General features: G+C 71.3%; 50 protein-coding genes and 2 pseudogenes (2 of these 52 running past the window's edge). 12 read left to right on the forward strand and 40 right to left on the reverse strand.

Annotated features, from left to right (window positions below):
• The 17 genes from ACFCXS_RS11975 to ACFCXS_RS12055 form a co-directional block, all read right to left on the reverse strand.
• Nucleotides 1-884, reverse strand: partial view of a polysaccharide lyase family 1 protein gene (locus ACFCXS_RS11975; RefSeq protein WP_376643130.1) — the 5' portion only. The gene continues 382 nt to the left of window position 1, outside the view; only the first 884 of its 1,266 coding nucleotides appear in the window; the start codon lies at nt 882-884; the stop codon falls past the left edge of the window.
• On the reverse strand, nt 877-1,905 hold the full coding sequence (locus ACFCXS_RS11980) for a pectinesterase family protein (protein WP_376643131.1): 1,029 nt from the start codon (nt 1,903-1,905) through the stop codon (nt 877-879). The genes ACFCXS_RS11975 and ACFCXS_RS11980 overlap by 8 nt, the downstream gene beginning before the upstream one ends.
• The gene (locus ACFCXS_RS11985) at nt 1,905-3,032 is read right to left on the reverse strand and encodes a pectinesterase family protein (protein ID WP_376643132.1); all 1,128 of its coding nucleotides are present in this window, start codon (nt 3,030-3,032) and stop codon (nt 1,905-1,907) included. Before ACFCXS_RS11985 ends, ACFCXS_RS11980 begins: the two co-directional genes overlap by 1 nt.
• A gap of 107 nt (nt 3,033-3,139) precedes the next feature.
• A complete protein-coding gene (locus ACFCXS_RS11990) occupies nt 3,140-4,459 on the reverse strand; it encodes a polysaccharide lyase family 1 protein (protein ID WP_376643133.1) in 1,320 nt (439 codons plus the stop codon).
• 32 nt (nt 4,460-4,491) lie between these two features.
• Entirely contained in the window at nt 4,492-5,289 is a 798-nt protein-coding gene (locus tag ACFCXS_RS11995; RefSeq protein WP_376643134.1) for a rhamnogalacturonan acetylesterase, read from the reverse strand.
• A 144-nt stretch (nt 5,290-5,433) separates the two neighbouring features.
• A complete protein-coding gene (locus ACFCXS_RS12000) occupies nt 5,434-6,795 on the reverse strand; it encodes an ABC transporter substrate-binding protein (RefSeq protein ID WP_376643135.1) in 1,362 nt (453 codons plus the stop codon).
• 49 nt (nt 6,796-6,844) lie between these two features.
• The gene (locus ACFCXS_RS12005; protein WP_376643136.1) at nt 6,845-8,827 is read right to left on the reverse strand and encodes a pectinesterase family protein; all 1,983 of its coding nucleotides are present in this window, start codon (nt 8,825-8,827) and stop codon (nt 6,845-6,847) included.
• A gap of 45 nt (nt 8,828-8,872) precedes the next feature.
• Nucleotides 8,873-10,417 (reverse strand): family 43 glycosylhydrolase, encoded by a 1,545-nt coding sequence (locus ACFCXS_RS12010; protein ID WP_376643137.1) that lies wholly within the window; start codon nt 10,415-10,417, stop codon nt 8,873-8,875.
• Entirely contained in the window at nt 10,414-11,259 is an 846-nt protein-coding gene (locus tag ACFCXS_RS12015; RefSeq protein ID WP_376643138.1) for a PmoA family protein, read from the reverse strand. Before ACFCXS_RS12015 ends, ACFCXS_RS12010 begins: the two co-directional genes overlap by 4 nt.
• Nucleotides 11,256-12,419: a Gfo/Idh/MocA family protein gene (locus ACFCXS_RS12020; protein WP_376643406.1), complete on the reverse strand. Its 1,164-nt coding sequence runs from the start codon at nt 12,417-12,419 to the stop codon at nt 11,256-11,258. The genes ACFCXS_RS12015 and ACFCXS_RS12020 overlap by 4 nt, the downstream gene beginning before the upstream one ends.
• Before the next feature lie 8 nt (nt 12,420-12,427).
• Entirely contained in the window at nt 12,428-13,714 is a 1,287-nt protein-coding gene (locus ACFCXS_RS12025) for a polysaccharide lyase family 1 protein (RefSeq protein ID WP_376643139.1), read from the reverse strand.
• Nucleotides 13,711-14,607, reverse strand: a complete 897-nt coding sequence (locus ACFCXS_RS12030) for a carbohydrate ABC transporter permease (RefSeq protein WP_376643140.1) — start codon at nt 14,605-14,607, stop codon at nt 13,711-13,713. Before ACFCXS_RS12030 ends, ACFCXS_RS12025 begins: the two co-directional genes overlap by 4 nt.
• Nucleotides 14,604-15,539 (reverse strand): carbohydrate ABC transporter permease, encoded by a 936-nt coding sequence (locus ACFCXS_RS12035; RefSeq protein ID WP_033310841.1) that lies wholly within the window; start codon nt 15,537-15,539, stop codon nt 14,604-14,606. The genes ACFCXS_RS12030 and ACFCXS_RS12035 overlap by 4 nt, the downstream gene beginning before the upstream one ends.
• Before the next feature lie 172 nt (nt 15,540-15,711).
• Nucleotides 15,712-17,442, reverse strand: a complete 1,731-nt coding sequence (gene araD / locus ACFCXS_RS12040; RefSeq protein WP_376643141.1) for an L-arabinonate dehydratase — start codon at nt 17,440-17,442, stop codon at nt 15,712-15,714.
• Entirely contained in the window at nt 17,439-18,350 is a 912-nt protein-coding gene (locus ACFCXS_RS12045; protein WP_376643142.1) for a dihydrodipicolinate synthase family protein, read from the reverse strand. The genes araD and ACFCXS_RS12045 overlap by 4 nt, the downstream gene beginning before the upstream one ends.
• Nucleotides 18,347-19,006, reverse strand: coding sequence for a GntR family transcriptional regulator (locus ACFCXS_RS12050; protein WP_376643143.1), 660 nt, complete (start codon nt 19,004-19,006; stop codon nt 18,347-18,349). Before ACFCXS_RS12050 ends, ACFCXS_RS12045 begins: the two co-directional genes overlap by 4 nt.
• Before the next feature lie 194 nt (nt 19,007-19,200).
• Nucleotides 19,201-19,800 carry a TIGR03086 family metal-binding protein gene (locus ACFCXS_RS12055; protein ID WP_376643144.1) on the reverse strand — a complete coding sequence of 200 codons (600 nt, stop codon included), beginning with the start codon at nt 19,798-19,800 and terminating at the stop codon, nt 19,201-19,203.
• Nucleotides 19,801-19,942: 142 nt separating this feature from the next.
• Between ACFCXS_RS12055 and ACFCXS_RS12060 the strand changes: the two genes are divergently transcribed.
• Nucleotides 19,943-20,074: a hypothetical protein gene (locus tag ACFCXS_RS12060; protein ID WP_376643145.1), complete on the forward strand. Its 132-nt coding sequence runs from the start codon at nt 19,943-19,945 to the stop codon at nt 20,072-20,074.
• 41 nt (nt 20,075-20,115) lie between these two features.
• Here ACFCXS_RS12060 and ACFCXS_RS12065 read toward each other — a convergent pair.
• Nucleotides 20,116-20,266: pseudogene (locus ACFCXS_RS12065) on the reverse strand (IS481 family transposase); the annotation flags it as partial.
• Nucleotides 20,267-20,421: 155 nt separating this feature from the next.
• Here ACFCXS_RS12065 and ACFCXS_RS12070 point away from each other — a divergent pair.
• Nucleotides 20,422-21,657 (forward strand): MFS transporter, encoded by a 1,236-nt coding sequence (locus ACFCXS_RS12070; protein ID WP_376643146.1) that lies wholly within the window; start codon nt 20,422-20,424, stop codon nt 21,655-21,657.
• Here the strand turns inward: ACFCXS_RS12070 and ACFCXS_RS12075 are convergent.
• From ACFCXS_RS12075 to ACFCXS_RS12110, 8 genes are all read right to left on the reverse strand, one after another.
• Nucleotides 21,635-22,960: an MFS transporter gene (locus tag ACFCXS_RS12075; RefSeq protein ID WP_376643147.1), complete on the reverse strand. Its 1,326-nt coding sequence runs from the start codon at nt 22,958-22,960 to the stop codon at nt 21,635-21,637. The genes ACFCXS_RS12070 and ACFCXS_RS12075 overlap by 23 nt on opposite strands.
• Complete coding sequence (locus tag ACFCXS_RS12080; RefSeq protein ID WP_376643148.1) at nt 22,957-24,435, reverse strand: NAD(P)/FAD-dependent oxidoreductase; 1,479 nt, start codon at nt 24,433-24,435, stop codon at nt 22,957-22,959. The genes ACFCXS_RS12075 and ACFCXS_RS12080 overlap by 4 nt, the downstream gene beginning before the upstream one ends.
• A 66-nt stretch (nt 24,436-24,501) precedes the next feature.
• Complete coding sequence (locus ACFCXS_RS12085; protein ID WP_376643149.1) at nt 24,502-25,929, reverse strand: TldD/PmbA family protein; 1,428 nt, start codon at nt 25,927-25,929, stop codon at nt 24,502-24,504.
• Nucleotides 25,883-27,388 (reverse strand): hypothetical protein, encoded by a 1,506-nt coding sequence (locus tag ACFCXS_RS12090; RefSeq protein WP_376643150.1) that lies wholly within the window; start codon nt 27,386-27,388, stop codon nt 25,883-25,885. Before ACFCXS_RS12090 ends, ACFCXS_RS12085 begins: the two co-directional genes overlap by 47 nt.
• The gene (locus tag ACFCXS_RS12095) at nt 27,379-28,479 is read right to left on the reverse strand and encodes a ThiF family adenylyltransferase (protein ID WP_376643151.1); all 1,101 of its coding nucleotides are present in this window, start codon (nt 28,477-28,479) and stop codon (nt 27,379-27,381) included. The genes ACFCXS_RS12090 and ACFCXS_RS12095 overlap by 10 nt, the downstream gene beginning before the upstream one ends.
• Nucleotides 28,476-29,786 (reverse strand): ABC transporter substrate-binding protein, encoded by a 1,311-nt coding sequence (locus ACFCXS_RS12100; RefSeq protein ID WP_376643152.1) that lies wholly within the window; start codon nt 29,784-29,786, stop codon nt 28,476-28,478. The genes ACFCXS_RS12095 and ACFCXS_RS12100 overlap by 4 nt, the downstream gene beginning before the upstream one ends.
• Nucleotides 29,776-30,765: a cupin-like domain-containing protein gene (locus ACFCXS_RS12105; RefSeq protein ID WP_376643153.1), complete on the reverse strand. Its 990-nt coding sequence runs from the start codon at nt 30,763-30,765 to the stop codon at nt 29,776-29,778. The genes ACFCXS_RS12100 and ACFCXS_RS12105 overlap by 11 nt, the downstream gene beginning before the upstream one ends.
• A 97-nt stretch (nt 30,766-30,862) precedes the next feature.
• Nucleotides 30,863-31,021 (reverse strand): hypothetical protein, encoded by a 159-nt coding sequence (locus tag ACFCXS_RS12110; protein WP_376643154.1) that lies wholly within the window; start codon nt 31,019-31,021, stop codon nt 30,863-30,865.
• 217 nt (nt 31,022-31,238) lie between these two features.
• Here ACFCXS_RS12110 and ACFCXS_RS12115 point away from each other — a divergent pair.
• A pseudogene (locus tag ACFCXS_RS12115) lies at nt 31,239-31,578 on the forward strand (ABC transporter ATP-binding protein); the annotation flags it as partial.
• Between the two features lie 11 nt (nt 31,579-31,589).
• On the opposite strand, the gene ACFCXS_RS12120 reads toward ACFCXS_RS12115, so the two are convergent.
• Together ACFCXS_RS12120 and ACFCXS_RS12125 are read right to left on the reverse strand one after the other, a co-directional pair.
• Nucleotides 31,590-32,759 carry a hypothetical protein gene (locus ACFCXS_RS12120; protein WP_376643155.1) on the reverse strand — a complete coding sequence of 390 codons (1,170 nt, stop codon included), beginning with the start codon at nt 32,757-32,759 and terminating at the stop codon, nt 31,590-31,592.
• Complete coding sequence (locus ACFCXS_RS12125) at nt 32,756-33,697, reverse strand: 5-dehydro-4-deoxyglucarate dehydratase (RefSeq protein WP_376643156.1); 942 nt, start codon at nt 33,695-33,697, stop codon at nt 32,756-32,758. Before ACFCXS_RS12125 ends, ACFCXS_RS12120 begins: the two co-directional genes overlap by 4 nt.
• 265 nt (nt 33,698-33,962) lie before the next feature.
• Between ACFCXS_RS12125 and ACFCXS_RS12130 the strand changes: the two genes are divergently transcribed.
• The 8 genes from ACFCXS_RS12130 (at nt 33,963) to ACFCXS_RS12165 (ending at nt 41,603) form a co-directional block, all read left to right on the forward strand.
• Nucleotides 33,963-34,772, forward strand: coding sequence for an NAD-dependent epimerase/dehydratase family protein (locus tag ACFCXS_RS12130; protein WP_376643157.1), 810 nt, complete (start codon nt 33,963-33,965; stop codon nt 34,770-34,772).
• 310 nt (nt 34,773-35,082) lie between these two features.
• Nucleotides 35,083-35,850, forward strand: a complete 768-nt coding sequence (locus ACFCXS_RS12135) for a DeoR/GlpR family DNA-binding transcription regulator (RefSeq protein WP_376643158.1) — start codon at nt 35,083-35,085, stop codon at nt 35,848-35,850.
• A 78-nt stretch (nt 35,851-35,928) separates the two neighbouring features.
• On the forward strand, nt 35,929-37,302 hold the full coding sequence (locus ACFCXS_RS12140) for an ABC transporter substrate-binding protein (RefSeq protein ID WP_376643159.1): 1,374 nt from the start codon (nt 35,929-35,931) through the stop codon (nt 37,300-37,302).
• The gene (locus tag ACFCXS_RS12145) at nt 37,299-38,240 is read left to right on the forward strand and encodes a carbohydrate ABC transporter permease (protein ID WP_376643160.1); all 942 of its coding nucleotides are present in this window, start codon (nt 37,299-37,301) and stop codon (nt 38,238-38,240) included. The genes ACFCXS_RS12140 and ACFCXS_RS12145 overlap by 4 nt, the downstream gene beginning before the upstream one ends.
• Complete coding sequence (locus ACFCXS_RS12150; RefSeq protein ID WP_376643161.1) at nt 38,237-39,061, forward strand: carbohydrate ABC transporter permease; 825 nt, start codon at nt 38,237-38,239, stop codon at nt 39,059-39,061. The genes ACFCXS_RS12145 and ACFCXS_RS12150 overlap by 4 nt, the downstream gene beginning before the upstream one ends.
• Entirely contained in the window at nt 39,058-40,047 is a 990-nt protein-coding gene (locus ACFCXS_RS12155; RefSeq protein WP_376643162.1) for a zinc-dependent alcohol dehydrogenase family protein, read from the forward strand. Before ACFCXS_RS12150 ends, ACFCXS_RS12155 begins: the two co-directional genes overlap by 4 nt.
• Nucleotides 40,048-40,117: 70 nt before the next feature.
• Nucleotides 40,118-40,339: a hypothetical protein gene (locus ACFCXS_RS12160; protein ID WP_376643163.1), complete on the forward strand. Its 222-nt coding sequence runs from the start codon at nt 40,118-40,120 to the stop codon at nt 40,337-40,339.
• A 64-nt stretch (nt 40,340-40,403) separates the two neighbouring features.
• Nucleotides 40,404-41,603 carry a TerD family protein gene (locus tag ACFCXS_RS12165; protein WP_376643407.1) on the forward strand — a complete coding sequence of 400 codons (1,200 nt, stop codon included), beginning with the start codon at nt 40,404-40,406 and terminating at the stop codon, nt 41,601-41,603.
• A 73-nt stretch (nt 41,604-41,676) separates the two neighbouring features.
• Here ACFCXS_RS12165 and ACFCXS_RS12170 read toward each other — a convergent pair whose 3' ends face one another.
• The 10 genes from ACFCXS_RS12170 to ACFCXS_RS12215 all read right to left on the reverse strand — a co-directional run bounded on the left by ACFCXS_RS12170 (nt 41,677) and on the right by ACFCXS_RS12215 (nt 52,409).
• Entirely contained in the window at nt 41,677-42,255 is a 579-nt protein-coding gene (locus ACFCXS_RS12170) for a TetR/AcrR family transcriptional regulator (RefSeq protein ID WP_376643164.1), read from the reverse strand.
• Nucleotides 42,256-42,315: 60 nt separating this feature from the next.
• The gene (locus ACFCXS_RS12175) at nt 42,316-43,188 is read right to left on the reverse strand and encodes a carbohydrate ABC transporter permease (RefSeq protein WP_376643165.1); all 873 of its coding nucleotides are present in this window, start codon (nt 43,186-43,188) and stop codon (nt 42,316-42,318) included.
• The gene (locus ACFCXS_RS12180) at nt 43,178-44,200 is read right to left on the reverse strand and encodes a carbohydrate ABC transporter permease (RefSeq protein ID WP_376643166.1); all 1,023 of its coding nucleotides are present in this window, start codon (nt 44,198-44,200) and stop codon (nt 43,178-43,180) included. The genes ACFCXS_RS12175 and ACFCXS_RS12180 overlap by 11 nt, the downstream gene beginning before the upstream one ends.
• A 1-nt stretch (nt 44,201) precedes the next feature.
• Complete coding sequence (locus ACFCXS_RS12185) at nt 44,202-45,494, reverse strand: ABC transporter substrate-binding protein (RefSeq protein WP_376643167.1); 1,293 nt, start codon at nt 45,492-45,494, stop codon at nt 44,202-44,204.
• Nucleotides 45,495-45,763: 269 nt separating this feature from the next.
• On the reverse strand, nt 45,764-46,801 hold the full coding sequence (locus ACFCXS_RS12190; RefSeq protein WP_376643168.1) for a LacI family DNA-binding transcriptional regulator: 1,038 nt from the start codon (nt 46,799-46,801) through the stop codon (nt 45,764-45,766).
• A 241-nt stretch (nt 46,802-47,042) separates the two neighbouring features.
• On the reverse strand, nt 47,043-47,447 hold the full coding sequence (locus ACFCXS_RS12195; RefSeq protein ID WP_376643169.1) for a VOC family protein: 405 nt from the start codon (nt 47,445-47,447) through the stop codon (nt 47,043-47,045).
• A gap of 84 nt (nt 47,448-47,531) precedes the next feature.
• The gene (locus tag ACFCXS_RS12200) at nt 47,532-48,548 is read right to left on the reverse strand and encodes a 1-aminocyclopropane-1-carboxylate deaminase (protein WP_376643170.1); all 1,017 of its coding nucleotides are present in this window, start codon (nt 48,546-48,548) and stop codon (nt 47,532-47,534) included.
• Between the two features lie 30 nt (nt 48,549-48,578).
• Complete coding sequence (locus ACFCXS_RS12205; protein ID WP_376643171.1) at nt 48,579-49,220, reverse strand: GntR family transcriptional regulator; 642 nt, start codon at nt 49,218-49,220, stop codon at nt 48,579-48,581.
• 170 nt (nt 49,221-49,390) lie between these two features.
• Nucleotides 49,391-50,836, reverse strand: a complete 1,446-nt coding sequence (locus ACFCXS_RS12210) for an alkaline phosphatase PhoX (RefSeq protein WP_376643172.1) — start codon at nt 50,834-50,836, stop codon at nt 49,391-49,393.
• A gap of 154 nt (nt 50,837-50,990) precedes the next feature.
• Nucleotides 50,991-52,409, reverse strand: coding sequence for a hypothetical protein (locus ACFCXS_RS12215; protein WP_376643173.1), 1,419 nt, complete (start codon nt 52,407-52,409; stop codon nt 50,991-50,993).
• Nucleotides 52,410-52,723: 314 nt separating this feature from the next.
• On the opposite strand from ACFCXS_RS12215, the gene ACFCXS_RS12220 reads away from it, so the two are divergent.
• Nucleotides 52,724-54,553 (forward strand): endonuclease/exonuclease/phosphatase family protein, encoded by a 1,830-nt coding sequence (locus ACFCXS_RS12220; protein WP_376643174.1) that lies wholly within the window; start codon nt 52,724-52,726, stop codon nt 54,551-54,553.
• A 52-nt stretch (nt 54,554-54,605) separates the two neighbouring features.
• Here ACFCXS_RS12220 and ACFCXS_RS12225 read toward each other — a convergent pair whose 3' ends face one another.
• Complete coding sequence (locus tag ACFCXS_RS12225; RefSeq protein ID WP_376643175.1) at nt 54,606-55,292, reverse strand: hypothetical protein; 687 nt, start codon at nt 55,290-55,292, stop codon at nt 54,606-54,608.
• A gap of 438 nt (nt 55,293-55,730) precedes the next feature.
• Nucleotides 55,731-55,850, reverse strand: partial view of a DUF3618 domain-containing protein gene (locus ACFCXS_RS12230; RefSeq protein WP_376643176.1) — the 3' end only. Its footprint extends 246 nt past the window's final position; 120 of the gene's 366 nt are visible here — the last part of the coding sequence; its start codon lies beyond the right edge, outside the window; it ends in the stop codon at nt 55,731-55,733.

The following is a 55,850-nucleotide window of genomic DNA, read 5'->3' on the forward strand; positions in this document are numbered from 1 at the left end:
TCGCTGAACAGGTTGCGGGCGAAGGTCACCTTGAGATGCCCGCGGTCGCGGTCGCCGCGCCCGTCGCCCGACCCGATGAGGATCGCCTTGTCGTGGTTCTCGAAGCGGCTGCCGGAGACGGTGACGAAGTCGGAGCCGTCCTCGATGTCCAGCAGCCCGTCGTGCCGCTGCACGCGCTCGCCGTGGAATCCGGGGGGCGCCTCGCGGTCGGGGAAGCGGCCGTCGGTGAAGGTGCAGTGGTCGATCCAGATGTTCCTGCCGGTGATCACGGTCATGGCGTCGAAGCGGGCGTTCCAGTTGCCGTGGGCGCCGTCGCCCGGGGACCAGCTGGTGAAGTGGTCGACGGGCGCTTCGAGGTGCAGGTTCCGCACGATGATGTTGCTGCCGGTGTTGACGGTCAGGAACACCCCGAGCAGCCGGGCGTCGCGGCCGGCGCCTTCGAGCGTGGTGTTGCTCGGGACGGTGAGCTGGATCTGCGCCTTCTCCTCGTTCGACCCGGTCTGCCGCAGCTGCCGCTGCCGCTTGCAGTGCTCGAAGCGGGTGTCGGACCAGGTGGAACCGTCCTCGCCGAAGCAGGACATGTATGCGGCGAGGTCGTATCCGGGCGCGTAGTCCTGCTCGCCGAGCAGGGAACCGTCGTCGCTCTCGTGTCCGTTGATGTCGCCGTGGACCCGGATCACCTTGGGCGCGGTCGGGTCTCCGTCGTTCGCGAGGGCCGCCTTGAGCTCGGCGCGTGTGTGCACGGTCCAGGTCCGGCCGCCCGCCCCGCCGGTCGTGCCGGGGCCGGTGGAGGCCCAGCCGGCGGGGGCGCGGTCGGCGGCGCCGGCCGGGGCGGCAGGCCAGAGCAGGCACAGTCCGAGGAGGAGCGCGGCGGCCCTACGCATACGGCCGCCAGTCGCCGAGGTAGGTCTCCCTGGTGTGCGACCGGGCCTGCGCGTGGCTCAGCAGGGGCCGGTTCGCGGGGACCTGCACCGCCGCTCCCGGCCCCGTGTTCCGGTACTCGGCGAACCGCATGCTCTGCCACGGATAGGCGTCCCGCATGTTCGTGTAGGGGGCCGCCGCGTCGATGCCGGGCCCGATCCGGGTCTCCCGCACGACCAGCGACGGCCATGCCGTGGTCTCGTACGACGGCACCCAGGGCCGGGCCAGCTTGTACGCCGCGCCCTCGGCGCCCGAGGTGATCCGGCAGCGCACGGCGAGGATGCCGTGCGGATTGGCCCGGGCCGTGGAGGGGGCGAAGACCATGCCCTTGGGCGTGAAGTCCACGTCCCGCGCCAGCGTGCGGAAGTGGCAGTGCTCGAACACCGCCGTGGCCCGCCCGAAGACGAAGTCCACGTCGCCCTCGATGTGACAGTCGCGGAAGTACTGCCGGTCGAAGGTGTCCAGGGCGCCGGTCTCGACGAAGAGGGTGTCCTGGTGGGCCAGGAGCCGCACGTTCTCGAAGCGGGTCCGGTCGCCGTAGGTGTACGCCGCCACGGCCTGCGTCCCCGTGATCTCGGGGTGGTCGGCGCGCAGCCAGTCGTTGGCCAGGGTGAGATCGCGGACGGTCAGCCCGGGAGCCGCCGAGGTGAAGGTGGCGGAACCGGCGGTGCCGTAGGTGCCCGAACCGTCCGGCCTGGGCGTGCCGGCCGCGTTGTCATGGACGATGACGGTGTCGCGTGCGTCCCTGGTCGCACCCCTGAGGGTCAGTCCGGCCTTGGCGGCCGGGACGCTGACGACCTCGCGGTACGTCCCCGGGTGCACGACGACGGTCCATCCCGGGCCGCTCACGGCGTCGACGGCGGCCTGGACGGAGTCGCCGGGGCGGACGTGCAGGACGCGGTGGCCCGCCGAGGCGAAGGCGGGTGCGGTGCCCGCGGCGGCCAGTCCGGCGGTGAGTCCGGTGAGGAGGGTGCGGCGGCGCATCAGCACGCCTCCTTCCACGGCTCCCAGTCGCCGAGCCAGGCGGCGCGGGTCGCGGACCGGGCCTGCCGCGCGGTGAGCTGGGGCCGGTTGGCGGGGACCGTGACGGCCGCGCCCGGCCCGGTGTTGCGGTACTCGGCGAAGCGCTGGGCCTGCCACGGGTACGTGTCCGACATGTTGGCGTAGGGCGCGACGGCGTCGATGCCCGGGCCGAGCCGGGTGTCCCGCACGGTGAGCATGGGGCGGGCGGTGGTGTCGGAGCTGGGCACCCAGGGCCGGGCCAGCTTGTAGTGGCCGTCGGGTGCCTCGCTGCTGACGCGGCCGCGGGTCACCAGGTAGCCGAGCGGATTGGCACCGGCGGTCGACGGCGCGAACACGAAGCCGTAGGGGGCGCCGGCCAGGTCGGTCCGGGACAGGGTCCGCAAGTGGCACCGGTCGAAGACGGCGGTCGCCCGTCCGAAGACGAAGTCGACGTCGCCCTCGGCGTAGCAGTGGCCGAAGTACTGGCGGGCGAAGGTGCCGAGGGCCGTGGAGTCGGCGTACAGGGTGTCCTGGTGGCCGAGGAAGCGGCAGTGGTGGAAGGCCGAGCGGTCGCCCTGGACCTTGAGGGCGACGGCCTGGGTGCCGCTGATGTCGGGGTGGTCGGCGCGCAGCCAGTCGTTGGCGAAGGTGATCCAGCGGGCGGTGAACCCGTCGGCCTGCACGGTGGTGGTGGCCGAGCCGGTGGTGCCGTGGGTGCCGCCGCCGGGCTTGGGGGTCCCGGCCGCGTTGTCGTACACGATGACGACGTCACGGGGGTCCTCGCTCGCCCCGATCCAGGTCATCTCGGTACGGGTGCGGTCGACGGCCACCGTCTCCCGGTGGACGCCCGGGGCGAGGACGAGCGTCCAGCCGCTGCCGGTGGCGGCTGCGACGGCGGCACGGACGGAGCTGTGGTCGCCGCGGCCACGCGGATCGACGTACAGCGTCCTGGGGCCGAGGCGGGCGGCCGGTGAACCGTACCGGCCGAACGGGCGCTGCCGTCCGGAGGCCCGCGCCGGCACCGGCGCGAGGGCGAGAGCGGGGGCCACCCCGGCACTCGCGACGAGGAATCCCCTGCGGGAGAGGGAGCGGTGGACGTGCGAGGACATGCGGCTGTCCCTTCACTTCACGGTGCGGCTGTGCGGGGGGGATGGTCCGGGGGGCCGGGCCGGGCACACCTCGTGGCGTGCGCCCGGCCCGGCCGGTTCTCGGGGCGTCAGCAGATGCGGCCGGCGCCCGCGCGGTGGTCGACGATGCCGGGGAGGGCCTTCGCAGAATCGACCTTGGTGCGCAGGACCGGCGTCCAGCCGGCGTCCGGCTGGAGGGTCTCCTCGGGGATCTCCGCGTTGTGCACGGCGATCAGGTCGGTCTTCTTGCCGTTGACGTAGTTGTCCGCGGCGGTGACCGGGGCCTCCATCCACTTCTTGAGGATCTTCGCCGGGCTGATCCCCTTCGGCAGCGTGAAGGCGTTGTGCTCGGCGACGAGCCGGGACTCCTTGCCGATGCCGAGGCTGTAGACGTAGTCCGGGCCGGCCACGAAGTGGTTGTTGTACGAGTCGACCTGCCCGAAGCGGACGCGCGGAGCGCGCTCGATGACGTTCCGGAACAGATTGTGGTGGAGCGTCACCTTGAGCTTGCCCCGGTCGCCCACGGCCGTCGACTCGCTGTCGCTGTTGCCGATCATGAGCGTCTTGTCGTGGTCGGCGAAGATGTTCCAGGAGGCGGTGACGTGGTTGGATCCCCGGACGATGTCCAGCTCGCCGTCGTGCTGCTGGTACAGGGCGCCGAAGTAGGCCGGTGCCTCGCTGTCGGGGTGGCTGCCGTCGGTGAAGGTGTTGTGGTCCAGCCAGACGTGGGTGGAGCCGTAGACGACGGTGGTGTCGTACTCGGAGTTCCAGGCGCCCGTGGAGGTGTCGGTCGGGTCCCACTGGGGGAAGCAGTCGAGCGGGCTCTCGAAGGTGAGGTTGCGGACGATGACGTTGTCCACGCCCTTGATCTGGAGGCTGGCGCCCTTGAAGCCCGCGTTCTTCCCGACCCCGATGATGGTGGTGTTGGCGGGCACGTTGGCCTTGATGGTCTGGTCCTGGTTGTCGGCGGAGGCGCGGCGCAGTCCCTCGGGACTGTCGGCCGGCTCTCCGCTCAGGTCCTTGTCCAGCCCCCACGTCTCGGGGGCGTACTTCTTCAGATACGCGTCGAAGTCGTACCCGGGCGCGGCGAAGGCGTCGCACCCTTCGGAGACCGCGTCGACGGCCCCCTTCACCTTGATGATCTTCGGCGCGCTGCCGCCCGCGGCGAGGGCGGCCTTGAACTGGGCCCAGGTGGTCACGGTGTACACGTGCTCGGCGTCGGCGGCGGAACCGCCGGTGGTCCCGGTGCCTTCGGAGGCCCATCCGTCGCCGGCCCCGAGGGTCTGGCGAGCGACGTCCCGGGGCTGGGCCTGCGCGCCGGGGCCGCTCAGGGACAGCACGAGCGCGGTGCAGCCGATGAGCAGGGCCGTTCTCGCTATGACATGATCATGACACTTAGACATGTGCATGGTGCGGCTCTCTTCCTTCGTCGTCGGGGGTGCTACGCCACGGCCTGCGGCCAGGTGATCCAGGACTCCGGGATCCGCTCGTCCAGCCGCCGCACGTCACGCGGCTCGAGCACCCGGGTGCGGAGCAGCTCCCGCGCCACGAGCCGGGCCACCTCGATGGCTCCCGGCGGGTTGAAGTGCGTGTTGTCCTGCTCGGTCGCCGTCCAGTTGAAGTACTTCTTGGTCTCCTCGACCCCGAGCCGCTGCCACAGGGCGAGCGACAGCGCCTGGACGTCGAGCAGCGTCACCTGCTCCTCCTTGGCGAGCGCCCGCATCGCGGCCGGGTAGTCGCGGTGCGTCGGCAGGGCCTTGCCGCCCGTGTCGAACTTGCGCCGCTCGACGGACGTGGCCAGCACGGGCCGCGCCCCACGGGCCCGGGCCCCGTCGATGTACTGCCGCAGGTACTGCTGGTACGTCGACCAGGGCTCGGTGTACCGCGTGGGGTCCTCCGTCTTCTCGTCGTTGTGGCCGAACTGGATGAGCAGGAGGTCGCCCGGCTGGATCTGCCGGAGGATGACGCCGAGACGCCCTTCGTCGACGAAGCTCTTGGAACTCCGCCCGTTCACGGCGTGATTGGACACGGTGAGCCGGGAGGACTGCAGAAAGAAGGGCAGCGCCATTCCCCACCCGGTCTCGGGTGCGGCGTCCTTGTACTTCTGTGCGGCGGTGGAATCACCGGCGATGTAGAGGGTGGGCGTACGACGACCGGTCGCATGAGCGGTCCCGGCCATGGAGAACGCCAACGGCACGACGGCCGCGGCAACAGCAACCTGTCTACGACTGAGAGACACGCGGAGTTCCTTTCGGGCGGGAATGGCCACCCCTCCTCAGGGGTGCGGGGCTGTATCGATCTGCGGCTGCGCCGCGTGGGCGCGACAAGCCGGGGGCGGCCCGCTGCCTGCAATGCGCAGACCGCCCCACGGCGATGCCGGGAACTACCCGTTCTGCTGGTCCCATTCCTCCTGGGCCGCATTCAGCTGATCGGCCATCGTGTCGAGGAATTCCTTCGCGCTCATCTTTCCGAGCAGCACCTTCTGGAAGTTCGGCTCGTTGTCCGCCTTGGAGATCGTGTTCCAGTCCGGCAGGTAGTACGGCAGCTGCACGATCGTCGTCGAGCCGTCCGACAACGCGTCAGCGGCCAGCTTCGTCGGCTCGGCCTTGGAGATCCACCCGTCCTTCGCCGCGTCCGTGTTCGACGGCACCTGCCCCGCCGCCTCGTTGAACTTCGAGTTCTCCGCCTTCGACGTGGCGAACTCGATGAACTTCCAGGCCGCGTCCTTGTTCTTGCCGCTCTTGAACAGCCCCAGCCCGTCCACCGGGTTGGACACCTGCACCCGCTTGCCGGAGGAGCCGGCCGGCTGCGGAATGCCCCGGAACTTGTCCACCCCGAGGGCCTTCACATGGTCCTGGTACGACCCGAGATTGTGGTTCAGCATCCCGATCGTGCCGGAGTCCCACTGCGCGACCATCTTCGTGAAGTCGTTGTTGAGGTCGGCGGCCGGAGTGACCTTCTTGTACAGCGCCGCGTACTTCTCCAGAGCCGCCACGTTCTTGGGGTCGTTGACCGTGGTCTTCGCACCGCTGGAGTCCCAGAACGACGTGATGCCGGACTGCCCGTACATGGCGTCCAGTGCCTGGGCGATGGAACCCGCACCACCCCGAATGGTGTAGCCGAACTCGTTCTTGCCCGAGTTCGTCAGCTTCTCGGCGGCCCGGTAGAACCGCTCCCACGTCGTCGGCTCCTCGAGCCCCGCCTTCTTGAACAGGTCGGTGCGGTAGTACAGCACACCGTTGTTCGCGGAGGTCGGGATCGAGTACAGCTTGTCGTCCCCGCCGCCGGCGGCCTTCAGCGACTCGACCATGTCCTTGTTGAGCTTGCCGTTCAGCGACGACGAGCCGAGCCGCTCGTCGAGCGGCTCCAGCGCTCCCTGCGCGGCGAACCCCGCCAGCATCGCCGCGCCCACCCCGCCGACGTCGGGCAGACCGCCGCCCTGGAGGGCGGTGTCGACCTTGGACTGGTACTCCGTCGAGGCGATCCCGACGTACTCGACCTTGATGTCGGGGTTGGCCTTCTCGAAGTCGGCGATGACCTCCTTCCAGATCTCGGTGCGGACACCGCCGTTGTTGTCCCAGAAGACGATCTTTCCCTTGCCGCTGCCGTCGGCGCCCTTGTCGCCGCTCGCCCCACTGCCGTCGTCGCCGCAGGCGGTCGCGGTCAGCGCGAGCACGGCCCCCAGGGCGACAGCGGCCGAGGTCCGGCGCCCGCCTCTGCTGCTGGTGCGATTGCTGATCTTCATTGGTCGGCTCTCTTCTTCTGGATCCAGCGGAACTTGAGGGTGTGGGGGGTCAGTGACGGACGTGCGGCGCCCAGCCGTCGGTGCCCGCCAGGTAGGCGGTGACCGTGTGGGAGCGCGCGTCCTCGTCGCTCATCTGCGGCCGGTCCGGGGTCACGGCGGCCCCCGGCCCGTAGTTCCGGTACTCCGTCAAGCGCGCGTCCTTCCACGAGAAGCCGCTCATGTCGGTCCACGGCGAGGACTTGATCGCGGCGGGCAGCCGGGTGTCGCGGATCAGCACCTGGGCCACCGCGTTCGGCTCGCCGCCCGGATGCCAGGGCCTGCCCAGGTGGAAGCTCCCGTCCGGGGCGTCGCTCACGATCTTCGAGCGGGTGATCAGGAACCCGTACGGGTTGCCCGTCCAGGTCGAAGCGGCGGTGACCCACCCGTTGTTGGTCGTCGACCCGCGGCTGAGCGCCTTGATGACGGACCGTTCGATCACGGTCGTCGCCCGCCCGTAGATGAAGTCGACGTCGCCCTCGATGTACGAGTCGCGGACGTACACCCGGCTGATCACGTTCAGCTTGGGGCTGTCGGTCATCAGGGTGTCCTGGTTCCCCAGGAAGGCGGTGTCCTCGAAGACGATCCGGTCACCGGTCGTCTTCATGGCGAGGGCCTGCTCGCCCTTCAGCTCGACCGATGCCTCGTCGAAGTCGTTGCTGAAGGTGAGGTTGCGGGCGGTGACGTCGTTGGCGGCGATCCGGACCGTGGCGCTTCCGGTCGAGCCCCCGTACTCGGCGGGCGTGTCGAAGACGATGACCGTGTCGGAGCGGTCCCGTCCGGTGCCGCGCAGCTCGATGTTCGGCTTGCTCGCGGGAATGAACACCTTCTCGCGGTAGGTACCCGGCGCGACGGCGATCGTCATCGGCACGGCGTTGCCGTCGGGGACGGCGTCGACGGCGGCCTGCACGGTCGGGTAGGCGCCCGGGACGTGGAGGGTCACTCCGAGCCGCTGCTGCGGACCGGAGAACTTCTTCACCAGGGCGGGGACGGCGCGGGCGGGGTCGAGCCGGTAGTCGTAGAAGTCCCGCGGGGCGAAGGCGGCGCCCCGTTCGTCGGTCCGCCCGCTCGTCTTCCTCAGGATCGACCCCCGCTCCACCAACTCCGCGGTGGCGTCGGCCTGGTAGGGGTGCTGGACCCGGTCGTAGTAACTGTTCTCGATGACCATCTTGGTGCGGCCCCGGGACCAGTTCCCGTACGTCCACACGGGGTCCCGGTCGGCCACCTGTGCCGACATGTAGTTGTTGTAGAGGTGCGCGTAGGCGCAGTTGTCCGCCGAGGGGTTGCGCTGCTTCGTGCCGGTGAACCAGTTGTGGTCGATGGTGATCTGCGTCTGGACGTTGTCCGTCCAGCCGATCCCGAACGCCTTGTTGTGGTTGCTGAACTGGTTGTAGGAGACGGTGACGTACTGACTGTCCTTGCGGATGTCGAGCAGGCCGTCGCCCATGCGGGTGAAGCGGTTGTGGTCGATCCAGACGTGGTGGACGGCATCCATCTGGATGGCGTCGAAGTCGTTGGTCTTACCGTCCCAGTCGCCCTCGACGTAGGAGTCGCGGATCGTCAGGTTGCGGATGATGACGTTGTGCGTGCCGGGCTTCAGATGCAGCTCGCCATGGACGATCTCGCCCGTGTCGCCGACACCGATGATCGTCTTGTTCGACGCCACGACGATGTCCGAGCCGAACGGCGCGACGGCGACCGATCCAGCCACCCTGATGACGTACGGCTCTTCGGCGGCCGCGTACTTCGCCAGTGCCGCCTGGTCGGTGACCGTGACGACCTTGCCTCCGGCACCGCCCGTGGTGCCTCCGGCCAGCGAGGCGAAGCCGTGGGCCTCGTCGGTCCAGCGGGCGGCCGGTGCGGACTTCGCGGCGGGGGCGGGTCCGGCGGCCGCCGACTCCCCGGTCGCACCCAGTCCCAGGGCGGCGACCAGGCCGGCTACGGCGGCCAGGGCGACACCCGGTCTGGGCAAGCGCTTGCTACGGAGGTGCGTCATTGCGGCTCCCAACAGGCGTGAGGGACGTACAGAAAATGCGGTGGACTACAGGTCGGTGATCCGGAACTGCGTGAACGTGGCGGCGCCCGCGTGTCCCGGCCCGACAGGCGCCGAGGCGAAGAGGCCGAGCAGGGCGCCGACCCAGCGCCAGGGGGTGGCTGCGAAGACGGGACCCGAGGGGACCGCTCCGTCGCCGAGGTCGTAGGAGAAGCGGCAGCGGGCCCCGGCGCCGATCTCGATGCGGAGCCTGACGCGCCCCTCGGGTGCGAGGCACGGGTGGGCCGCGTCGCGCTCCCGCTCGGCGACCCCCTCGGCGAACCGGTGCACGAGGTGGACCGTGCCGTCGGCCCCCCGCTGGAGGCCGATCCAGCTGAACGCGTCCCCCAGGACCGCGAGTCCGGCGCGCGCTCCCGGCTCCTCACTGTGCAGGCGCAGTTCCACTTCGGCGGCGGACGGGACGCCGGGCAGCCGCTGGGTGAGCAGGTTCGGGAGTTTGCGCAGGTCGTGGGTGTCCGTGGAGCGGACGCACGTGAGCCGCAGCCCGTCCCCGGAGTGCTGGGGGGCCCAGCCGGCATGGGGGTGCCCCCGCTCGAGCGAAGCCGAGAGTGGGGGAGGGTTCGCCGTCCACTGCCACTGGCGGCCGTACCGTCCGCCCGGGAAGTCGTCGTCGGTGGCGGGCACGGAGGGCGGTTGCGGCGGCAGGGCGGGGCGACGGTGTTCGGCGACGGGGGCGCCGTCGTCCCCGAGCACCGGCCATCCGTCCGGACCCCAGCGCATCGGCTGGAGGTGGACGACCCTGCCGTACGCGCCGCGCTGCTGGAAGTGCAGGAACCAGTCCTCGCCGGACGGGGTGCGCACCCAGCCGCCCTGGTGGGGGCCGTTGACGTCGGTGTCCTTCTGCTCCAGGACGATCCGCTCCTCGTACGGCCCGAAGAAGCCGCGGGAGCGGAAGGCGCCCTGCCAGCCGGTCTCGACGCCGCCGGCGGGGGCGAGGATCCAGAACCAGCCGTCGTGCCGGTAGAGCTTGGGGCCTTCGAGAGTGAACCAGCCGGGTATGCGGTCGCCGTCGACGATCACCTTGCCCTCGTCGAGGAGGCCGGTGCCGTCGGGGCGCATCCGGTGGCCGGTGAGGCGGTTCTTGACGCCCGAGCGGGACTTCGCCCAGGCGTGGACCAGATAGGCCTCGCCGGTCTCGTCGTCCCACAGGGGGCAGGGGTCGATCAGCCCCTTGCCCGCCTTCAGCAGGTGCGGCCGGGTCCAGGGTCCTCTGATCTGCGGGGCGTTGATCTGGAAGACGCCCTGGTCGGGGTCGCCCCAGAAGATCCAGAATCGCTCGTCGTGGTACCGGAGGGACGGGGCCCAGACGCCGCAGTCGTGCCTCGGCGTGGCGAACGCCCCGGCCGGTTCCAGGCGGTCGAGGGCGTGGCCGACCAGGGTCCAGTTGATGAGGTCCCGGGAGTGCAGCAGCGGCAGGCCGGGGACGCGGCCGAAGCTGGAGGCGGTCAGGTAGAAGTCGTCACCGACACGGACGACGTCCGGATCGGACCAGTCGGCGTTGAGGATCGGATTGCGGTAGGTCCCGGAGGTCACGGGCTCACCGCCTTGCGGACGAGGGCCGCCGCGGCGTCCCGGTCGAGAGCGCCGTCGGCGACGACGGTGACCACCCGGCGCACCACGGTCCCGCCCGGCGGGACGGGTGTCCGCTCGTCGTGGGCCAGCGAGGAGCCGACGCCCGGGTACTCCTCGGTGCGCACGAACCACGGGTCGCGTCGGGTCTGTTCGGTGGCGCCGGCGAAGACCAGCGTCCAGGTGCCGCCCCGCAGGGCGAGCCAGTCGGCGGGGCGGCCGTGGACCCGGTCCTCCCCGTCGGCTCCGGCCGTGAAGACCTCCGGCGCGGAGGACTCCTTGCGGGCCCGCCAGAAGAAGCCGCCGTAGGCCGCGCCCGGGCGTCCGTTGGTCGCCGGGCTGCCGATCGACAGCGGGCTCCCGGTGACGTTGGTGAGGGAGAACGTGAGGTCCAGCGCCCAGGCCCGGTCGGTGAGTTCGGTGGCCGCCACGGTACGGCGTTCGCGCAGCAGTTCACCGCCCGCGGCCACCCAGCGCAGTTCCTCGACGAAGCCGTCCGGGTCGCGCAGCTGGAAGGCGACGTGCCGCTGGGAGCCGTGGTTGTCGAGCTCGGTCGGGCCCTGGTCGCGGACGTAGGTGCGTCCGCCCCAGAAGTTGAACCCCTCGACGTCGGGAACGGCGACACCGACGCCGAGGTGGTGTGCGTGGTCGGCCGGGGTCAGCTCGGTCACGGCCGTGCCGGACAGGGTGGTGACGGGGTGCAGGTAGGGGCGGGGGGAGAGCCGGGCCGGCAGTTCGGGCCGGGTGACGTACCGGCCCACCGGCCGGCCCGCGACGCGCAGGACCGCTGTGCCGTTGCTGGTCATGGGGTGCTCACCTCGTTCGACAGGTGCGCCCAGGGGGCGCCGAGTTCGGAGTAGAGGGAGAGGGTGTCGGCGGCGGCCGCGACGAGCCCGTCGATGCCGGGCACCACACGGCGGTTCTCTTCGGGGATCCGGTGCCAGACGGAGTCCGGCAGGGGCGCGGGGTCGGGTGCGGTGCGAATGGCCTCGACGACCTTCATGAAGGCGCCGGTCTCGTCCGGCGGGACGAGCAGGTCCGCGCCGGTGGTGAGGTGGTCGACGAGGTTCTCCAGCAGGTCGGTGCGGCCGTGCTCGGACTCCTGCGGGCCGTGCCCCGCGCGCTGGAGCAGCACGCGGTCCTGCTTGTACCAGAAGGTGATCCGTCCGGTGCTGCCGTGCACGAGCACATACGGTTCGTCCGCCTCCTCGGCGCAGAGGGTCGCGGCGACGGTGACCGGGTGGCCCTGCGCGGTGGTGATCCGGACGCAGGAGGTGTCGTCGGACTCGATGGCGTTGGCGCGCAGCAGTTCGGTCTCGATGCCGGTGACGTCCTCGGCGCGGGTGCTGCCGCCCAGTGCCAGGGCGGTGGCGACGGCGTGGGCGAGGGGGTTGGTCAGCGCGCCGTCGATCACGTCGACGCCGTGCAGCCGCCGCTTTCCCGCCCAGGGGGCCCGCCGGAAGTAGTCCTCGTCGCGCACCCAGGCACCGGCGCCGCCGAGCCCGACGAGCTTGCCGATCGAGCCCTTCTCGATCAGCTCGCGGACGGCCGTCAGGGCGTGCGAGCCCAGCGACTGGAAGCCGATCTGGCAGACGACTCCGGCCGCGGCGACACCGTCGGCCATCCGGCGGAACTCGGCGTAGGAGGGGGCGGGCGGCTTTTCCAGGAGCAGGTGCACGCCGCGTTCGGCCGCCGTGAGGGCGAGGTCGGTGTGGGTGGGGATCGGGGTGCAGATCACGGCGATCCGCGCGCCGGTGGAGTCCAGCAGGGCGCCGAAGTCGGCGGACTGCTCGGGCGTACCGAGGTCGCCGAGCTCCTCCTCGGTCAGCGGCGTCAGCTCGCAGACGCCGACGAGTCGCACGATGCCCTTCTTCTGGAGCCGGCGGATGTTCTCGACGTGCCAGCGGCCGTGGCCCCGGGCACCGGCGAGGACGACAGGCAGTGGTGTGTTCATGGCGTCGATCATGCGGCCGGTCACCGGATCCTCCCCGCCCCCGCGCCGCGGGCCACCGCCTGGTCGGCCTCCCGGGCGCTGTCGATCCGCCCGTGCAGGGTGGGCGTCCAGCCGACGTCGGCCGTCAGGTCGCGCTCACTGCCCGAGTTGTAGGCGTTGTATATCGCGAGCAGGTCGACCGGGAAGCCGTCGAAGAGCGTGCCGCTCTGGTGCAGGGCGCTGCCGTTCCAGCTCTTGACCAGGTCGGCGACCTCCACGTGGCCGGGCGCGTGGAAGGCGTTGTTCTCGGCGTACATCCGGGACTCGGTGGAGACGCCGAGCGAGTAGCGGTGGTCGTCGCCGGAGATGTCGTAGCGGTTGTTGTAGACGTGCACCTGGCCGAAGCGGACGCGCGGGGCGCGCTGGACGACGGACTCGAAGGCGTTGTGGTGCAGGGTGACGCGGAGCTTGCCGCGGTCGCCGGTGGCGGTGTCGCCGCTGCCGATGAGCATCGCCTTGTCGTGGCCGGTGAAGCGGCTCCAGGAGACGGTGACGAGGTCGGAGCCGTTCGTGATGTCCAGCAGGCCGTCGTGGCGGAGGTAGTTGCGGGCGAAGTAGGTCGGTTCCTTCGCGTCCGGGTGGCCCTTGTCGCTCAGGGTCACGTGGTCCACCCACACATGGGTGGACCCGGTCAGCCAGATGTTGTCGTAGGCCGTCTTCCAGTCGCCGAGGGCGCCGGTATTGGGCTGCCAGACGGGGAAGCAGTCGTAGGCGTCGCGCACGTCGAGGTTGCGGATGATCACGTTGTCCGCGTTCTTGACCTGGAGGCTCGCGCCCTTGAGGACGGCCGAGTCGCCGAGTCCGACGATGGTGGTGTGGGAGCCGACGGGCAGCACGATCCGCTCGGCCTGCCGTGCGGCGGAGGCCTGACGGGCCTCCTCCTGGGGGCCGCTGGGCTTGGCGGATCCCCAGGTGCGGGGGTCGTAGGCGGTGAGGTACTTCTTCAGTGCGTAGCCGCCGGTGGCGTAGTCGGCGCAGTCCAGGCGGTCGCCGTCGTCGTCGGTGTTGGCGTCGATCGTCCCGGCGACCTTGATGATCTTCGGGGTGCCGCTGCCGCCGTCGAGGGCCCGGACCAGTCCGGCCCGGTCGGTGACGGTGAAGACGTGGGCGGCGTCCGCCGCCGCTCCTCCGGTGGTGCCCGCCCCCTCGGCGGCCCAGCCGTCGTTCGCCGGGAGGGTGTCGCGGCCGATGTCCCGGGCCTCGGCGTGCGCGGGCACGCAGAGCACCCCGAGCAGCCCTGCCGCGACGGCCAGTTGTCTGAGCCTCATCCCTTCACCGCTCCCGCGCTGAAGCCCGTGATCAGCCACTTCTGGATGAAGGCGAACACGATCACGACCGGCACGGCGGCGATGATGCCGCCCGCGGCGAGCGCGCCCAGGTCGACGCTGTCGGCACTCATCAGGCTGTTCAGTCCGACCGGGATCGTCTGCTTGTCCTGGTTGTTCAGGAACATCAGAGCGAACAGGAAGTGGTTCCAGGAGTGGACGAAGGCGAAGGAGCCGACGGCGATCAGACCGGGCCGCAGCAACGGCAGCACCACGATGCGGAAGGCCGTCATGCGGTTGCAGCCGTCGACCCAGGCCGCCTCCTCCAGGGTGTAGGGCACGTTCTTGATGAAGTTGCTGATCAGGATCATCGACAGCGGCAGCTGGAAGACCGTCTCGGCGAGGATGACACTGCCCAGCGAGTTGATCATCTGGAGTTCGGCGAAGATCTCGAACAGCGGGACCAGCAGCAGCGCGCCCGGCACGAACTGGGAGCACAGCAGGGCCAGCATGAACGCCCGCTTGACCTTGAAGTCGAACCGGGCGAGCGCGTAGCCGCCGGCCAGCGCGACGAGCGTGGTCATGAGCAGGGTGGCGACGCCGACGAGCACGCTGTTGGTGAAGTAGGTGCCGAAACTGCGGTCCGTCCAGACCTTCTCGAAGTGGTCGAAGGTGATCGGCCAGGGCACGAGCGAGGTCGAGCCGGCCGGGCGCAGCGAGAAGAGCAGGATCCAGTAGAAGGGGATGAGGGTGAAGATCAGGTAGATGCCCAGGGGCAGGTAGATCTGCCAGCGGGGTGCCTCGTCCCAGGCGCGCTTGCCCTTGGCGGGGTGCGGGGGTTCGGGGGCGGCGGGCACGGGGGCGGGCGCCGTCTTGGTGGCTTCCTTGACGCTCACTTGCTCTCGCCTCCGAACTTGCTCAGGCGCAGGTAGACCATCGAGCAGAAGAGCAGGATCACGAACGCCACCGTGGTCAGGGCCGACGCGTAGCCGAAGTTGTGGGCGTCGACGGATGTGTTGGCGATGTACAGCGGCAGCGTGGTCGTCTCGCCCGCGGGGCCGCCGCCGGTCAGGGTGTAGAGCAGGTCGACGTTGTTGAACTCCCAGACCGCGCGCAGCAGCGTGGACAGGATGATGGCGTCCTTCAGGTGCGGCAGCGTGATGTGCCAGAACTGCTTGATGCGGCTCGCGCCGTCGACCTCGGCGGCCTCGTAGAGGTCCTTCGAGACGGACTGGAGGTCGGCGAGGATGAGGATCGCGAAGAAGGGCACACCGCGCCACAGGTCGGCCACGACCGCCGCCGGGAACACCGTCGAGGTGTCCGACAGCCAGCTGGTGCCGTAGGAGCCGATGCCCATGTCCGCGAGGTAACGGGTGATGCCCGTCTGGGAGTTGTAGAGCAGCACCCAGATCGCGGAGGTCAGCACGCCGGAGACGGCCCACGGGGAGAAGACCAGGGCGCGTCCCAGGCCCCGGCCCACGAAGGTCTGGTTGACGATGAGGGCGAGCGCGAGGCCGAACAGCAGCTGGAGGCCGACCTCGACGACGACCCACTTGGCGCTGAAGACCAGGGTGTCCCAGAAGACCGGGTCCTTGGTGAAGGCGTGGACGAAGTTGTCGAAGCCCGCGTAGCCGTTCCGCCACGGCTTGGTGGGGTTGTAGTTCTGCAGGCTGTAGTAGAAGACGCTGATGACCGGGTAGGCGATGAATCCCAGCATCAGCAGGGCGGCCGGCGCGATCAGCAGGTACGGGAGCCTGCGCGGCGTGGCGGAGGCCCGGCGCCGCCGGGGTGGCGCGGGCGGTTTCGCCACGGCTGCGGCTTGGGCCATGACAGGGTCTCCGATCTCGGTACGTCTTGCCTTGGTCGAACAGGAAGCGCTTTCTCGATGTGCCGGTGCCCGCCTGGATCTCGCGGTGCGGGGTGCCTCTTGCGGTTTCGTGGCGGCTGCGGGCGCGTTGTGGTTGATCGCGCGGTTCCCCGCGCCCCCGGGGTGGGCCGAATCAGCCCGCGTACGGGTCCTGCACCTTGCCCGGGCGGGCCAGGAACTCGAAGTCGCAGCCGGTGTCGGCCTGCGTGATCTGGTCGTTGTACAGCGCGCCGTAGCCGCGCTCGTGGCGGGTGGGCGGAGGCGTCCAGTCCGCCCTGCGCCGCTGCAGCTCCTCGTCGTCCACGTGGAGGTGGAGGGTGCGGGCCTCGACGTCGAGGGTGATGCTGTCGCCGGTCCGTACCAGGGCGAGCGGGCCGCCCACGTACGACTCGGGGGCCACGTGGAGCGCGCAGGCGCCGTAACTCGTGCCGCTCATCCGGGCGTCGGAGATACGGACCATGTCCCGCACACCCTGCTTGAGCAGGTGGTCGGGGATGGGGAGCATGCCGTACTCGGGCATGCCCGGGCCACCCTTGGGGCCGGCGTTGCGCAGCACCAGGACGCTGTCCGCGGTGATGTTCAGATCCGGGTCGTCGATGGTGCGCTGCATGGTCTTGTAGTCGTCGAAGACGATGGCGGGACCGGTGTGCTTGAGCAGGTGCCGCTCGGCGGCGATGTGCTTGATGACCGCGCCGTCGGGGCAGAGGTTGCCGCGCAGTACGGCGACTCCGCCCTCGGCGGCGACGGGGTTGTCGCGGGTGCGGATGACGTCGTCGTCGTGGACGGCGGCGCCCTCGATCTGCTCTCCCAGGGTGCCGTTGACGGTGGGCCGCTCCAGGTGCAGCAGGTCGGTGATCCGGGAGAGGAAGGCGGGCAGACCACCGGCGAAGTGGAAGTCCTCCATGAGGTACGTCTGTCCGCCGGGCCGGACGTTGGCGAGCACCGGCACGGTGCGGGCGATGCGGTCGAAGTCGTCGAGGGTGAGCTCGACCCGGCAGCGCCCCGCCATCGCGATCAGGTGGATGACGGCGTTGGTGGAGCCGCCGAGCCCGAGCACCGTCGTGACGGCGTCCTCGAAGGCCTCGCGGGTGAGGATCCCCGACGGCTTGAGCCCGGTCCAGGCGAGCTCCACGGCACGGCGTCCCGAGGCGGCGGCCATCCGCTCGTGCCCGGAGTCGACGGCCGGGATCGAGGAGGCACCCGGCAGCGTCATGCCGAGGGCTTCCGCCGCGGCCGTCATGGTCGACGCGGTCCCCATGGTCATGCAGTGGCCGGGGGAACGCGCCAGCCCGCCCTGCAGCTCCCGCAGTTCGCAGTCGGTCAGGTTGCCGGCGCGGTGCTCGTCCCAGTACTTCCACATGTCGGTGCCGGACCCGAGGGTCTCCCCGCGCCAGTGGCCGGGCAGCATCGGCCCCGCGGGCACGAAGAGGGACGGCACGTCGGCCGAGGCGGCACCCATGAGCAGAGCGGGCGTCGACTTGTCGCAACCGCCCAGCAGCACCGCCGCGTCGATCGGGTACGACCGCAGCAGCTCCTCCGTCTCCATCGCGAGCAGGTTGCGGTAGAGCATCGGGGTCGGCTTCTGGTACGTCTCGGAGAGCGTGGCGACCGGGAACTCCAGCGGGAAGCCGCCGGCCTGCCACACCCCCCGCTTGACCGCCTCGGCGCGCTCGCGCAGATGGACGTGGCAGGGGTTGATGTCGGACCAGGTGTTCAGGACGGCGATCACCGGGCGGCCCCGGTACTCCTCCGCCTCGTAACCGAGCTGGCGCATCCGGGCGTTGTGCGACCAGGTGCGCAACTGCCCCTCGGCGCCGTACCACTGGTGGCTGCGGAGCTCCTCGGGACGCAGTCTGCCGGTCATATCGACCACCCCGCGGCGATCGCGGCGACTTCGGCGCGCTGCTCCTCCGGGAGGGTGCGGCTCGGCGGGCGGACCTCGCGGCGGCACAGCCCGAGGGAGGCGAGGGCCTCCTTGACGACGGTGACGTTGTCGGCGGAGCCGTTCGCCGCGCGCAGTTCCTCGAAGCGGCGGATCTGCTCCCAGACCTTCATCGCGGCCGGGAAGTCTCCGGAGCGCAGCGCCTCGATCATGTTCAGGGAGACGGCCGGGGCGACGTTCACCAGCCCCGAGGTGAAGCCGGTGGCACCGGCGGAGAAGTAGGAAGGGGCGTAGGGCTCGGCGAGCCCGGCCACCCACACGAACCGCTCCAGACCCGCGTCCCGGGCGAACGCGGCGAACCGGGCCGCGTCGGGGACCGCGTACTTCACACCGATGACGTTCGGGCAGGCGTCGGCGAGTTCGGCGAGCCGGGCCCCGGTGAGCTGCGGGTTGCGGATGTACGGCACGACGCCCAGCTCGGGCACGGCCTCGGCGATCGCGCGGTGGTAGTCGACCCAGCCGGCCTGCGAGACGTAGGGGTGGACGGGCTGGTGGACCATCACCATCTGCGCGCCGAGCTCCCGGGCGTGCCGGGCGGAGGCGATGGCGGTGGGGACGTCGTGTCCGACGCCGGCCAGGACGACGGCCCGCTCCCCCGCCTCGTCGATCGTCAGCTCCGTGACGAGCCGGCGCTCTTCGGGGGTCAGGGCGTAGAACTCGCCGGTGTTGCCGTTCGGGGTGAGGGTCGTGATGCCGCCGTCGAGCAGGCGGCGCAGCAGGGCCCGGTGAGTGTCCCGGGCGACGGAGCCGTCCTCGGCGAACGGCGTCACCGGGATCGCCACCACGTCGGCCAGGGCCGCCCGCTGGGTCTCGAACGCCACGCTGCTCATTCCTGACCTTCCTGTTCCAGTCCTGCCTCGGGGAAAGCGCGCCGCACGAAGGAGGCGATGTGGGCGTGCAGGGCACGCGCCGCGCCGTCGGCGTCGCCGTCGAGGGCGAGTCGCAGGATCTCCCGGTGCTCGCCGGCCTCCCGCTCCCAGGAGGGCGAGGCGGCCCAGGCGACCGCGGAGACCAGGGCGGCCTGGTCGCGGACCTCGTCGAGCATCCGCCCGAGCAGCGGGTTGCCGCACGGCAGGTACAGGGCCCGGTGGAACTCCCGGTTGGCGAGGGAGCGTTCGGCGGTGTCGGTGGCGACGTCGGCCCTGGTCAGCGCGTCGCGGGCGACGTCCAGGGAGGCCCCGCGCTGCACGGCCCGCCGCAGTGCCTCGGGCTCCAGCAGCAGCCGCACGTCGTAGACCTCGCGCGCCATGTCCGCGTCCACCAGGCGCACGGTGACGCCCTTGTACTGGCTCATCACGACCAGCCCGGTGCCCGCGAGGGTCTTGAGCGCCTCGCGCACCGGGGTCTTCGACACCCCGAACTGCGCGGCGAGCTCGGTCTCGACCAGCGCCTGCCCGGGCGTCAGCTGCCCGGTGAGGATGCGGTGTTTGATCCCCTCCAGCACGTACTGCGTGCGGGAGGGGATCGGCGTGGGCACAGAGGTCATGCGCGCCTCTCGGATCTCGCGTCTCGGTGGATCGCGTATCGGATCTCGCGTATCGCGTCTCATATATGACGTACGAAGTACGACGCGATGACGGTAGGAGGGCGCGTGAGGTTCGTCAATGCTTTCGGCAGAGGTGGATGCAATCGCTTTCTACGAAGTGCCGTCCGGGCGTGGACGTTCTGACGGGATACGTCCTAGAAGGCTCGCGTCCACCCCGGATCCCGTCCGCTCAGTCCCACGGCGCGGTCCAGCGTCGACGCGGCCGCGTCGACGGTGACGATCGGCCCGAAGATGGCACCGCGCTGGGGGTCGTCGGCGGAAGCGGCGAGGAACTCGTGGCAGGCCCGGAGGGCGGCCGGGTCGGGGTGGTACGGCTGCCCGGTGGCGCATGCCAGGTCCCAGCCGTGGATCACCAGTTCGTCGACGGCGACCAGGCCCGCGATCTCGCCGGGCAGGTCGACGCCCCCGGCCCGGGTCATGCCCGTCCAGGCGGCCGGGACGCGCCAGGCCTCGGCCAGTTCGGCGAGGACCTTGGGCATCTCCTCACGCCAGCCGGGCGCGAGGTCGGGACGCGCGGAGCCCGGGCTGGTGTCGGTGGTGACGCCGAGATCCTTGCGGGCGGCGTCACGGAAGGCGGCGGACAGTCCCGCCAGGTGACCCAGCAGGTGGCGCACCGCGTACTCGGGGCAGGGGGTCGGGTCGGCGAGCTGTTCGTCACCGACACCGGCCACGAGCTGCGCAAGGGCCTCCGTCTGGGGTCCGAGGTCGAGGGTCGTACCGGTCGTGTCGGTCATGCGTGCTCCTCGGGAGTGTGGTCCTGAGGGGTGGACCGACCGGGGCCGCGAAACTCATCGCCCGCCGGGCCCGCCTTTCAGGGCGCCTGCCGCCGGGCCCGCCTTCCAGGCGCGGGGACGCGAGGTTGGTGATCGATCGATCGTGACCGACGCCAAGTCCGCCTTCCTCACCGGACTGCACGTCGCCGCGGCGGCAGCCGGTGTCATGCATCTCATCCTCGGCCTCGTGGCGCTCCGCTGGCTGCGCCGCCCCGTCCGGCCCTCGTACGTCTAGGTCGTGTCCGCAAAGTCCCGTCGTCCGCCCGGAGGGCGGGCCCCGCGGCGTCTGGTGCGTTCCCCCCAGCTCTCGGCGTGCCGGGCGGAGCCCCTCGTCGGCGGCCACATGAGCGACCGGGCGGCCCGAGCGGACACGCTCGACGAGCAGCCGCCTGCCATGAACGATCAGCCGGGCTTTACGGTGGGACACGAAGACCTCCGTGCGGTGTGTTCCTAGACAGCTCCACCACATCGGAGGTCTTCGCCATGTTCAAGACCCGCCGGTGTCAACAACGCTCGTGATCAATACACCTAGGGCACCTGCCCGATCCGCTCCGCCGGTCCTTAGCCGCACGATGGCCAGGCATGACGACCAAGACGACCTGGCCCCTCGTGCGCGTCCTGCGTGACCGCGACGCCGGGCTCTACCTCTCCGGTGTGGTGGTCTCCGGCTTCGGCACCTCGGCCCTCTGGCTGGCGTCGGGGGTGTGGGTCAAGGACCTGACCGGCTCGGACGGCCTGGCCGCACTGTGCATGCTCGCCATGTGGCTGCCGACCCTGGCCGGCCCGCTGCTGGGCACCCTCGCCGACCGGGGCCGCCGCAAACCGCTGCTGCTGAGCGTGAACCTGCTGCTGGCCGCTTCGCTGCTCACCCTCGTGAGCGTCGACGGCCCGGGCGGCCTGTGGCTGCTGTACGCGGTGCTGACGGTGTACGGCGCGGCGGGCGTCGTCCACGACGCGGCCGAGTCGGCGCTCGTGGCGACGGCGGTCGAGCCGTCCCTGCTGGGCGACTTCAACGGTCTGCGCATGACCGCCACCGAGGGCATGAAGCTCCTGGCCCCGCTGGCGGGCGCGGGCCTCTACGCGGCGTACGGCGGCGCGAGCGTCGCCCTCCTGGACGCGGCGACGTTCGTGCTGGCCGCGGCGCTGTACGCGTTGCTGCGGGTGCGGGAGGAGAGGCCCGCGCCGCCCACCGGCAGCGGCCGGCAGCGGACCGTCGAGGGCGCCCGGTACCTGTGGGCGCACCCCGTGCTGCGCCCGCTGGTCCTGGCGGGCGGGGCCACGATGCTGTGCGCCGGCCTGAACGGGGCGATGGTGTACGCCGTCGTCGACGACCTCGGGCACTCCCCCGCCTACACGGGCGTGCTGTACGCCGTGCAGGGAGCCGGTTCGGTCGCGGCCGGTCTGCTCTGCGGCCCCGCCCTGCGCCGGCTGGGGGCGAGGCGCTTCGCGGCGTTGGGCATCGTCCTGCTGGCTCTCGCGGTGGCGCTCAGGGCGGTGCCGTCCGACCCGGTGGCCCTGGTGTGCAGCGCGGCGATCGGCACGGGACTGCCCGCGGTGCTGGTCGCCGCGCTGACGTCCGTGCAGCGCGAGACGCCCGGTGTGCTGCTGGGCCGGGTCACGGCCACCGCCGGCACCGCGGTGTACGCGCCGAACGTGGTCGGGCTGGCCGCCGGAGCGGCCCTGGTGGAGCTGGTGAGCCACCGGCTGGTGCTGGCGGCCCTGGGCGTGGTCCTGCTCGTGACGGCGGCCCTGCTGCTGCCGCCCGTCGTCGGCGCGGGGCCGCGCGCGGCCGGGGTCAGCCCGTCCTCTCGCCCTTGACCCACGTCCCCTTCCGCAGCGCCGGGACACTCAGTGCGAGAGCCAGTACGGGGACGAGCGCGTACCAGGCGATGCCGTGGCTCGGCCCGGCCCGGTCGACCAGCCACCCCAGGACCAGGTACCCGCAGCCGATCAGCAGGGACTCCACGAACGTGATGATGGACAGCAGACTCGCCCGGTAACGGGACGGGACGCCCTCGTTGAAGACGTTGTCCACGACCACCGCGGTGATGTCCGGGACACCGACGGCGAGCAGGAACACACCGACCGTGAGCCAGGCCAGGCCGAGGCCGGTGAATCCGAGCGCCGCGACGAGCACCAGCAGGGTCAGCGGGACGAGCACGTGCACGCCCAGCCGCCGGTCCGCGCGGTCCGCCAGCAGCGGGGCGAAGCCGCCGATCAGGTAGCCGGCCGCCATCACCACACTGACCAGTGTGGTGGCGGTGCCCTGATGGCTGAGCGTCTCCTGGGTGAAGATGAAGTACGGGGTCATCGTGGCGTGCATCAGGGCGGACACCACGACCAGCGAGGCCAGCCGGGGGGTGAGGTGCCGGACCACGGCCGCCTTGCCGAGGGAGGCGCCCGCCCGTTCGGTCGAGGCGGCGGGGCCGGAGGAGGCCCCTCCCCCCTCCTCGTCCGCCGCCTCCGCGGATTCGTCCAGTGCGGCGGCGTCCTGTCCGCGGATCTCCGGGACCCGGGTCAGCAGCACCGCCGCCGCGAGCAGCAGTGCGCACGCCGAGGCCAGGTAGACGAGCTCCCAGGAGATCCGCTGCAGGCTGCCCCCCAGCGCGATGGCCAGGGCCATGGTGGTGGCGCCGAACGTCGCGTACCGGGACTTGACCTTCACGTAGTGCGTCTCGGCCCCGCGACGCCTGAGGAGGTCGTAGAGCAGGGCGGTCTCCGCGCCGGAGACGCAGGCCATCCCGATGCCCTGGAGCGCGAACAGCACGACGAACGCGGCATACCCCGAGAGCGTCACCTGGCCGAGCAGACAAGCGCCGATCAGCGCCTGCCCGATGACGATGCTCGCCCTGCGGCCCACCCGGTCCGCGATGAACCCGGTCGGGACCTCGGCCAGGGCACTGACGATGTACAGGAGGGTCTGGAGCCCGGCGATCTGGGCGGCGGAGAACCCCTGATGGCCCAGGTAGAGGACGAACACCCCCCGTTGGAAGAGGGAGTTGGCGAGCACCGCGTACAGGTAGAAGGGGCGGGACACGCTCTTCGCCACCCGCAGGGACGAGGCGGCGTCGCCCGGTTCGCTGGTGGTGTCCCGCGCGAGCTCGCCCGAATCCGTCGTCAACGCACCGTCTCCAGTCCCGATGAGGCCCCCCGATCGGCGAGCAGCGACTTGACCCGCAGATACGCGTCCCGGTCCGGGCCGTCCTCGCTGAAGGCGCCCGCGACCAGGAACGGAACGATATCGGGAGACAAGCCGTGGGACGAGCCGAGATCTTCGTACATGTGCACGGCGCCGGAGGCGAACAGCGCGGGCACCGCGTCGTGCCGCCACAGCCGGGGCAGGACGAGGGAGGCCTCGAACCCGGTGCACGCTCCCTGGTACGCCGTCTCTCCCGCGCTCTCGGCCGCCGTGAGCACGCTGACGGGGCGGCGTCCGGGATGGAAGGGGTGGTCGTAGGGCGAGGTGGCGCCGAGTATGCCGTCGGCCATGATCCGGGCGATCAGCGGGCTGTTGTGGAATCCGTCCCGGTAGGTGCCCGTCGCGATGTGCAGCCCGTCCAGGGGGCCCGGCCCGAGCAGGGGGAAGGTGTCGAGGGTGACGGGGCGGTTGCCCACACGCCACTCGTCGATCTGTGCGAAGGCGAAGTCGTTGTTCAACTGGTCGATGGCGCACTGCAGGAGGAAGTGGCTGAGACCGGCCGAGGGACGGGTGCGCGGGGTCGCGAAGACCACGTTGGTCGCACCGACGTAGTCACGTCCGCCCGGGAAGGGAACGGCGTGCAGCCCGCAGGAACCGGCGCGGTTGACGGTGCGCACGACATGGCCGAACTGTTCGGCGCCCGGCCTGTGGGTCACGGTGGCGATGCCGGTGCCGGAGAACACGGGCTGTACGTCGTGCGGGCCCAGCACGGTGTCGAGGAGCGGGGTGGTGAAGGCACCGGCGGCCACCACGATCGTGCCGGCCGAGACATGTGAACCGTCCGCGAGGCTCGCGCCGGTCACCCGGTCGCCCTCACGGGTGAGCGCGCCGACGGGCTGGTCGACGAACCGTACCCCCCGCGCGACGAGGGCCGCCCGGAGCGCCTCGTACACCGCGCCGCTGTCGACCGCGCCCTCCGCGGGGAGATACAGGGCCCGCAGGGGCCGGGCGGTCGGGGTGGGGTCCAGGCCCGCGATCCCGCGCGGGCCGATGAGTTCGTGCGTCTCGCCGTACTTGGCGGCCGCGTCCAGCATCGCGTCGAAGTTCTCCGAGTCCAGGACACCGGACACCGCGTTCTCGATGACGACCGTGCCGGAAACGGTGTGCGGCCGGTCGTGCCCCGACGCCTCGCAGACCAGGTCGAGCCAGTCGGGCCAGAGGGCCAGCGAGTCCCGGCACATCTCGAACTTGGCACGCGAGGCGTCGGAGGCCAGCGTGTACTTGGTGATCTCGGCGAAGCAGTTGAGCATCGCGCCGGATGCCGCGGTGGCCGCGCCCTCCCGCTCGCGCGGGCCGATGACGGTGACCGAGAGGGAGGGGTCCCTGCGCGTCAGTTCGAGGGCGGTGGAAAGGGCGAGGACCCCGTTGCCCACGAGGGCTGTGTCCGAGGTGGTCATGTGCTTGGTCGTCTCCTCGACTGGGTCGTGCGGCGAGTGGGTGGTGGGCGTCCGGAGCCGCCGGTTTCAGGACGCGGTGTCGGCGGGCTCGATGTCGACGCCGGTCACGAGCAGCGTGGGTCCGCCGTCTCCCACGGGGACCTCCTGGCCGTACTTGACGCAGGTGGCCGGGCTCCCCATGGCGAAGTCGTCGCCGAGACCGCGGATGCCGCTGAGAACGGCCACCACTTCACCGGTGACGACGGCATCGGACACCGGCTCCGCGAGCGCGCCGCGCCGGATACGGCGGACGTCCACCGCGCCGAACGCGAACGTGCCGTCCGGGTGCACCCGTCCGCCGCCCAGCCGGGCGACGTGGAAGCCGTGGCGGACGGACGCCGTCAGCGCGGCCGGGTCGTCCGGCCCCGGCTCGACGTACACATTGCTCATCCGGGTCGACGGGGGGTGCCGGAACGACTGCCGTCGCTGTCGTCCGACGGCGTCGAGCAGAGCCGTCACCGTGCCGTCCCGGACCAGCTGTTGCAGGCGGGCGGGGGTGCCTTCGTCGTCGTGGTCGAACCCGCCCCAGCCGCCGCCTGCCGGGTCGTCGGCCACGTGCAGCCCGGCCGGGCCGATCCGGTCGCCCTCGCGCCAGGCCACCCCGGCCAGCCGGTGGGCGGCGACGTCGCCCTCCAGCGGGTGACCGAGGAGCTCGTGGACGAGTACGCCGCTGGCTCCGGCGGCGATGACGAGCGTGACGTTCCGCTCGGCGACCGGCCGGGCCGTCCTCTTGGCGGCGGCGGCGCGGCCCGCGTTCCGCCCGACCCGGACGATGTCCAGACCGGACTCCCAGGCGCCGAGGTCGCGGACGCCGGCCTTGCGGTATCCGACCACCGGGCCGCCCGCGCCGTCGATGACGGCACGGCAGGACACCAGGTGCCGTCGCTGCGCCGTCTCCAGATGGGCGAGGCCGGGCCCGAGCCGGAGGAACGCCCGGTCGGCCCCGGAGTAGGAGACGGACACCGAGTCGGTGCCGGGGGCGGCGCGCACGGCCGCCGATCGGGCGGCACGCAGCAGCTCCGCCGACGGCGCGCCGGCCGGCCCGGAACCTTGCGACTCCAGACGGCCGGCGGCCCGCAGCACGGCGGCCGCCAGGTCGTCGGTGCCGAACCCCGTGGCTCCGGCCCGGTCGGCGGCGGCACGCAGGCCGAGCCGGAACGCTTCGCCGGACAGGCTGTTGAGGCCGACGTACCCCTCGGCTTCCCGATGCCGGACCCGCACGGCGAAGCCGGCCTGCTCGTAGGGCTCCCCGGTGACGGTCGCGCTGTCGGGGACGAAACACTCGGTGCCGCGCACCCGTTCGGCGAAGAGGTCGACCCGGACCCCGGCCGTGTCCTGCGTCTCCCTCAGCCGCTCGCCCAGGGCCACCAGGTCCGGGTGGGTGCCGGGGGCACCGGCGCCGCCCGGGTCAGTGGTGTGCGACGGCGAGGGTGCCGGTGTGATCATCGCTGCCATGTGCTGCCACGCGCCATCCGTGCTCGGGGGACCATGCGCGGACGAAGCCCGCCATCCGGTAGGGGGTTGCCGTTTCCACCATCACTGCCAGGGAGTCCGGATCCGCCGTACGCGCCGCTTCGGCGGAGGCCCGGCTCACGAACGCGAGGTCCTCCTGCCGCACCTCGGCGCCGGCCAGGTCCGCCAGGAAGACGATCTGCCGCCGGGTCGCGAGGTCGAAGGCGGCGCCGGCCGTGGCCCGGATCTCCGACAGCGCGTCGGCCGGTGCGGCGCGCAGCAGGGCGGCGATGGCCTTAGTGGAGTTCGGGTTGATACCGGGATCGTGTCGGCGCAGCGCCTCGGCGAGGTCGAGCTGCTCCTGGGCCGGTGTCTCCGAGGGGTGCCCGACCCTCCGGTAACCGGCGCGCAGGTGGAAGGGGAAGAGCCGGCCCAGCGCCGACTGCGCGAAGAGGATGCGCTGTCGCGGTACGGAGCCGGGTTCCGTGCCCGGCCACATGTGCCCGTTCAGGGAGAGCCCGCGGAAGGCGGGGTGCACGATGACGCGCTCCTGGCACAGGACGGACTCGTTGATCCGGCGCAGTGTGGGCAGCGCCTCGAACTCGCGGGGGAAGGGGCGGCAGAACACCTTGACGGCGACGAGCAGTCCGCGGACGCGGACGGTGCGCACCTCGGTGACCAGGTTCTCCCAGTCGATCCACCGCTCGTCCTCGGCGCGGTAGTGGTAGCCGGCCAGCTGTTCGTAGTCGGCACGCTCCCCCGCGCTCTCGGTGAACTCCTCCTCGATCCACTGCTCGACGCGCTCGCCGGGCCGGTGGGCGCCGGTGGTCCTGCCGACCGTGCCGTCGAAGTCGAGGCGGACGTGGTCGTCCGGGCAGAGGAAGTCGTGCAGATCCTCGTGGGCGGTGGCGACGACGGCGGCGATGCCCAGGGAGCGGCAGGCCCGCTGGAAGTTGTGGGCGATGACCTTGGCCGTGGTGCGGTCGAGGTTGGAGCAGAACTCGTCGACCGCGACGAGGCCCCGTCCGCCGTGGGCGAGGCGGGCCAGGGTGAGCCGGTGGTGCTGTCCGTCGGAGAGGTGTTCGGGCCGGGACATCATCAGCCGGGGTTCGCCGAGGCCGAACCTGCCGAGCCAGGAGACGGTCTCCTCGACGTCGCTGTCGAAGAGGTCGACGACGCGGTCCGTGGGACCGATCGGCGGCAGGTCCCCGACGGTGCGCACGTCGGTGCGGCGGCACAGTTCGCGCAGCAGGCTGGACTTGCCGGTGCCGCTGAAGCCGGTGATCAGGGTGATGCCCCGGGGGGTGACGGTGACCGGCTGGAGGGTCACCGTCTCCTCGGCGGTCTCCACTCCGAAGACCTCACGCAGCTGCCACGCCCGTCGGGACAGCGGGCCGTCCTCCCGCCGGTGGCGGACCTCCAGGGTCAGGGCCCGCACGGCCGGGGAGCTGTTCAACGCCACGTTCTCTCCTCATACGTCGACGAGTTCCCCAGGTCCATGACGAACCGGGCGTTCAGGGAGCGCGTGGGGCGTTCCAGGATCACGCCGTTCAGCCACTCACCGGCCATCCAGGCCGCGGTCACGGTGTTCACGGGGGCGATCGAGGCGCTCATGACCGGATCGGCGATCGCGCTGCGGGCCACGGCGGCCACGGCTTCCATCTCCTGGGCGAAGGCCCGGTGGGCGGTGATGTCGTCCGGCCTCAGCAGCGGTCCCACGGCGGCCTCGTCGAGCCCCGCCGCCGCGAAGAGCACGCAACCGCCCCGGTCGCGGGCGGACGCGGCCAGGAGTGCGGCCAGGGTGCCGACCGGCCGGTCGGCACAGCAGAACAGGGTCCACTCGCCGGGGCCGGAAGGGGCGAGGCCGGGGATCGTGTCCTCGTCGGCGAAGACCGCGGCGGTGGTGATGCGTGCCTCCGGGTGACGTTCCAGCAGGAAGTCCCGCAGGGCCTCCGTCTTGGGCCGGCCGAGGTCGGCCTGCCGGTAGGTGAACTGCCGGTTGAAGTTGGTCACTTCGACCACGTCGTGATCGACCAGCAGCAGCCTGCGCACTCCCATGGCGCACAGGTGGGTGGCGACGATCGCCCCGGTGCCGCCGCAGCCCACGACGACGGCCTGGTGCCGGCCGATGCGTTCCTGCGCCGCGTCGGGGTCCCTGCCGGTGTGCGCGAGCCAGTGGCGCTGCTTGGTGTGCGCGTCGGTCGTGTCGGTACGCGGGAGGGGCACGAGCAGGTCACGGGCGGCGAACGCCGCCAGCAGTGTTTCCTGCCCGGGGGTGAGCACCGCGCCGGAGGCGGGCCAGCGCAGCCCTTCGGTGAGGTGCCCGGCCCACTCGCGCAGCGCGCGGTCCGCTCCTTCGACGCTGAAGCCCCTCTCGCCGATCACCAGGAGCTCCCCGGTGTCGCCGGTGGCGAGGGTCGTGCCCGCGCGCAGCATGACACCGGCGGGGAACCGCAGGAGCAGCGCCTGCGGCTCGGTGTCCTGCGGTGCGGGGGCCGCCTGTCGGCCGGGTCCGGCGGTCGCCGGCCCGTCGGTCACGGGCGGGTTCGTCATGACCACTCCCAGGGTGCCTTCGGCTGCCGGGCGAGGAAGATGCCGGGGACTTCGGCGAGAGGGACGCAGAGACTGTGGCGCGCGAGGATGCCGTCGAGTTCCGCCGCGGTCGCGTCCAGGGATGCGGGCGTCTGCGGGGCGCTGTCGTAGGCCCGCAGCACCTTCAGGTAGGACTCGAGGGCGTCATGGGTGCGCAGCGCCTCCAGGAAGACCAGGCCCCGGTACACCCCGAGCGGGTCGGAGCGCAGGCCCCGGAAGAGGTTGAGCCGCAGGTCGGCGGTGCGGGAACGGTTCTCGTAACGGTCGGGCACGAGGTCGGCCCGGATGCCTGCGGCCGCGAGCATCCGCGCTGCGGCGCGGGCGAGTTCGCGGTTCGGGTAGTAGGTGTCGTAGGCGAGCCGGTAGTGGGCGCGGGCCGGGATCCTCGGCGCGTGCGCGGGGGCGGGGGCCGTGTTCCGCGCGGCGTCGCGGAAGGCCTGGTCGAAGTCCCGTACGGGCAGGAAGCGGTGCTGCGGGAGCAGCGGGGCGGGCAGCAGGGCTCCGGTGCCGGGGGCGGCGAGTGCGTCGCGGATGGTGTGGCGGTCCTGCTCGGCCTCCGGGCGCAGCAGTTCGCCCTCGAAGCACAGCGCCACGACGATGCCCGTCCGGCGCACCCGCAGGGACGGGTGCCCGGCGAACTCGCCGACCCGGTGCAGCGGGAAGGCGGTGTCGGAGGTGACGTCGAGGCGCCCGGCCGTGAATCCCTCGAGGTTGCGTTCAGGACTCTTGACCCGGCGCAGCACCACCCGGGGAGGACCGCCGGGGGTGTGCGGGGTCCGGTCGAGGACGATCGTGCGCGGTGCGGTGCGCACGATCCGGTACCGGCCGACGCCGTCGGTACGCGTTCGGTAGGGGGCGAGTGCCGGGAGGGAGGTCAGCAGGGGGAAGCCGTGGTCGGGTTCTCCGAGCCGCACGCGCAGACGGTCTCCCCGGCTGCTGACCTGTTCGACGTGGCGCAGCCAGTAGCCGGTGACGGTGGCCGAGGCGGCCGCGCGGTCCAGGGCCCGTGCGTAGTCGTCGGCCGTCACCGGGCTCCCGTCGGCCCAGTGTGCGCCGGGGCGGAGCGCGAAGTCGTGCCGGCGGCCGTCGGCGGAGCTGTCGAACGAACTGGCGCCCGTCGGCTCGGGCCCGCGGGCCCCGGGGGCGACGAGCGGACGCGTGGTCAGGGCGGCGAGTTGCAGCCCGCTGTGGTCGCACCAGCCGGGCTGGTCCAGCGTGCCCGGCATGGAGTCGAACGCCGTGACGCACGCGTCGGGTTCAGCGGTCACCGCTCGGTGCCTCCGTCGCACCGGTGTCCGTGGCGTCCCGGTCCAGCAGGGCCCGCTCGTACTCGCGCAGTTCGGCGGTCATGTCGCGCACCCAGTCCAGCTGACGGGCGCGGAACTCCGGCCGCGCGAGTTCGTCGTGCCGCCCGGCGCCGCCGGCCACTGTGCGGACCCGGGCGTTGCGGACCTCACGGAGGATCGAGAGCGGCTCGGTGAGACGGGTCTCGAACTGCGCGAGGAACGAGAGGAGTCTGCGCTCCTCGACGAAGTTGGCGGTGAGCATGAGGTTGCGTTCGGGGTTGCGGACCTCGTGGTACCAGTCGCCGGGGATGTAGAGGGTGTCACCGGCGCGCAGGGTCACCTCGTACAAGGGGTCGGAGGATTTCCGGAGCACCTCGTCGTGGGTGCGCTCGGACCACAGGCTGTCGTCGGCCCGCAGCGCCCTGCCCGCCTCGGGGGTCACCAGTCGCAGCTCCTTGCTGCCGTCGAGGACGGCCAGCCAGGCACTGGTGGAGAACGTGTCGCAGTGCAGTCCGGTCGAGCATCCGGGCTCACCGAAGAAGATCCACATTCTTCCGAAGCGGACCTGTTCCGGGAGCCGGTCGATCCAGTCCTCGGAGAAGAGGGCGGGAATGCTGAAGTCGTCGAGGAGTTCGGGGCAGTCCCGGACGAAATTCCATTCGGCCAGATACCGCCGGTCCCGGGCGAGGGAGCCGTCCGCCGGGCTCTTCTCCCAATATTCCAGGAATTCGGCGAGCCCGCCGTCGGAAATCATATATTCATACTCAGAGCCCGCCGGGTATTCACGCACCGGGACCCGGAGTCCGCCGTACCGGCCGCGGAAATGCTCCACGGTCCAGAGTTCCCGCGCCGGCCATTCGTCCTGGAGGCCGCGGATGACCACCGGCCCGTCGAGGTCCTCCAGCGCGGTGACGGCGGAGCCGTCCAGCACACGCAGGGGTGTGGGCGAAATGGGTGCCACGCGCGACGCTCCTCGAATAGTTGAACCGAGTACCGACAACCTCCGCGCACCCGCCGCGGGGAGGGGCTCTCCCCGCGGCGGGTGGTCGGTGGTGAGATCAGCAGCGGCGGGCGAGACCCGCCACCATCGCCGGGCTGCTCAGGTCGGTGATGCGCAGCTCGATGCTCTCCCGCGCGCTCACCCGGTCCTGCTCCTGCGCCGGCTTCGGGGTCAGCTCGGCATTCTTGGCGCTTTCGACCTTCCGCGTCTTCTCCATGGGTTCCCCATTTCTCGTGGCACGAATGTCACTGGACGCCGGGTCAGAACCAGACCCCGGCGTGAAGGAACTTAGACGACGACCGGATTCCACGTCTGTGGCAGTGAATATCGTCGCGGCGGAATGTCCGATTCTCCCACCGGCCGTGACCAAAAACGGACGGCGCGAACAGTGGCCCGATTGAAGTGGCCGCGAGAGGGGAAAGAAAGGAGAATGCCTGCCCACGGGGCATCTGGAAGTTTCACATATCGAGTACTGCCTGCCGGACGGACCCTGCTCGGCGACGTGCCGTTTCGGGTCGCGGAGGGTAGCGCCATGGCGCCGGCCGGCCTCGATCGATCAGGAAAAGCAACCCTGTCACGCCTGATCGCCGGTGAACTCGCCTCATATGGAGGGACGTTGACGGTCGGCGGTCACTCCGTGCCGTGCCGTGGTTCGCCGGAAGCGTGCGGGACGAGACGACCGTGCGCGACCTCCTGACCGCCGCGCCCGGCGTCCCGTACGAGAAAGCCCGGTGGCGCCGGGTACGCGCCCTGCCGGGAGGGGAGCCGTTGCGAAGGCCGGCGCCTCACCCCTCCACGGTGCGCAGCGCCCGCGCTGTGGCCGCAAGGTCGTCGTCGGACGCCAGCCCGGCGTGGTACAGCCGCAGTTCGGTGGCGCCCCGGCGGCGTGCCTCGGCGGCGTCGGCGGCGAGGGTGCCGGGGCTGCCGCCCATCCCCGAGACGACGGGGAAGTTGGCGGCGACGACGGCGCCCTCGCGGTCCTGGCGCGCGAAGGGCGTCAGCGTGCCGGTGCCGCCCGCGCACGGCACGACCACGCCGTCCGCCACGGACAGGATGTGCGCGGGGTCGACCCCGGGGTTGGCGCCGACGTGGTACGACACGGGGTCCGCGTGCAGCAGCACCTGGAAGCCGTCGGGAGCGGCAGCCCGGACCGCCGCGACAGCCTGCTCCTGGAGGGTGCGGGCGGTTTCGTCGCGGTACGCGCGCGTGGTGTTCGCGAGGGTCTCGCCGAGGAGCTTCTCGATGCCCGCCCAGCCTCCGTCCGAGGGTGCCCCCTGCCAGACCGGCTCCAGCGCGGTCCGTACGGCGGCAGCCAGCTCGTCGGCATCCAGGCCGTGCCGGCCGTAGCCCTCGCGGCAGGACGGGCAGAAGCACAGCGCCATCAGGTACTGCCCGGCCTCCCCGAGACCGACGCCGCCGGTCTTGTCGTGGGCGTGCAGATGCTCCAGGCCGTACCAGCCGAGGGACTCCAGCTCGGTGCCGCTCGCCCCGGGCCGCACGGCCGCCTCGGCCGCCAGGTCGACGAGGTACGCGCGTGTAGCGGGCTGCGCGATGCACGGCGCCCAGGGATAGCGGTCGCCGTAGGCGTTGACGACCGAGGTGCCGGGGTGCTCGGCGCCCAGGCGGGAGTTGTGCGCGAGGACGACCCAGGTGTGCACCTCGAGACCAGCCCCGGCGAGGGCGGTGGCGGCCTCGCCGAAGGCGTCCCCCGGGGCCCATGCACCGGCCGCGTAGGGGCGCAGCTCCCGCCCGGCCCAGCGGTCGTCCGCCGGGTAGAGCACGGCGGCGTGCTCGGCGGTGATGATGCGGTGGCGCGGGTGGCGGGGCGTGAGGGCGCGGGTGGAGTGGTAGGCCGCGGCGAGCGTGACCTGCGCCACGCCGAGCGCGGCGATCCGGGCGGGTGCCTCCGGGTCGCCGTTGACGTCCCAGGGGTAGACGAATGTCGACGCCTTCACTTGGCCTCCTCCAGCAGCGCGCGGCCCCGCTCGATCACTTCGGCGAGCTGCTTCACATGATCCTCGACCGGCTCGTGCAGCGGTGGCCGTACCTCCCCCACGTCGAGGCCGCGCAGCCGTACACCGGCCTTGACCAGCGCGACCGCGTAGCCGCGGCCCTGGGCGCGCAGTTCGACGAACGGGCGGTAGAAGCCGTCCAGCAGTTTCTCCACCACGGCGTCGTCGCCGGTCCTGAGGGCCTGGTGGAAGGCGAGGGCGATCTCCGGCGCGAAGCAGAACACGGCGGACGAGTAGAGCGTGACACCGAGGGCGCGGTAGGCGAGCTGGGTCTGCTCGGCGGTCGGCAGACCGTTGAAGTAGAGGAAGTCACCCGGGACCTCGGAGCGGACGGCGCTGATGACGCGCTGCATGAGGTCGAGGTCGCCGAGCCCGTCCTTCAGGCCGATGATCCCGTCCGTGCGGGCGAGTGCGACGACCGTCTCGGGGGTGAACACGGCGTTGTCGCGCTGGTAGACGATGACCGGCAGGGCGGTCGCGGCGGCCACCTCGCGGTAGTGCCGCAGCAGTCCCTCCTGCCCGGCGACGACGAGGTACGGCGGCATGGCGAGCAGACCGTCCGCACCGGCGGCCTCGGCGAGGCGGGCATAGCGCACGGCGAGCGCGGTGCCGTAGCCGGCGCCGGCGACGACCGGCACCCGCCCGTCGACGGCCTCGACGGCGGCCCGTACGCAGGCCTCGAACTCCTCGGGCGTCAGGGCGTGGAACTCGCCGGTGCCGCAGCAGGCGAACACGGCGGCGGCTCCGGCCTCCACCCCGCGCCGGACGTGGGTGCGGAAGGTGTCGAGGTCCACGGAGCCGTCGGGGTGGTAGGCGGTGACCGGGAAGAACAGCGGCCCGCTGGGGATGTCGAGTCGAGCGGCGAGAGGGGCTGGCGTCACAAGCTCTCCCGGTTCCATATTCATAATTGACGTCTACATTTCTGAACGGCTCCACGCTAAGGTGCCGCCGTGGTGCCGGTCAAGCGCGCACACCCGCGACGCACCTGCGGATTCACCCCCTCCGCGGCATACTTGACGGGCTCCGCCCCGGATCCTTAGCGTGTCCACGCATATGAATGCCGTGCGCTCATGTGCACGTCGGCGGTCAATACGCTCGGCGGTCAGCACTCGGCGAAGCACGGTCGGCGATCAAGGAGACCCGAGGATGCCCGCTCCCCGCACCGTCCTGCTCACCGGCGCCGCCGGCGGCCTCGGCACCCTGATGCGGGACCTGCTCCCGGCCCACGGCTACGACCTGCGCCTGCTCGACCTGCGCCCGATCGAGGGCGAGCCCGACGCGATCACCGCCGACCTCGCCGACCGGGACGCCGTACGCGAGGCGGTCCGGGGCGTCGACGCGATCATCCACCTCGCGGGCATCTCCCTGGAAGCCCCCTTCGAGAAGATCCTCAAGGCGAACATCGAGGGCACCTACCAGCTGTACGAGGCCGCCCGCGAGGAGGGCGTCGGCCGGATCGTCTTCGCCTCCTCCAACCACGCCGTCGGCTATACCCCGCGGCCCCAGGGCGACGACCCCCTGATCCCGGTCGACACCCCGCGCCGCCCGGACACCTTCTACGGCCTGTCCAAGTGCTTCGGCGAGGACCTGGCGCAGCTCTACTGGGACAAACACGGCCTGGAGACCGTCTCGGTACGGATCGGCTCCTGCTTCCCCGAACCGACCAGCGTGCGCATGCTCTCGGTGTGGATGAGCCCCGCCGACGGCGCCCGCCTCTTCCACGCGGCCCTGACCGCCGAGCACGTCGGCCACACCGTCGTCCACGGCTCCTCCGCCAACACCCGCCTGTGGTGGGACCTCACCAGCGCCCGGGCACTCGGCTACGACCCGCAGGACGACTCCGAGCCCTACGCCGAGAAGCTCATCGCCGAACAGGGCGAACTGCAGGACGGCAACGAGGCGCACGCCTACCTGGGCGGCCAGTTCGTGACGGACCCGCCGATCTGGCCGTACTGACCGGACAGACTCCGAATCAGGGCGGGCGGGCAGAGAACGGGCCCGCCCGCTCGGGCATTCGGGCACGAGCCGCAGACGGCGGGGAAACGTCCTCAGAGGCGCGGGGAACTGCGCGACCAGCCACAACCCACCCGCAGACGGCCACGGACACCCCTCGCCGCCCCGCACACCCGCACGACCGAACGGGCACATCCGGGCAGGATCCCGCCCGCAACAGACCTGGCCACCGCGGAACGCCCCCTGTAGAACTTCCCCCAAGGCCCGACCGAGGGCCCGAACGGGCAGCACAGCAGGAAGGCGGGTGACGGCCATGAACAGGACCGCGGAAGAACGCCAGCGCGAGATCGTGCTGGCCGCACGGCGCGACGGCTCCGTCGACGTCACCGCCCTCGCCACCGAGCTAGGTGTCGCCAAGGAAACCGTACGAAGGGACCTGCGCGTCCTGGAGGACCACGGCCTGCTCCGCCGCACCCATGGCGGCGCCTACCCCGTGGAGAGCGCCGGCTTCGAGACCACGCTCGCCTTCCGCGCCACGAGCCACGTCCCCGAGAAGCGCCGGGTCGCGGCCGCCGCGGCCGAGCTGCTCGGCGACGCCGAGACCGTCTTCGTCGACGAGGGCTACACCCCGCAGCTCATCGCCGAGGCACTCCCCCGGGACCGGCCGCTGACCGTGGTCACCGCGTCCCTGCCGGTCGCGGGCGCCCTCGCCGAGGCCGAGCACATCTCCGTGCTGCTGCTCGGCGGCCGGGTGCGGCGCGGCACCCTCGCCACCGTCGACCACTGGACGACGAAGATGCTGGCCGGCTTCGTCGTCGACCTGGCGTTCATCGGCGCCAACGGCATCTCCCGCGAACACGGCCTCACCACCCCCGATCCGGCCGTCAGCGAGGTCAAGACCCAGGCGATCCGGGCCGCCCGGCGCGTGGTCTTCGCGGGCGTGCACACCAAGTTCGGAGCGGTCAGCTTCTGCCGGTTCGCCGAGGTCGGCGCGCTGGAGACGATCGTGACGAGCACGCTGCTGCCGGCCGCCGAAGCGCACCGCTACTCACTGCTCGGGCCTCAGGTCATCCGGGTCTGACACCCCACCCCCATCCCCCATCGGGCGCAGCCACGCCCCGTGCTGCCCCTTATCTCCCCATACATCCAGGAGCGATCCATGCGAACCCAGAGCCGACGACGGCCACCGCGAGCCCCGCTCGCCCTGGCCGCCGCAGGGACGCTGCTCGCCCCGCTGCTCTCCGGCTGCTGGGTCGGCGCGGGCGGGGCAGGATCCGGCGGCGACGCCATCAACGTCCTGATGGTCAACAACCCGCAGATGGTCGAGCTGCAGAAGCTGACCCGCGCCCACTTCACCAAGGAGACGGGCATCAAGGTCAACTTCACGGTCCTGCCCGAGAACGACGTCCGCGACAAGATCAGCCAGGACTTCGCCAACCAGGCCGGCCAGTACGACGTCGCCACCCTGTCCAACTACGAGATACCGATCTACGCCCGCAACGGCTGGCTGCAGCAGATGAACGGCTACGTCGCCAAGGACCCGGCCTATGACGAGCAGGACGTCCTGAAGCCGATGCGCCAGTCCCTCACCGCGGACGACGGCAAGCTCTACGGCCAGCCCTTCTACGGCGAGTCGTCGTTCCTGATGTACCGCAAGGACGTGTTCGACAAGAAGGGCCTGACGATGCCCGCCCACCCCACCTGGCGGCAGGTGGCGGACCTGGCGGCCCGGGCCGACGGCGCCGAGCCCGGCATGAAGGGCATCTGCCTGCGCGGCCTGCCCGGCTGGGGCGAGGTGATGGCCCCCCTCACCACGGTCGTCAACACCTTCGGCGGCACCTGGTTCGACAAGGACTGGAAAGCTCGGCTCGACTCCCCGGCCTTCAAAAAGGCGACGAAGTTCTATGTCGACCTGGTGCGCGCGCACGGCGAGTCCGGCGCCGCCCAGTCCGGCTTCGCCGAGTGCCTCAACAACATGACCCAGGGCAAGGTCGCCATGTGGTACGACGCCACCTCCGCGGCCGGCTCCCTGGAGGCGGCGAAGTCCCCGGTCAAGGGCAAGATCGGCTACGTCCCCGCCCCCGTCGAGAAGACCGGGTCCTCCGGCTGGCTCTATACCTGGGCCTGGGGCATCCAGAAGGCCTCCCGCAACCCGGACGACGCCTGGAAGTTCGTCTCCTGGGCCTCCGGCAAGGGCTACGAGGAGCTGGTGGGCGACACGGCCGGCTGGTCGAACGTCCCCGCCGGCAAGCGGGCGTCGACGTACGCCAACGCCGACTACCGCAAGGAGGCCGGGGCCTTCCAGGAGATGACCAAGGAGGCCATCGAGAAGGCGCGGCCGACCGATCCCGGCGTCCAGCCGCGGCCCGCGCCCGGGATCCAGTTCGTCGGCATCCCCGAGTTCACCGACCTCGGCACCAAGGTCTCCCAGGAGATCAGCGCGGCCATCGCCGGACGCCAGTCCGTCGAGTCGGCCCTGAGGAAGTCCCAGGCGCTCGCCGAGAAGATCTCCGAGGAGTACGAGGGACGATGACCGCCACGACAACGGCCCCCGCGGCCTCCCCCGAGCTCCGCACCCCGGTCCGCCGGCCCTCCGCCCGGCTGCGCGCCTGGGCGACCAGAGCCCCCCTGCTGCCCGCCCTGATCTTCATGATCGTCGTCACCCAGCTGCCCTTCGTGGCCACGCTGGTGATCTCCTTCTTCGACTGGAACGCCCTCTATCCCGACGCCCGGCACTTCACCGGCCTCGACAACTACCAGGAGGTCCTCACCGACCCGGACCTGCGCCACTCGGTGTGGACGACCGTCCTGCTGACGGTGGCCGTGGTGCTGGCCAGCCTGATGCTGGGACTCGTCCTGGCGCTGCTGCTGGACCGGAGGTTCCGCGGCCGGGGCGTCGTCCGCACCCTGCTGATCGCACCGTTCCTGGTGGTCCCCGTGGCAGCGGCCCTGCTCTGGAAACATGTGCTCTACAACCCTGAATACGGCCTGCTCAACGGGTTGTTGCACTATGTGGGCGGCCCACAGCCCGACTGGATCTCGAACACCCCGCTGCTCGCGGTCGAGGCGTCCCTCGTCTGGCAGTGGACGCCGTTCATGATGCTGATCCTGCTCGCCGGACTGCAGAGCCGCGACCACGAGCAGATCGAGGCGGCCCGGGTCGACGGCGCGAGCGACTGGCAGATCTTCGTCCACCTGACGCTGCCGCACCTGCGCCGCTACCTCGAACTGGGCGCCCTGCTGGGCTCGATCTACATCGTCCAGAACTTCGACGCGGTCTTCACGATCACGTCCGGCGGCCTCGGCACCGCCAACCTCCCCTACACCGTCTACCAGAGCTTCTACCAGGCCCACGAGAACGGCCTCGCCTCGGCCGCGGGCGTCCTGGTGGTCATCGGCTCGATCGTCATCGCGACCTTCGCCCTGCGCGTGGTGTCGTCCCTGTTCCGCGAGGAGGTGTCCCGCGCATGAGCGTCGTACGCCGCAACAGCATGGGCCTGCTGGCCTGGCTGGCCGGGATCGTGTTCTTCCTGCCCATCGCCTGGATGGCGCTGACGTCGTTCCACTCGGAGTCCGACGCCGCGACCAACCCGCCATCCTTCGCCGCCTCCCTCACCCTGGACGGCTACCGCGAGTTCTTCGGCGCGGGCGGCGGCGCGAGCCCCTGGCCGGCCCTCGTCAACTCCGCGGTCGCGTCCGTGGCCTCGACGCTGCTGGTCCTGCTGCTGGCGTTCCCGGCGGCGTACGCGCTGTCCGTCAACCGGGTCCGCAAGTGGACGGACGTGCTGTTCTTCTTCCTGTCCACCAAGATGCTGCCGGTCGTGGCGGGCCTGCTGCCGATCTACCTGTTCGCCAAGAACGCCGGGATGCTCGACAACATCTGGCTGCTGGTCATCCTCTACACCTCCATGAACCTGCCGATCGCGGTGTGGATGATGCAGTCCTTCCTCGCCGAGATCCCGGTAGCGGTGATCGAGGCGGCGAAGGTGGACGGAGCCCGGCTTCCCACGATCCTCGCGCGCGTGGTCGCCCCGATCTCCCTCCCCGGTATCGCCGCCACCGCCCTGATCTGCTTCATCTTCAGCTGGAACGAGCTGCTGTTCGCCCGGGTGCTCACGGGTGTGGTCGCCGAGACCGCCCCCGTCTTCCTGACCGGCTTCATCACCAGCCAGGGCCTGTTCCTGGCGAAGGTGTGCGCCGCGTCGCTCGTCATCTCCCTGCCGGTGCTCGCCGCGGGGTTCGCCGCCCAGGACAAGCTGGTCCAGGGCCTGTCGTTGGGAGCCGTGAAATGAAGGCCGCCGTCATCGAGTCCGTGGGCAAGGCCGTCGTCGCCGAGGTCCCCGACCCGACGCCAGGGCCGCGCGAGGTCGTCGTCCAGGTCGCCGCCTGCGGGCTGTGCGGAACGGACCTGCACATCCTCCAGGGCGAGTTCGCCCCGAAGCTCCCGATCGTGCCCGGGCACGAGTTCGCCGGTGAGGTCGTCGGGGTCGGCAGGCAGGTCACGGAGGTGGCGGTGGGCGACCGGGTCGCAGTCGACCCGTCCCTCTACTGCTACGAGTGCCGCTACTGCCGCACCGGCCACAACAACCTGTGCGAACGCTGGGCGGCGATCGGCGTGACGACAGCAGGAGGGGCGGCGCAGTACGCGGTCGCCCCGGTGGCGAACTGCGTGAAGCTCCCCGAGCACGTCCGCACCGAGGACGCCGCGCTCGTGGAGCCGCTGTCCTGCGCGGTCCGCGGCTACGACGTGCTCCGCTCCCGCCTCGGAGCGCACGTCCTGGTCTACGGCTCCGGCACCATGGGCCTGATGATGGTGGAGCTCGCCAAGCGGACGGGCGCGGCGAGCGTGGACGTCGTCGACGTGAACCCGGCCCGGCTGGAGACGGCCCGCCGCCTCGGTGTCTCGGCGTCGGCGGCGACCCCCGACGAACTGGACCGCCCGCAGGGCTGGGACCTGGTCGTCGACGCCACGGGCAACGCGGCGGCGATCCAGGACGGCCTGGACCGGGTGGCCAAGGCGGGCACGTTCCTGCAGTTCGGCGTGGCCGACTACGCGACCCGCGTGACGATCGACCCGTACCGCATCTACAACCAGGAGATCACCATCACCGGCTCGATGGCGGTGCTGCACAGCTTCGAGCGGGCGGCGGAACTCTTCGCGGGCGGTGTGCTCGACCCGGACGTCTTCATCAGCGACCGCATCCCGCTGGAGCGGTACCCGCAGGCACTGGAACAGTTCGCGGCGGGGGTCGGCCGGAAGATCGTGGTCGTGCCGTAGGCCCACCGCGCGGGGCGGGGGCGGACGAAATTCGGTGGGGCGTCCGCCCCCGCCGCCCTACGCTCACGGCATGCCACGACCCCACGGGTTCACCTACGAGCAGCACGCGGGCGGAACCGTCCGCATCAGCCACCACGGCCGCCCCGCCACCACCCTGAACGGCCCCCGGGCCACGCGGTTCCTCGCCGAGGTCGAGGCGTCCGACCCCCAGCTGGTCATGGCCCGCTGGACCGGCAACTACAAGCGCGGCAACGAACGCACCGCCCGGGACCACCCCCGCAACCGCCGGTGACCCGATTGGCCGGAAGGTAAGGGAACGGCAAAACCGCCTCGCTCGTTCACCCGGCATGACAGCTATGACCCCCGGCTCGAACATCCCCCTGTCCGCCGCCCGCGTGACGGTGGACGTCGCCGCCCCGGTGCGGCTCGACGTATCGGGCCTGCTGCTCACCGCCGACGGCAAGGTGCGCTCCGACGACGACTTCATCTTCTACAACCAGCCGTCGGGCCCGGGCGTGACGTACCGCTCGGGCGGCGGCAGTGCGCCCGACGCGATCGTGGTCGACACCACGGCCCTCCCGCCCGGCATCGAGAAGATCGTCGTGACGGCCAGCCCGGACGCCGCGGGCCAGACCTTCCAGGGCATCGAGCCGACGGCCACGATCCGCGACGCGGACGGCGGCTCCGTCCTGGCCACGTTCACGCCTCCGCAGCTCGGCGGTGAGACGGCCCTGGTGATCGTGGAGGTCTACCAGCGCAACGGCCAGTGGAAGGCCCGCGCCGTCGGCCAGGGCTACGCCAACGGCCTGGCGGGCATCGCCACGGACTTCGGGGTCACGGTGGAGGAGCCGGCCGCCGCCCCGTCCCAGCCCGTGACCCCGCCGCCGGCCCCGGTGCAGCCGCCCGTGGCCCCGCCGGTCGCCGCGCCCGCGGTTCCCCCGGCCCCGGCCACCCCTCCCCCGCCCCCGCCCGGCGCCGGGAAGATCAACCTCGACAAGGGCCGCGTCAGCCTCCAGAAGAACCAGACGGTCTCCCTGATCAAGGGCGGCCAGCCCCTGCTCTCCCAGGTCCGGATGGGTCTCGGCTGGGAGCCGGCCTACCGCGGCAAGGACATCGACCTGGACGCCTCGGTCATCGCCTACGGGCCGCAGCGCAACCACATCGACAGCTGCTACTTCGGCAAGCTCCAGATCGTGGGCGGCGCCATCCGGCACTCCGGCGACAACCTCACGGGTGAGGGCGGCGGTGACGACGAGACCATCATGGTCGACCTCGGCCGCCTGCCCCAGGAGGTCACCGGCCTGGTCTTCACGGTCAACTCCTTCTCCGGCCAGAAGTTCACGGAGGTCGCCAAGGCCTACTGCCGCCTCCTGGACGGCACCACCGGTGAGGAACTGGTCCGCTTCGACCTCACCGGCGCCGAGCCGCAGACGGGCGTGCTGATGGCCAAGCTGATCCGCCAGTTCTCCGGCGAGTGGGAGATGACGGCCATGGGCGACTTCGTGAAGTCCCGCACGGTCAGGGGAATGGTGAAGCCGGCGGCACAGGCCCTCTGACCCGCCCGAAAGCGACCTCCGTGGACGCCCCCTGGCAAGGGGGCGTCCGGCTCACCGGGGGGGGCGTCTCCACTCATCGGCGACGCCCCGCCATCAGCCCCTCCGTCAGCAGCGTCAGGTAGCGCCGGAGGTGCCGGCCCTCCCCGTCCGCCAGTTCCGACGCGGTCGCCATACCGTGCGCCAGCCGCAGCACGTCGACCGGCTCGACGTCCGCCCGGAGCGTGCCCTCTTCCTGCGCAGCCCGGACCAGCCGCCCTGCCGCGACCTTGACCGCGTCGCCGCACGCCGTGGTCACGAGGGAGCCGGAGTCCGTGACGGCCGGTCCCAGCAGCGCCTTCAGCCCACGCATCCGGATCATCCCGGCGCCCAGTTCGTACAGCCACTCCGTCAGCGCCTCGCCCGGCGGCAGTTCGACCGCGAGCACTTTGGCCCGGGCCGCGATCGCCTCGATACGGTCCAGACAGGCGGCCTCCAGCAGTGCCTGCCGCGTCGGGAAGTGCCGGTACAGCGTGCCGGAGCCGACCCCGGCACGCTTGGCGATGTCATCGAGCGAGGCGCCCTCCCCGTGCTCGGCGAAGGCCTCCACGGCGACGGCCAGCAACCGCTCGTGGTTGCGCCGGGCATCCGCCCGCATGGGCCTGACCAGCGCCACGCGACCACTCCTCAGAACCGGGGACTTTCTGCGCACTCTATCGAGACGGCGCACCGGCCCCTACATCTTCATCGCCCCCGCCGCCAGGTCCCTCAGGAAGTGCCGCGCCCCGAACAGGAACACCACGATCAACGGGATGACGCTCATCAGCGCACCAGCCATCACCAGGGCGTAGTCCGCGTTGTAGAGGACGTTCAGGTTCGCCAGCGCCACCTGGAGCGTGACCTTCTCCGGGTCGATCATCACGACCAGGGGCCAGATGTAGTCGTTCCAGAGGCCGATGAACGTGAAGATGCCGAGGAAGGCCAGGGCCGGGCGGAAGAGGGGCAGGGCGACCTGCCAGTAGAGACGGAAGAAGCCGGCGCCGTCGATCCGCCCGGCGTCCAGCAGTTCGTCGGGCAGGGAGTTCTGCGCGTACTGGCGCATCCAGAAGATGCCGAAGGCGTTGGCCGCGCCGGGGATGATCAGCGCCTTCAGCGAGCCGGCCCAGCCGAACTCGGCGATGGTGACGAACTGCGGCACCAGGGACAGCTGCGCGGGAATCATGTACGTGACCAGCAGCATGCCGAAGAGGAGCTTCTTCGCAGGGAACTCGTACTTGGCGAAGGCGAAGGCCGCCAGCGAGTCGAAGAACAGCACGAGCGCGGTGCCGACGACGGCCACCACGACCGTGTTGAACAGCGAGCCGAAGAAGTCGACGGTGTCGAGCACCCGGCTCATGTTGTCCAGCAGATGCGGGCCCGGCACCAGCTTGGGCGGGTAGTCGTAGATGTCCTGGGTCGTGCCGGAGGCCATCACCACCAGCCAGTAGAAGGGGAACAGCGAGATCAGCACACCGAGCAGCAGCACGCCCCGGACGCAGATCCGGGAGAGCCTGCTGCCGGAGCCGATCGCGAGCCCCGCGTTTCCGGTCGCCCGGTGTTCAGCGGCCATCACGAGCCCCCTTGCGGCGCAGCAGTCCGGCGATGCCGGGCCGGCGGTCGTCGCGGTCGGAGCCGGACACCAGCCGCCAGTTGATGATCGTGAACACCGCGATGATGGCGAAGAGGAGCCAGCCCATCGCGGCGCCGTAGCCGAACTGGTGCTCCTTGAAGGCCTTCTGCCACAGATAGAGCACGATGGTCATCCCTTCCTGACCCGGTCCGCCCGTGGTTCCGACATCGGTCGACTGGAAGAGCACCTGGGACTCGGTGAAGACCTGCAAGCCGTTGATGGTGGAGGTGACGGCCGCGAAGAGGACCACCGGACGCAGTTGCGGCACCACGACCCGGAACAGGGTCTGCCAACTGTTGGCGCCGTCCACGCGTGCGGCCTCGAAGTGCTCGGTGGGGATGGCCTGGATACCCGCGAGGAAGATCAGCGCGTTGTAGCCGACCCACCGCCAGATGATCATGATGGACACCGACGACTTGATCCCCCACTCGGAGGACAGCCAGCCGATGCCGTCCAGCCCGACGGCCCTGAGCAGCGCGTTGGCGAGACCGGCCTGGGCGAAGACCGAGCCGAAGACGATGGTCATGGCGACCATCGAGGTGACATTGGGAATGAAGTACGCCACCCGGTAGGCACCGGCGAAGCGGACCTGGGAGTGCAGCAGGAAAGCCAGCACGAGCGCCAGGAAGAGCATCGGCACCGTCGACAGGAACCAGATCTCGAAGGTGTTGAGCACCGAGTGCCAGAAGACCGAGTCCTTCAGCAGCCAGCCGTACTGCTTGAGCCCCACGAAACGCATGTCCCCGATGCCGTCCCAGTCCTGGAAGGACAGGTACATGGAGAACACGACGGGGAAGGCGCCGAAGACGGCGAAGAGCACGTAGAACGGCGAGATGGCGAGCAGCGGCGGGAGGTACCTCCGGCGTCTGCCGGAAGGGGTGGATCCGCTACGGCGATCCGTACGCCGCTCGTCCACCGCCGGCGCCCCGGCCGGGTCGGCAAGCGTCACCATGTCAGCTCACCCCCAGCCGGGTCAGCGCGGTCTCGGCGGTGTTCACGGCGTCCTGCCAGGCCCGGTCGGGGTTCTTGCCGAGCGTCTCGACATTGGTCAGCTCCTGGAAGAACGGGGTGTTGGCGGTCTCCTCGTAGGGGCTGAAGTAGACGACGGGAGCCTTTCGGGCGGCGGGGCCGAAGACGTCGATGGGCTGCTGGCCGCCGAAGAAGGGGTCGGGCTTGTGCATCGCCGGGTCGGCGTAGGAGGCGGGAGTGGTGGGGAACAGGGCCATCTCCTGGTAGCTCTCGAGCTGGTTCGCCGGACTGAGCAGCCAGGTCAGGAAGGCGAAGGCCGCCTCCGGTTCCCGGCAGTAGCGGGTCAGCGTCACGTAGGAGCCGCCGTAGTTGCAGGGGCCGTCCGGCAGCGTGGTCAGCCGCCAGGACCCGGAGGTCTTCGGCGCCGAGTCCTTCAGTGTGTTGATGGCCCACACCGCCGTGGTCATGGTGGCGACCCGGTTACCGCTCATCGCCGCGTTGAAGTCGGGTGTGCCGTCCGTGATCCGGGCGCTGAGGCCCTGGCGGAGGATGTCCACGGACAGGTCCCAGGCGCGCCGGATGTGCTTCTGGTCGCCGATGAAACGGTTGTCGGCGTCCACGAACTGTTTCGGGCTCTGCAGCAGCACCTGCTGGAAGACGTTGCCGATGTTGCTCACGAGGTAGGGCTTGCCGGGCCCCTTGCGCCGCAGTGTGCGCCCGGCATCGATGAACTCCTCCCAGCCGGACAGCTCTTCGGCGACGTCCGCCGGCTCGTGGGGCAGCCCGGCCCGTTCGAAGAGATCGCGCCGGTAGTAGAGCGCGGTGGGACCGGCGTCGAGGGGGAAGCCGATCATTCGGCCCGTCGGCGTGAAGCAGGCCTTCCACTTCCAGTCGAGGTAGCGGTCGCGGACGGAATCGGCGCCGAGGTCCCGCAGGTCGAGGAACTCGTCCTCGTCCGGGAAGAACGTGGCGAGGTTGTCGTTGTTGACGACCGTCAGGTCCGGAACGTAGGCGCGGGCGGCCAGACTTGTGCGCACCTTGGAGTCGATGTCGCCGTCCGGGACCTGGGAGCCCTTCACCTTCAGCCCCGGGACGCCGGGGACGCCGCGCCGGGCGGTGGCGAGGAGCTTGTCGCTCAGCGAGCCCTTCCAGTACCAGAGGCTGAGGTGGCCGGAACCGGCGGAGGCCGATCCCTCGGCGGTCCCGCACCCCGAGAGCGTCAGCAGGCCGGCGCCCGCGCCGCCCAGGGAAGCCCCCAGAAAGCGTCTGCGGGACATCGTTCGGTGTTCCATGGGCGCGCACTCGCTTTCCGGGCATGCCGCGGCCGGGGCACAGCGCAGCCGCGGGCCCGTTCACACGGGGATGGGGGGAAGGCTTCCGGGATGAGGAAGCGAAGACAACGATGTCGGCGGGCGCGTGGTAGTCGGGCCGACGTCTCGCGGTGGGGGTTTCTGAGCGTCCGTGAACGTTCACGTGAGCGTTGCCGTCGAGTATCGAGGGGTCTGAAATCCGGTGTCAAGGGAACGACGAGGCCGATCTGCCTCGGTCAGGCGGAGTCGCGCACCACGAGTTCGGGTGTCACCCAGGCGTCCGCGCCCCGCAGCGGCTCCTCGCCCGCGCGCAGCCGGGCCACCTGCTCCACGGCCAGCCGTCCCAGCTGCCGCTTGTCGATGTGCAGGGTGGTCAGGGCGGGTTCGACGAGCTCGCCCAGCGAGAGACCGTCGAAGCCCAGCACGGCCAGATCCTCGGGAACCCTCCGGCCACGCCGCCGGCCGGTACGCATCGCCCCGACCGCGATCAGGTCGTTGAAGCCGAACACCGCGGTGACCTCGGGCCGCTGCGCCAGCAGCCGCTCCATGCCGGCCTCACCACCCGCCACGCTGTGCTCCGGGCACACCACGACCCAGTCCTCGTCGACCGGCAGACCCAGCCGCCGCGCCTGCTCCACGAAAGCCTGCCGACGCGGGCCGGGACCGTGCACGCCGTCCAGCATGCCGATCCTGCGGTGCCCGGCACGGAAGAGATGCTCCAAACCCTGCTGGACGCCGGAGACGGCGTCGATCCCCACGGCCGCGAACCGGGTCTGCTGCGGCCCGCGCTCCAGCAGCACCAGCGGCACGCCCCCGAGATGCCGGGCCAGCACGTCGTCCGGGCCCTTGAAGTAGCCGACGACCGCGTCCGCCTGGTGGGAGAGCACGTCGAGCGCCTCCCGCTCCCTGGCCTCGTCGATCCGGGAGTCCCACACCACGACCTGCCAGCCCCGCTGCTCGGCAGCCTCCAGCACTCCGGCGGCCACCTCGGGGAAGAACGGATTGCGCAGGTCGGGGATGACCAGACCGGCCGTCACCGTGCCCTTCTGGACGAGTCCGCGCGCGAAACGGCTGGGCCGGTAGTCCAGGAGCCGCGCCGCCTCGAGGACCCGCTCCTTGGTGCCGGGGTCGATCTCACCCTTGTCGTTGACCGCCCGCGAGACCGTCTGACGCGACACCCCGGCGAGCCGTGCGACGTCGTGGATCGTGGCCCGGCGCCGGGCACCGTCGGAGCGCTCGGCACCCGACTCGGCAGGCTGATTGTCCGTCCGCACGTCAGCACTGTATCCGGCACGGGAGTGGCCCCCGCCCCGCACCCGCGTACGGCGAGAAGGGGCCGTGTCGGGGGGTGTCCGCCCGCAGCTGGTTGGCGCGTCAACGGGGAGTCAGTCGGCGTCCGGGCCCATCGCGCCGTTCCGAGGACGGACACCCCCCGGCGCGGCCCCGACCCACCCGCACCGCGAAGGCGAAACGGACGCAGCCGACGGACCACCCCATCCCACTACCCGCAGCCCGTCACTCACCGAGCTCGGTGAACAGCGTCAGCTGAAGCGCACCCGGCGCTTCCAGCCGGGAGTTCAGCGAGTTCCAGGGCGTGCGTGTCGGCTCGGCCACGACTTCCGCTCCCGCGGCGGCCAGTTTCGCCGTCGTGGCGGCGGAGTCGTCAACCTGGAAGGCGACCCGGATGTGCCCGGCCACCCGCCGCCCCACCTCGACGTCGTCGATGAACGCGGCGTGGTTCGGGTCGGTCAGCTCCAGGGTGGCCCGCCCGGCGTCGAGGATCGTGACCCGCCCGTCCTCAGAGGCGAACGCGCCCTGCTCGGTCAGGCCGAGCACGTCACGGTAGAAGTGCAGCGCGGCATCGTAGTCCTCGGCGGTCACGACCAGGCGGAGTTCGCGGACGGCGGGCTGATCGGACATGGCGGCTCTTCCAGGACGTCGATTGACCGGCACAACCCGACGGCCCGCCGGAAGATTCCCCGACACCCTTGCCGCCCTGGCCGGTCAGAACAGCGCGCTGTAAGCGTTCAACGCCGGCTGCCCTCCCAGATGGGCGTACAGCACCGTGGCGTCACCGCCGATCTCCCCCCTAGACACCAGGTCGATCATCCCGGCCATGGACTTGCCCTCGTAGACGGGGTCGGTGACCATCCCCTCCGTCCGGGCGGCGAGCCGCATCGCCGCCAGGGTGGCCTCGTCGGGGATGCCGTAGACGCCCGCGTGGTACCGCTCGTCGAGTTCGACGTCGGACTCGGTCAGCTCGCGCTTCAGACCGATGAGCTTCCCGGTGCGGTCGGCGATACGGGCGATCTGCCCCCGGGTCGCGGCCGGTTTCGCCGAGGCGTCGATGCCGAGCACGCGCCGGGGCCGCCCGCCCGCCTCCTCCAGCGCGGCGAACCCGGCGACCATGCCGGCCTGGGTCGACCCGGTCACCGAGCACACCACGACGGTGTCGAAGAAGACGCCGAGCTGCCGCTCCTGCTCGGCGACCTCGTACGCCCATCCGGCGAAGCCGAGCCCGCCGAGCGGGTGGTCGGAGGCGCCGGCCGGAATGGCGTACGGCTTCCCGCCGGCCTCCTCGACCTCCCTGAGCGCCCGCTCCCAGCTCTCCTTGAAGCCGATACCGAACCCGGCCCTCACCAGCCGCACATCGGCCCCGGCGAGCCGGCTGATCAGGATGTTGCCGACCTTGTCGTACACCGCGTCGGGCCAGTCCACCCAACTCTCCTGCACCAGCACGCACTTGAGCCCGGCCCGGGCGGCGACGGCCGCGACCTGACGGGTGTGGTTGGACTGCACGCCCCCGATCGACACGAGGGTGTCGCAGCCCTGGGCGAGGGCGTCGGCGACCAGGTACTCCAGTTTGCGGGTCTTGTTGCCGCCGTACGCCACACCGGAGTTGCAGTCCTCACGCTTGGCCCAGAGGGACGCGCCGCCGAGGTGCGCGGTGAGCCGCTCCAGGTGGTGGACGGGCGAGGGCCCGAAGAGCAGGGGGTAACGCTCGTACGAGGAAAGGGACATGGGTCGTTCTCCCTGGGGTGGGGGTCGGTCTCAGTCGGCGAGCTCCTCGAGCCCCCGCCAGATCTCCGCCGTGACGAGGACCGCCGCGGCCGTGTCACCGGCCGCGCAGGCCTCGATCAACCGCTCGTGCAGTCCGGCGGAGCGGCAGCTGCCGCCCTCACCGAAGCGCCGTCGCTCCAGGCGGCGGATGAGCGGCGTGTAGCGGGCGACGGTCGCGGCGGCGGCGCGGTTGCCGCTCACCCGGACGAGGACGTCGTGCAGTTCGTCGTCGGCCCGCAGGGCCCCGTCCACGTCCCCGGAGCCCACGGCGGCGGCGAACCGCTCGTTGGCGGTCCGCATCGCCGTGATGTCCGCGGCGCCCAGCCGGGGCACGGCCACCCGCGTCACCAGCTCGTGCAGGGCTCCGACGACGGCGGCGGCGTCCCGTACGTCGGCGGTCACCAGCGGGGTCACCCGGGTGTAGCTCTGGGGCTTGCTCTCCAGCAGCCCGTCGTCCACCAGCCGGGAGAACGCCTCCCGCACCGGTGCCCGGGACAGCCCGAGCCGCTCCGCGAGGTCGGCGTCCCGCACCACCGCGCCGGGCTCGATCTCTCCGGCGACGATGGCGTCCCGGATCGCCGCGTACGCCCGGTCCCTGAGCAGGGTCCGGGGCACGGGCCGGATGGTCTCCATGAACTGAAATGTTAGATGTCAGTACACCGCTCAACAAGATGCGCACGCACATCCGCGCGGACCGCCGACGTACGCGCCCGACCGGTCCGCACTCCCCGCGCGGTGCGGGCCCCAGCCCCTCGGCCCGCCCGCCGAACAGGACGCCCCCGCTCATACGGGGACTCGGTGTCCTACCGCTTGTGCCGCTTCCAGGGTCCGGTGATGGCGAGCATGATGCCCGGCGTCTGGATGTTGGCGTAGAGGGTCCGCCCGTCGGGCGAGAAGGTGACGCCGGTGAACTCGCTGTACTCCGGCTCCTGTGCGGTGCCGATGTTCAGCTCGTTGCGGGCGATCGGGTAGGTGCGTCCGCTGTCGGTGGCGCCGAACAGGTGCTGTACGCCTTCCCCGTCCTCGGCGATGACGAGGCCGCCGTACGGGGAGACGGTGATGTTGTCGGGGCCGTCGAAAGCGCCGTCCTTCGACGGGTCGGGGTTCACGCCGAGCAGGACCTTCAGCGTCAGGGTGCGGCGCTTGGGGTCGTAGAACCAGACCTGCCCGTCGTGCCGGCCGGGGCTCTCCTGGCGGGCGTAGGAGGAGACGATGTAGGCGCCGCCGTCGCCCCACCACATGCCCTCCAGCTTGCGGGCGCGGGTGACCTCGTCGTCCTTGAACTGCTTGCGCACGGGCGTGGTGCTGGCGTCGCGGTCGGGGACGTCCACCCAGTCGACGCCGTAGACGGTGCCGGTCTTCGTGGCGCGGGACAGGTCGTCGACGAACTTGCCGCCCGAGTCGAAGCACTTGGGCGCCTGGAGGATCCCGGCGTCGTCGGCGAGCCTGCGGAACTTCCCGGGGCCGTACGCGAAGCCCTCGGGCGGGGTCCAGCGGAAGAACAGGCCGTTGGGTCCTGCGGCGTCCTCGGTGAGGTAGGCGTGGCCGCGCCTGGGGTCGATGACGACGGCTTCGTGGTCGTAGCGGCCGAAGAACTTCAGCGGCTCGGGGGCGCGGTTGGCGCGCCGGTCGCAGGGGTCGACCTCGAAGACGTAGCCGTGGTCCTTGGTCATGCCGTTGACGCCGGCCTTGTCGGAGTTCTCCTCGCAGGTGAGCCAGGTGCCCCAGGGGGTGCGGCCGCCGGCGCAGTTGGTGGAGGTGCCGGCGATGCCCACCCACTCGGCGACGCGTCCGTCGGGGCGTACCTCGACGACGGTGCAGCCGCCGGCCGCGGCCGGGTCGTAGACGAGGCCCTCGGTGAGCGGCACCGGGTGCTCCCAGTTGGCGCGCGGCCCCTTGAGCTCGTGGTTGTTGACGAGCAGGGTGGTGCCGCGGGGGCCGTCGAAGGTGGCGGTGCCGTCGTGGTTGGAGGGCGTGAACTCGCCGGACTCCAGCCGGGTCTTGCCGCTGTACGTGATGATCTTGTAGGTGAAGCCGGCGGGCAGGGCGAGGAGGCCCTCGGGGTCCGGCACGAGCGGCCCGTAGCCGACTCCGTGCCGGGCGTCCGCCGCCTCGCCCCCGGCGCTGACGGTGTCGTCGGACGCGAGGGCGTTCGGCGCGGTGGCGAGGGCGCCGACGCTGCCCGCCAGCGCGACTCCGGCACCGGTGATCGCGGAGTTTCTGGCGAAGTCCCTGCGGGTGAGCGACATGGTGTCTCCTGTGACGGTGAGAATGCCGTGGGAGGTGGCGGACCTCGTGCGGCAACACCGTCCCGCCCGCGTCTGAACGGGGGTTGAACAACGCGCTAAGGGGCGCGGGGAACTGCGCGACCAGCCACAGCTCACCCGCACTCGGGATCCGGGCTCAGCCCCCCTGCTGCGACCGAGCCTTGAACGCGGCCTTGCGCGCTTCCTTCGCCACCTTCTTGTCGGGATGCAACCGCCCCATGGCCTCCAGCACATCAGCGGTCGCCGGGTGGTCAACCCGCCACACGGCCTCGAAGAACCCACCGTGCTGCCGCGCGAGCCCCTCCACCAGCGCCCGCAACTCCTCGGAGTTGCCCTCCGCGGCCAGCTGCGCGGCCACGGTGTCGATGGTCAGCCAGTAGACCATCGCCTCGGAGGGCGCGGGCACGTCCGCCGCGCCGTGCTCGGTCAGCCACACCCGGGCGAGCCCGCCCAGCTCGGCGTCGTCGAGCACGTCCCGCAGCGCAGGCTCGGCCGAGGCCCCCACCAGCGACAGGGCCTGCTGACACCGCAACCGCCGCAACGGCGCCCCGGCGTCGGAGCCCCGGGCCGCCGCCAGCAACTCCCGTGCCGCGGCCGGCGATTCCCGCCGCTGAAGCCACTGTTCGGTCTCGGCCTGCGCGGCCCCGGGCGGGAACTGGGCCGTGCCGTCGAGCAGCGCGTCGGCCCCCTTGTCCGCGAGGTCCCCGACGGCCGGCGCCTCGAACCCGGCCTCCAGCAGCCGTGCTCGCATGCCGTACACCCCGAGCGGGGTGAGCCGGACCATGCCGTACCGGGAGACGTCGGTGTCGTCGACGGGCGCCGCGGGCTCCTCGTCGGCGTCGGCCATGAGCGCCTCGTCCACGGGCTGGTAGGCGACGAATCCCACCGGCTCCAGCATCCGGAACTGGTCGTCCAGGCGCATCATCGCGTCGGACACCTGCTCCAGGACGTCGTTGGTGGGCTCGCCCATGTCGCTGGGCACGATCACCGAGGCGGCCAGTGCCGGCAGCGGCACCGGGGCGCCGTCGGGCGCTTCCTCGCCGGCGGTCAGCAGATAGAGGTTGCCGAGCACGCCGTCGAGGAACTCGGCCTCGCCCTCGGGGTCCCAGTCGAGGGCGGAGAGGTCGACCTCGCCGTCCTCGTCCACGAGCCCGTCCAGGTCGGGCACGCTCGCGTCGGCGAGCACGGTCTCCAGCGCGGCGAGCCATACGGCGAGCACGTCCTGCGGCGAGCCGCCGGTGAGCAGGGCCAGGTCCGCACCGGCCGTCACGGTGCCCTGCTCCTCGTCGACGACCTCGACGAGCCCGGCATCGACGGCGACCCGCCACGCCTCGCCGGCATCGGCGGCGGCGTCCTCCCCGCTCAGCCCGAGCGCCTCCGCGGCCCCGGGCAGCTGCTCGTCGACGAGCCCGCCCCCGACGTCGACGCGGGTGTCCGGCCCGGCCCAGCGGGCGAGCCGGGCGGCCCGGGACAGCAACGGCGTGGACAGCGCGTCGCGCGCCAGCTCCGCCTCGGGGTGCAGCCGCACCGGCGGCAGGGGGGAGCGGTCTGACATCGGCTGTTTCTCCTAGCGCGCCTCAGGTGACTCAACCGCTCAGCCTAGACGGATATCCACCCATGCCGCCCACTTCATCTCCCCGTCGGTTGCCGTACATGGCCGAAACCTTGACAAGTGACATGCACAGGCTGGAGATTGACGCGCGTAGAAGTCGGCGGACAGTTGTTCACCGGGCCGGCCCCACCAGGCCCACCCGTCCAGACCGGTCTACGCGCGTCACCGCATCCGCCCCACAGGTAGCGACAGTCCAGCCTTTCCACACGTCTCCGCCCTCGTCCCGGCGCCCTGTCACGTCCCCGGAGGGAATCCCGTTGCCGAGCAAGTCGTCCGCGCGCCTCGCCGCGCTCACCGTCGCCGCCGCGTGTTCCGCGGCCTCCACGATCGTCCTCACCAGCCCCGCGCACGCGGAGTCGGTCCGCATTCACGACATCCAGGGCACCACCCGGACCTCCCCGTACGCCGGGAAGCAGGTCACGGACGTGGCCGGAATCGTCACCGGCATCCGGACCTACGGTTCGTCCCGCGGCTTCTGGATCCAGGACCCGGCCCCGGACGCCGACCCGGCGACCAGCGAGGGCGTCTTCGTCTTCACCGGCTCCGCCCCGAAGGGCGTCGCCGTCGGTGACTCCGTCACGGTCGGCGGCACGGTCACGGAGTACGTCCCCGGCGGAGCGACCTCCGGCAACCAGTCGGTGACGGAGATCACCAAGCCGGCAACCACGGTCGTCTCCAGCGGAAACGCGCTGCCCGCCGCCACGGCGATCACCTCGCGCTCGGTGCCCGCCGCCTACGCGCCCGCCGGCGACACCGCCGCGAACGGCTCGGTCGACGCGCTGCCCCTGAAGCCCTCGAAGTACGCCCTGGACCACTACGAGGCGCTGGAGGGCATGTCCGTCCGGGTCACCGACACCCGCGTCGTCGGTGCCACCGACCCGTACACCGAGCTCTGGGTGACGGTGAAGCCGCACGAGAACCGCAACCGCCACGGCGGCACGGTCTACGGCTCCTACGACGACCAGAACGCGGGCCGCCTGCAGATCCAGTCCCTCGGCGCGACGGCGGACTTCCCCAAGGCGAACGTGGGCGACACCCTCACGGGCACCACCGCGGGCCCCCTGGACTACAACCAGTTCGGCGGCTACACCCTGGTCGCGAGCGAACTCGGCACCCTGAAGAGCGCGGGCCTGGAACGCGAGACGACCCGCAGGCAGCGCTCCTCCGAACTCGCCGTCGCCACCTACAACGTCGAGAACCTCGACCCGGCCGACGGCACCTTCGCCGCCCACGCCGCCGCGATCGTGAACAACCTGAAGTCGCCCGACATCGTGTCCCTGGAAGAGATCCAGGACAACAACGGCGCGAAGAACGACGGCACGGTCGCCGCCGACCAGACGCTGACCAAGCTGATCGACGCGATCGTCGCGGCGGGCGGCCCGAAGTACGACTGGCGCTCGATCGACCCGGCCGACGGTGCCGACGGCGGCGAGCCGGGCGGCAACATCCGCCAGGCGTTCCTCTTCAACCCGGAGCGGGTCTCCTTCACGGATCACCCCGGCGGCGACGCCACCACGGCCACCGCCGTGACGAAGATCCGCGGCAAGGCCCACCTCAGCCTCAGCCCCGGCCGCATCGCCCCCGCCGACGAGGCCTGGCAGAACAGCCGCAAGCCGCTGGCCGGCGAGTTCGTCTTCCGCGGCCGCACGGTCTTCGTGATCGCCAACCACTTCAACTCCAAGGGCGGCGACCAGGGCCTGACCGCCCGGTACCAGCCGCCGTCCCGCAGCTCCGAGACGCAGCGCCACCGGCAGGCCACCCTGGTGAACGCCTTCGTCAAGGACATCCTCGACACCCAGAAGAACGCGGACGTCATCGCGCTGGGCGACATCAACGACTTCGAGTTCTCCCGGACGGCGAAGCTCCTGGAGGGCCGCGGCGAACTCTGGTCCGCGATCAAGTCGCTCCCCCGCAACGAGCGTTACTCGTACGTCTACCAGGGCAACAGCCAGGTCCTCGACCAGATCCTGATCAGCCCGTCGATCCGCCGCGACTGCGACTTCGAGTACGACAGCGTGCACGTCAACGCGGAGTTCAACGACCAGATCAGCGACCACGACCCCCAGGTCCTGCGCTTCCGCCCGTGACACCCCGTGGGGCCGGCCGGGTATCCCGCCTGGCCGGCCCCACGTGCACGGATCAACCCGGCACCAGCCCCAGAGCGTGGTCGTACCGGCTGCCGGTGACCTTCTGCAGTCCCGGATACGCCCGCACCCGCTCCCAGGAGTCCGTCGACGGCGCGGCCATCGCCGCCTCGTAGGCCCCGGCACTCTCCCACTCCGCGTAGTTCAGCACGTGCCCGCCGTCCGTGGCGAGGTGGAAGTGCGCGGACATCAGCCCGGCATGCCCCACCGGATCGTCGCCCAGCGCCTTGACCACGAGGTCGACCCACTCTTCCCGGCGCTCCTGCGCCCCGTCCCCGAAGTCGATCCGCACGGTCACGATCAGCCCCGGCATCCGCACGTCCCCGACGGCACGCTCCCGGCTCCGGTAGCACCGGTAGCGCCCGAGCCCGACCCGCTCGATGCCCGGCACGGCCGTGTCGACCTCGTCGACGCGCTCCTGCCGGTGGGCCTTCACGAACGCCTCGTAGGCGTGCTCGCCGGTCCACTGCGAGTAGTGCATCAGGGTGGACCCGTCATGCCCCGCGTACACGTGATACCCCAGCAGGTCCCCGGCGGGCCAGGGCCGTCGCTCCCAGGCCCGCCCGACGGCCTCCACCGCCTGCCGCTGCCGCTCGGCCGTACCCACCCGCCAGGTGCTGAAGAAGGGAGCACCGACACGGGGATCGGCCGGATCGGGGTGCGTCTCGGTTCGACGGCTCATGAACACTCCAGTCGTAGCGCCGGTCGCGAACACAGCCCACTCTTCAACCTCGACCGAACTTGAGGTCAAGCGGGCACAGGCGCCGTCCCTGAAGCCGGGTGGGTGCGCAACTCGGCGCGACGAGGTGCCGCCCCCAGCGGCACGCATGCCCGCAACCGGGCGAGGCACGGCGCGCCCGCACCCGCGTACGGCGAGAAGGGGCCGTGCCGGGGGGTGTCCGCCCGCAGCGGTTGTCGCGTCAACGAACAGCCGGTCGGCACGCAACCCCATCGCGACGTTCCGAGGACGGACACCCCCCGACGCGGCCCCGGCCCAGGCCCGACGCGGCCCCGGCCCAGGCCCGACGCAAGGCGAAAGACGCGCACCCCCACCCCCGTCCGCCATCAGGCAAAGCAGGCATCCCACCGACCCAAGGACCCGAGGAGGTGGGGGCCATGCTCAGCGATGCCCGTGCGCATGCCTCCACCGCAGCACCCCGACAGCCACCACGGCCCCCGCCGCTCCGGCCACCAGCACCGGCTTCGGATGCCGCATCCCGGCCCGCACAACGGTCCGCAC

This window comes from Streptomyces sp. NPDC056373 (assembly GCF_042262425.1).
Taxonomy (GTDB): Bacteria; Actinomycetota; Actinomycetes; order Streptomycetales; family Streptomycetaceae; genus Streptomyces.

What these genes read in the sequence shown, in the direction of transcription:
- ACFCXS_RS11980 (WP_376643131.1), bottom strand. Translation starts at nt 1,905, where the DNA reads ATGCGCCGCCGCACCCTCCTCACCGGACTCACCGCCGGACTGGCCGCC.
- ACFCXS_RS11985 (WP_376643132.1), bottom strand. Translation starts at nt 3,032, where the DNA reads ATGTCCTCGCACGTCCACCGCTCCCTCTCCCGCAGGGGATTCCTCGTC.
- ACFCXS_RS11990 (WP_376643133.1), bottom strand. Translation starts at nt 4,459, where the DNA reads ATGCACATGTCTAAGTGTCATGATCATGTCATAGCGAGAACGGCCCTG.
- ACFCXS_RS12000 (WP_376643135.1), bottom strand. Translation starts at nt 6,795, where the DNA reads ATGAAGATCAGCAATCGCACCAGCAGCAGAGGCGGGCGCCGGACCTCG.
- ACFCXS_RS12005 (WP_376643136.1), bottom strand. Translation starts at nt 8,827, where the DNA reads ATGACGCACCTCCGTAGCAAGCGCTTGCCCAGACCGGGTGTCGCCCTG.
- ACFCXS_RS12015 (WP_376643138.1), bottom strand. Translation starts at nt 11,259, where the DNA reads ATGACCAGCAACGGCACAGCGGTCCTGCGCGTCGCGGGCCGGCCGGTG.
- ACFCXS_RS12020 (WP_376643406.1), bottom strand. Translation starts at nt 12,419, where the DNA reads ATGATCGACGCCATGAACACACCACTGCCTGTCGTCCTCGCCGGTGCC.
- ACFCXS_RS12025 (WP_376643139.1), bottom strand. Translation starts at nt 13,714, where the DNA reads ATGAGGCTCAGACAACTGGCCGTCGCGGCAGGGCTGCTCGGGGTGCTC.
- ACFCXS_RS12035 (WP_033310841.1), bottom strand. Translation starts at nt 15,539, where the DNA reads ATGGCCCAAGCCGCAGCCGTGGCGAAACCGCCCGCGCCACCCCGGCGG.
- araD (WP_376643141.1), bottom strand. Translation starts at nt 17,442, where the DNA reads ATGACCGGCAGACTGCGTCCCGAGGAGCTCCGCAGCCACCAGTGGTAC.
- ACFCXS_RS12045 (WP_376643142.1), bottom strand. Translation starts at nt 18,350, where the DNA reads ATGAGCAGCGTGGCGTTCGAGACCCAGCGGGCGGCCCTGGCCGACGTG.
- ACFCXS_RS12050 (WP_376643143.1), bottom strand. Translation starts at nt 19,006, where the DNA reads ATGACCTCTGTGCCCACGCCGATCCCCTCCCGCACGCAGTACGTGCTG.
- ACFCXS_RS12055 (WP_376643144.1), bottom strand. Translation starts at nt 19,800, where the DNA reads ATGACCGACACGACCGGTACGACCCTCGACCTCGGACCCCAGACGGAG.
- ACFCXS_RS12070 (WP_376643146.1), top strand. Translation starts at nt 20,422, where the DNA reads ATGACGACCAAGACGACCTGGCCCCTCGTGCGCGTCCTGCGTGACCGC.
- ACFCXS_RS12080 (WP_376643148.1), bottom strand. Translation starts at nt 24,435, where the DNA reads ATGACCACCTCGGACACAGCCCTCGTGGGCAACGGGGTCCTCGCCCTT.
- ACFCXS_RS12085 (WP_376643149.1), bottom strand. Translation starts at nt 25,929, where the DNA reads ATGGCAGCGATGATCACACCGGCACCCTCGCCGTCGCACACCACTGAC.
- ACFCXS_RS12095 (WP_376643151.1), bottom strand. Translation starts at nt 28,479, where the DNA reads ATGACGAACCCGCCCGTGACCGACGGGCCGGCGACCGCCGGACCCGGC.
- ACFCXS_RS12110 (WP_376643154.1), bottom strand. Translation starts at nt 31,021, where the DNA reads ATGGAGAAGACGCGGAAGGTCGAAAGCGCCAAGAATGCCGAGCTGACC.
- ACFCXS_RS12130 (WP_376643157.1), top strand. Translation starts at nt 33,963, where the DNA reads ATGCCCGCTCCCCGCACCGTCCTGCTCACCGGCGCCGCCGGCGGCCTC.
- ACFCXS_RS12135 (WP_376643158.1), top strand. Translation starts at nt 35,083, where the DNA reads ATGAACAGGACCGCGGAAGAACGCCAGCGCGAGATCGTGCTGGCCGCA.
- ACFCXS_RS12140 (WP_376643159.1), top strand. Translation starts at nt 35,929, where the DNA reads ATGCGAACCCAGAGCCGACGACGGCCACCGCGAGCCCCGCTCGCCCTG.
- ACFCXS_RS12145 (WP_376643160.1), top strand. Translation starts at nt 37,299, where the DNA reads ATGACCGCCACGACAACGGCCCCCGCGGCCTCCCCCGAGCTCCGCACC.
- ACFCXS_RS12150 (WP_376643161.1), top strand. Translation starts at nt 38,237, where the DNA reads ATGAGCGTCGTACGCCGCAACAGCATGGGCCTGCTGGCCTGGCTGGCC.
- ACFCXS_RS12155 (WP_376643162.1), top strand. Translation starts at nt 39,058, where the DNA reads ATGAAGGCCGCCGTCATCGAGTCCGTGGGCAAGGCCGTCGTCGCCGAG.
- ACFCXS_RS12160 (WP_376643163.1), top strand. Translation starts at nt 40,118, where the DNA reads ATGCCACGACCCCACGGGTTCACCTACGAGCAGCACGCGGGCGGAACC.
- ACFCXS_RS12165 (WP_376643407.1), top strand. Translation starts at nt 40,404, where the DNA reads ATGACCCCCGGCTCGAACATCCCCCTGTCCGCCGCCCGCGTGACGGTG.
- ACFCXS_RS12175 (WP_376643165.1), bottom strand. Translation starts at nt 43,188, where the DNA reads ATGGCCGCTGAACACCGGGCGACCGGAAACGCGGGGCTCGCGATCGGC.
- ACFCXS_RS12180 (WP_376643166.1), bottom strand. Translation starts at nt 44,200, where the DNA reads ATGGTGACGCTTGCCGACCCGGCCGGGGCGCCGGCGGTGGACGAGCGG.
- ACFCXS_RS12185 (WP_376643167.1), bottom strand. Translation starts at nt 45,494, where the DNA reads ATGTCCCGCAGACGCTTTCTGGGGGCTTCCCTGGGCGGCGCGGGCGCC.
- ACFCXS_RS12195 (WP_376643169.1), bottom strand. Translation starts at nt 47,447, where the DNA reads ATGTCCGATCAGCCCGCCGTCCGCGAACTCCGCCTGGTCGTGACCGCC.
- ACFCXS_RS12200 (WP_376643170.1), bottom strand. Translation starts at nt 48,548, where the DNA reads ATGTCCCTTTCCTCGTACGAGCGTTACCCCCTGCTCTTCGGGCCCTCG.
- ACFCXS_RS12205 (WP_376643171.1), bottom strand. Translation starts at nt 49,220, where the DNA reads ATGGAGACCATCCGGCCCGTGCCCCGGACCCTGCTCAGGGACCGGGCG.
- ACFCXS_RS12210 (WP_376643172.1), bottom strand. Translation starts at nt 50,836, where the DNA reads ATGTCGCTCACCCGCAGGGACTTCGCCAGAAACTCCGCGATCACCGGT.
- ACFCXS_RS12215 (WP_376643173.1), bottom strand. Translation starts at nt 52,409, where the DNA reads ATGTCAGACCGCTCCCCCCTGCCGCCGGTGCGGCTGCACCCCGAGGCG.
- ACFCXS_RS12225 (WP_376643175.1), bottom strand. Translation starts at nt 55,292, where the DNA reads ATGAGCCGTCGAACCGAGACGCACCCCGATCCGGCCGATCCCCGTGTC.